52 protein-coding genes (1 of these 52 cut by a window edge) are annotated in these 55000 nt (G+C 64.8%); 31 read left to right on the top strand and 21 right to left on the bottom strand.

The window, feature by feature from the left end:
* A protein-coding gene (locus tag CH339_RS13240) for a hypothetical protein (protein ID WP_111434835.1) crosses the window boundary here: on the top strand, positions 1-140 show its 3' end. The gene continues 301 nt to the left of window position 1, outside the view; only the last 140 of its 441 coding nucleotides appear in the window; its start codon lies off the left edge, out of view; its stop codon occupies positions 138-140.
* Between the two features lie 150 nt (positions 141-290).
* Here CH339_RS13240 and CH339_RS13235 read toward each other — a convergent pair whose 3' ends face one another.
* Positions 291-1748: a DUF418 domain-containing protein gene (locus CH339_RS13235; protein WP_111434834.1), complete on the bottom strand. Its 1458-nt coding sequence runs from the start codon at positions 1746-1748 to the stop codon at positions 291-293.
* 346 nt (positions 1749-2094) lie between these two features.
* Between CH339_RS13235 and CH339_RS13230 the strand changes: the two genes are divergently transcribed.
* Positions 2095-2652, top strand: coding sequence for a hypothetical protein (locus tag CH339_RS13230; protein ID WP_111434833.1), 558 nt, complete (start codon positions 2095-2097; stop codon positions 2650-2652).
* Between the two features lie 367 nt (positions 2653-3019).
* Positions 3020-3763, top strand: coding sequence for a hypothetical protein (locus CH339_RS13225; RefSeq protein ID WP_111434832.1), 744 nt, complete (start codon positions 3020-3022; stop codon positions 3761-3763).
* A gap of 571 nt (positions 3764-4334) precedes the next feature.
* Here CH339_RS13225 and CH339_RS13220 read toward each other — a convergent pair.
* The 5 genes from CH339_RS13220 to CH339_RS13200 all read right to left on the bottom strand — a co-directional run bounded on the left by CH339_RS13220 (position 4335) and on the right by CH339_RS13200 (position 10223).
* Complete coding sequence (locus CH339_RS13220) at positions 4335-5024, bottom strand: LolA family protein (RefSeq protein ID WP_111434831.1); 690 nt, start codon at positions 5022-5024, stop codon at positions 4335-4337.
* Positions 5025-5143: 119 nt separating this feature from the next.
* Positions 5144-7675, bottom strand: a complete 2532-nt coding sequence (locus tag CH339_RS13215; RefSeq protein WP_170138518.1) for an FtsK/SpoIIIE family DNA translocase — start codon at positions 7673-7675, stop codon at positions 5144-5146.
* A 15-nt stretch (positions 7676-7690) separates the two neighbouring features.
* A complete protein-coding gene (locus tag CH339_RS13210) occupies positions 7691-8908 on the bottom strand; it encodes an aminotransferase class I/II-fold pyridoxal phosphate-dependent enzyme (protein ID WP_111434830.1) in 1218 nt (405 codons plus the stop codon).
* A gap of 106 nt (positions 8909-9014) precedes the next feature.
* Positions 9015-9515, bottom strand: a complete 501-nt coding sequence (locus CH339_RS13205) for a Crp/Fnr family transcriptional regulator (protein ID WP_111434829.1) — start codon at positions 9513-9515, stop codon at positions 9015-9017.
* Positions 9516-9539: 24 nt separating this feature from the next.
* Positions 9540-10223, bottom strand: coding sequence for a response regulator transcription factor (locus tag CH339_RS13200; protein ID WP_111434828.1), 684 nt, complete (start codon positions 10221-10223; stop codon positions 9540-9542).
* Between the two features lie 171 nt (positions 10224-10394).
* Between CH339_RS13200 and CH339_RS13195 the strand changes: the two genes are divergently transcribed.
* Positions 10395-10931 carry a L,D-transpeptidase family protein gene (locus CH339_RS13195; protein WP_111434827.1) on the top strand — a complete coding sequence of 179 codons (537 nt, stop codon included), beginning with the start codon at positions 10395-10397 and terminating at the stop codon, positions 10929-10931.
* Position 10932: 1 nt separating this feature from the next.
* Here the strand turns inward: CH339_RS13195 and CH339_RS13190 are convergent, their stop codons facing one another.
* Entirely contained in the window at positions 10933-11886 is a 954-nt protein-coding gene (locus tag CH339_RS13190; protein WP_111434843.1) for an NAD(P)H-binding protein, read from the bottom strand.
* A gap of 88 nt (positions 11887-11974) precedes the next feature.
* The gene (locus tag CH339_RS13185; RefSeq protein ID WP_111434826.1) at positions 11975-12268 is read right to left on the bottom strand and encodes a hypothetical protein; all 294 of its coding nucleotides are present in this window, start codon (positions 12266-12268) and stop codon (positions 11975-11977) included.
* A 170-nt stretch (positions 12269-12438) separates the two neighbouring features.
* On the opposite strand from CH339_RS13185, the gene dapF reads away from it, so the two are divergent.
* The 8 genes from dapF (at position 12439) to CH339_RS13145 (ending at position 20483) form a co-directional block, all read left to right on the top strand.
* Positions 12439-13302, top strand: a complete 864-nt coding sequence (dapF, locus tag CH339_RS13180) for a diaminopimelate epimerase (RefSeq protein ID WP_111434825.1) — start codon at positions 12439-12441, stop codon at positions 13300-13302.
* Positions 13299-14555, top strand: coding sequence for a tRNA (N(6)-L-threonylcarbamoyladenosine(37)-C(2))-methylthiotransferase MtaB (mtaB, locus tag CH339_RS13175; RefSeq protein WP_111434824.1), 1257 nt, complete (start codon positions 13299-13301; stop codon positions 14553-14555). Before dapF ends, mtaB begins: the two co-directional genes overlap by 4 nt.
* A gap of 326 nt (positions 14556-14881) precedes the next feature.
* Entirely contained in the window at positions 14882-16168 is a 1287-nt protein-coding gene (ftsY, locus tag CH339_RS13170) for a signal recognition particle-docking protein FtsY (RefSeq protein ID WP_210207376.1), read from the top strand.
* 21 nt (positions 16169-16189) lie between these two features.
* A complete protein-coding gene (locus CH339_RS13165) occupies positions 16190-16807 on the top strand; it encodes a septation protein A (RefSeq protein WP_111434822.1) in 618 nt (205 codons plus the stop codon).
* A 414-nt stretch (positions 16808-17221) separates the two neighbouring features.
* On the top strand, positions 17222-17521 hold the full coding sequence (locus CH339_RS13160) for a DUF2849 domain-containing protein (protein WP_111434821.1): 300 nt from the start codon (positions 17222-17224) through the stop codon (positions 17519-17521).
* A gap of 14 nt (positions 17522-17535) precedes the next feature.
* Entirely contained in the window at positions 17536-19194 is a 1659-nt protein-coding gene (locus tag CH339_RS13155; protein ID WP_111434820.1) for a nitrite/sulfite reductase, read from the top strand.
* A complete protein-coding gene (locus CH339_RS13150) occupies positions 19181-19930 on the top strand; it encodes a phosphoadenylyl-sulfate reductase (RefSeq protein WP_111434819.1) in 750 nt (249 codons plus the stop codon). Before CH339_RS13155 ends, CH339_RS13150 begins: the two co-directional genes overlap by 14 nt.
* Before the next feature lie 10 nt (positions 19931-19940).
* The gene (locus tag CH339_RS13145; RefSeq protein WP_111434818.1) at positions 19941-20483 is read left to right on the top strand and encodes a DUF934 domain-containing protein; all 543 of its coding nucleotides are present in this window, start codon (positions 19941-19943) and stop codon (positions 20481-20483) included.
* Between the two features lie 546 nt (positions 20484-21029).
* Here the strand turns inward: CH339_RS13145 and acnA are convergent.
* Positions 21030-23747, bottom strand: a complete 2718-nt coding sequence (gene acnA / locus CH339_RS13140; RefSeq protein WP_111434817.1) for an aconitate hydratase AcnA — start codon at positions 23745-23747, stop codon at positions 21030-21032.
* A 328-nt stretch (positions 23748-24075) separates the two neighbouring features.
* Here acnA and ccmA point away from each other — a divergent pair, with 328 nt between their 5' ends.
* The 3 genes from ccmA (at position 24076) to CH339_RS13125 (ending at position 26196) form a co-directional block, all read left to right on the top strand.
* Positions 24076-24696, top strand: a complete 621-nt coding sequence (ccmA, locus tag CH339_RS13135; RefSeq protein WP_111434816.1) for a heme ABC exporter ATP-binding protein CcmA — start codon at positions 24076-24078, stop codon at positions 24694-24696.
* Entirely contained in the window at positions 24693-25364 is a 672-nt protein-coding gene (ccmB, locus tag CH339_RS13130; protein ID WP_111434815.1) for a heme exporter protein CcmB, read from the top strand. The genes ccmA and ccmB overlap by 4 nt, the downstream gene beginning before the upstream one ends.
* 70 nt (positions 25365-25434) lie before the next feature.
* Positions 25435-26196, top strand: coding sequence for a TIGR01458 family HAD-type hydrolase (locus tag CH339_RS13125; RefSeq protein ID WP_111434814.1), 762 nt, complete (start codon positions 25435-25437; stop codon positions 26194-26196).
* Here CH339_RS13125 and CH339_RS13120 read toward each other — a convergent pair.
* Entirely contained in the window at positions 26193-27056 is an 864-nt protein-coding gene (locus CH339_RS13120) for a DUF1028 domain-containing protein (protein WP_111434813.1), read from the bottom strand. The two genes, CH339_RS13125 and CH339_RS13120, sit on opposite strands and share 4 nt — an antisense overlap.
* Positions 27057-27441: 385 nt before the next feature.
* On the opposite strand from CH339_RS13120, the gene CH339_RS13115 reads away from it, so the two are divergent.
* The 4 genes from CH339_RS13115 to CH339_RS13105 all read left to right on the top strand — a co-directional run bounded on the left by CH339_RS13115 (position 27442) and on the right by CH339_RS13105 (position 32413).
* Positions 27442-29769, top strand: coding sequence for a mechanosensitive ion channel domain-containing protein (locus CH339_RS13115; protein ID WP_111434812.1), 2328 nt, complete (start codon positions 27442-27444; stop codon positions 29767-29769).
* Between the two features lie 610 nt (positions 29770-30379).
* Positions 30380-30889, top strand: coding sequence for a hypothetical protein (locus tag CH339_RS24325; RefSeq protein WP_146610173.1), 510 nt, complete (start codon positions 30380-30382; stop codon positions 30887-30889).
* A gap of 12 nt (positions 30890-30901) precedes the next feature.
* A complete protein-coding gene (locus tag CH339_RS13110; RefSeq protein ID WP_170138517.1) occupies positions 30902-31708 on the top strand; it encodes an SAM-dependent methyltransferase in 807 nt (268 codons plus the stop codon).
* A 27-nt stretch (positions 31709-31735) separates the two neighbouring features.
* Positions 31736-32413, top strand: coding sequence for an aKG-HExxH-type peptide beta-hydroxylase (locus tag CH339_RS13105; RefSeq protein ID WP_111434810.1), 678 nt, complete (start codon positions 31736-31738; stop codon positions 32411-32413).
* 34 nt (positions 32414-32447) lie between these two features.
* Here the strand turns inward: CH339_RS13105 and CH339_RS25410 are convergent, their stop codons facing one another.
* Positions 32448-33245, bottom strand: a complete 798-nt coding sequence (locus tag CH339_RS25410; RefSeq protein ID WP_111434809.1) for a Stf0 family sulfotransferase — start codon at positions 33243-33245, stop codon at positions 32448-32450.
* 414 nt (positions 33246-33659) lie between these two features.
* Between CH339_RS25410 and CH339_RS13095 the strand changes: the two genes are divergently transcribed.
* The 5 genes from CH339_RS13095 to CH339_RS13075 all read left to right on the top strand — a co-directional run bounded on the left by CH339_RS13095 (position 33660) and on the right by CH339_RS13075 (position 36901).
* Positions 33660-34421 (top strand): heme ABC transporter permease, encoded by a 762-nt coding sequence (locus CH339_RS13095; protein ID WP_111434842.1) that lies wholly within the window; start codon positions 33660-33662, stop codon positions 34419-34421.
* Between the two features lie 115 nt (positions 34422-34536).
* On the top strand, positions 34537-34716 hold the full coding sequence (gene ccmD / locus CH339_RS13090) for a heme exporter protein CcmD (protein ID WP_111434808.1): 180 nt from the start codon (positions 34537-34539) through the stop codon (positions 34714-34716).
* Positions 34713-35390, top strand: a complete 678-nt coding sequence (locus tag CH339_RS13085; RefSeq protein WP_111434807.1) for a DsbE family thiol:disulfide interchange protein — start codon at positions 34713-34715, stop codon at positions 35388-35390. The genes ccmD and CH339_RS13085 overlap by 4 nt, the downstream gene beginning before the upstream one ends.
* On the top strand, positions 35390-35944 hold the full coding sequence (locus CH339_RS13080) for an NUDIX hydrolase (protein ID WP_111434806.1): 555 nt from the start codon (positions 35390-35392) through the stop codon (positions 35942-35944). Before CH339_RS13085 ends, CH339_RS13080 begins: the two co-directional genes overlap by 1 nt.
* 162 nt (positions 35945-36106) lie before the next feature.
* Complete coding sequence (locus tag CH339_RS13075; RefSeq protein ID WP_111434841.1) at positions 36107-36901, top strand: DUF1223 domain-containing protein; 795 nt, start codon at positions 36107-36109, stop codon at positions 36899-36901.
* An 85-nt stretch (positions 36902-36986) separates the two neighbouring features.
* On the opposite strand, the gene CH339_RS13070 is transcribed toward CH339_RS13075, so the two are convergent.
* On the bottom strand, positions 36987-38018 hold the full coding sequence (locus tag CH339_RS13070; RefSeq protein ID WP_111434805.1) for an aldo/keto reductase: 1032 nt from the start codon (positions 38016-38018) through the stop codon (positions 36987-36989).
* 251 nt (positions 38019-38269) lie between these two features.
* Here CH339_RS13070 and CH339_RS13065 point away from each other — a divergent pair, with 251 nt between their 5' ends.
* Positions 38270-39196 carry an AraC family transcriptional regulator gene (locus CH339_RS13065; RefSeq protein WP_111434804.1) on the top strand — a complete coding sequence of 309 codons (927 nt, stop codon included), beginning with the start codon at positions 38270-38272 and terminating at the stop codon, positions 39194-39196.
* A gap of 3 nt (positions 39197-39199) precedes the next feature.
* On the opposite strand, the gene htpG is transcribed toward CH339_RS13065, so the two are convergent.
* A complete protein-coding gene (htpG, locus tag CH339_RS13060) occupies positions 39200-41119 on the bottom strand; it encodes a molecular chaperone HtpG (RefSeq protein ID WP_420825920.1) in 1920 nt (639 codons plus the stop codon).
* Between the two features lie 463 nt (positions 41120-41582).
* Between htpG and CH339_RS13055 the strand changes: the two genes are divergently transcribed.
* Positions 41583-41966, top strand: a complete 384-nt coding sequence (locus CH339_RS13055; RefSeq protein WP_111434803.1) for a DUF2794 domain-containing protein — start codon at positions 41583-41585, stop codon at positions 41964-41966.
* Positions 41967-42271: 305 nt separating this feature from the next.
* Here CH339_RS13055 and CH339_RS13050 read toward each other — a convergent pair whose 3' ends face one another.
* From CH339_RS13050 to CH339_RS13035, 4 genes are all read right to left on the bottom strand, one after another.
* Positions 42272-42793, bottom strand: coding sequence for a GNAT family N-acetyltransferase (locus CH339_RS13050; RefSeq protein ID WP_111434802.1), 522 nt, complete (start codon positions 42791-42793; stop codon positions 42272-42274).
* A gap of 139 nt (positions 42794-42932) precedes the next feature.
* Positions 42933-43727: a Bax inhibitor-1/YccA family protein gene (locus CH339_RS13045; RefSeq protein WP_111434801.1), complete on the bottom strand. Its 795-nt coding sequence runs from the start codon at positions 43725-43727 to the stop codon at positions 42933-42935.
* Between the two features lie 227 nt (positions 43728-43954).
* Positions 43955-46561 (bottom strand): ABC transporter permease, encoded by a 2607-nt coding sequence (locus CH339_RS13040; protein WP_111434800.1) that lies wholly within the window; start codon positions 46559-46561, stop codon positions 43955-43957.
* Positions 46562-46573: 12 nt separating this feature from the next.
* Positions 46574-47257: an ABC transporter ATP-binding protein gene (locus CH339_RS13035; protein ID WP_201240899.1), complete on the bottom strand. Its 684-nt coding sequence runs from the start codon at positions 47255-47257 to the stop codon at positions 46574-46576.
* Between the two features lie 143 nt (positions 47258-47400).
* Between CH339_RS13035 and CH339_RS13030 the strand changes: the two genes are divergently transcribed.
* The 3 genes from CH339_RS13030 (at position 47401) to CH339_RS13020 (ending at position 49469) form a co-directional block, all read left to right on the top strand.
* A complete protein-coding gene (locus CH339_RS13030; RefSeq protein ID WP_111434798.1) occupies positions 47401-48033 on the top strand; it encodes an arylesterase in 633 nt (210 codons plus the stop codon).
* Positions 48034-48197: 164 nt separating this feature from the next.
* Positions 48198-48836 (top strand): arylesterase, encoded by a 639-nt coding sequence (locus tag CH339_RS13025; RefSeq protein ID WP_111434839.1) that lies wholly within the window; start codon positions 48198-48200, stop codon positions 48834-48836.
* 90 nt (positions 48837-48926) lie between these two features.
* Positions 48927-49469 carry a hypothetical protein gene (locus tag CH339_RS13020; protein ID WP_146610171.1) on the top strand — a complete coding sequence of 181 codons (543 nt, stop codon included), beginning with the start codon at positions 48927-48929 and terminating at the stop codon, positions 49467-49469.
* Between the two features lie 7 nt (positions 49470-49476).
* On the opposite strand, the gene CH339_RS13015 is transcribed toward CH339_RS13020, so the two are convergent.
* The 3 genes from CH339_RS13015 to CH339_RS13005 all read right to left on the bottom strand — a co-directional run bounded on the left by CH339_RS13015 (position 49477) and on the right by CH339_RS13005 (position 51796).
* A complete protein-coding gene (locus CH339_RS13015) occupies positions 49477-49971 on the bottom strand; it encodes a hypothetical protein (protein WP_111434796.1) in 495 nt (164 codons plus the stop codon).
* Positions 49968-51179 (bottom strand): dual-specificity RNA methyltransferase RlmN, encoded by a 1212-nt coding sequence (gene rlmN, locus CH339_RS13010; protein WP_111434795.1) that lies wholly within the window; start codon positions 51177-51179, stop codon positions 49968-49970. The genes CH339_RS13015 and rlmN overlap by 4 nt, the downstream gene beginning before the upstream one ends.
* 188 nt (positions 51180-51367) lie before the next feature.
* Positions 51368-51796 (bottom strand): invasion associated locus B family protein, encoded by a 429-nt coding sequence (locus CH339_RS13005; protein WP_306461177.1) that lies wholly within the window; start codon positions 51794-51796, stop codon positions 51368-51370.
* A gap of 531 nt (positions 51797-52327) precedes the next feature.
* Between CH339_RS13005 and CH339_RS13000 the strand changes: the two genes are divergently transcribed.
* Entirely contained in the window at positions 52328-52897 is a 570-nt protein-coding gene (locus tag CH339_RS13000) for a sigma-70 family RNA polymerase sigma factor (protein ID WP_111434793.1), read from the top strand.
* 83 nt (positions 52898-52980) lie between these two features.
* On the opposite strand, the gene CH339_RS12995 is transcribed toward CH339_RS13000, so the two are convergent.
* Complete coding sequence (locus CH339_RS12995) at positions 52981-53583, bottom strand: TrmH family RNA methyltransferase (protein WP_111434792.1); 603 nt, start codon at positions 53581-53583, stop codon at positions 52981-52983.
* Between the two features lie 215 nt (positions 53584-53798).
* On the opposite strand from CH339_RS12995, the gene CH339_RS12990 reads away from it, so the two are divergent.
* Entirely contained in the window at positions 53799-54773 is a 975-nt protein-coding gene (locus CH339_RS12990; RefSeq protein ID WP_111434791.1) for an NADPH:quinone oxidoreductase family protein, read from the top strand.
* Positions 54774-55000 lie beyond the last annotated feature (227 nt).

Here is a 55000-nt window from a genome sequence, read left to right as displayed (position 1 = left end):
AGCCCTGCAAGCCGTTCGGCTACAGCACCATGCACACCGGCCCGAAGCTGCCGGTGTTCGGCCACAGCCGCCTCAAGCGGATGCGGGTTCATCACCACAGGCCGCAGCGCAGGACCTTCCAGGGGCGGGCGTTCCGGTAGGCCCGGATGCAGGGGAATGTGCGTTGCCGCCGCCGTTTTCCCGTCACGCCATCCGGACAGACGAAAAACCCGCCGCGTTGTTTAAGCGCGGCGGGTTCTTTTTTCTCTGGAGGTATTTCAGGCGGGCGACAGATTCGGAAAAATTTGCGATCAGGCGATGGTCGGCGCCGGCGCGGAGGCTTGTCCCGCGATCGACGGATTTGTCAGGGCCGGCGGCACGGACTTCCAGACGATCAGCCGCCGCAACAGCCATTCGAACGGCCCCTGGCTGAACGCCATCAGATAGAGCCGCGAGGCGACGAGTTGGACCGCGATCATGGCAAAGGCCATGAGCAGGAGCTGGCTGTGGGAGAAGCTGCCGTAAAGCCCGAAGCCGTAGCCGAAGAAGAGGCCGGTGAAGACCATGGTCTGCAGCAGGTAGTTGGTGAGCGCCAGCCGGCCCGTCGCCTTCAGCATGGAGGTGAAGACCGTTGCCGCCGGCAGGCGCGTCAGCAGGACGATGAGGGCGAGGTGGCCGAAGGCGTTGCCGATGCGGCCGAGGTCGTAGGTGATCGATGTCCAGTCGGTGCTGCCGGCTTCCTCCGCGGGCAGCACGGCGGCCATGATCTCCAGCCCGTTGACGGTGACGCCGATGCCGTAGCCGAGCATCAGCATCATCAGATAGAAGCGTGTGGATCTGGCGCCGGTGACGATGCCGAGCTTGAAGAAGGCCATGCCGATCAGGATGAGGGCGCCGACATCGACCAGATGGGTTTTGAAGAGGTCGGTCGAGTGGTTGGCGAAGGCCGTGCTGGCGGAGGTCACCATGTTGTAGAGGTAGCCCTCGCGGCGGTCGGCGACATCGGCGATCCAGCTTTGGTTGATCGCCTCGGTGGCTTCTTCGTCGGTTTGGGGTGCCTCATCGGCCTGCGGGGCCTCGTCGCCGGATGCCGCATCCGTCCCGGAGCCGACGAGAACGATGCGCGCGCCATCGCCTTCGGTGACGAGGGCGGCGGGCTGCACCGGCTGTACGGTCTCCATGACGGTACCGGCGTTGGCCGCCTTGGCGGCGTCCTCGGTGATCTGCCATTCCAGGGTCGACAGCAGCGCTGTGACGCCAAGGCCGACGCCGGCGACGATGAGCAGCGTGCGCGGCCTCAGGTTCCGCAAGGGAAAGATCAACAGCCCGAGGCAGCCATAGACGAACAGGATGTCGACGGGCGACAGCAGCAGATAGGCGTGGACGAGGCCGAACAGCATCAGCCACATCAGCCGGCGGTAGAAATAGTCGACGGCGGCGAGCCCGCCGGAATCCGCCTTCTGCAAGAGCAAGAGCGCCGTGGCACCGAACAGGAGCGAGAACAGCGCCCGCATGGAGCCGTCGACGAAGAGTTCGACGAAGCCCCAGGCCCGAAGATCGGCCATCTCGTCGCCGCCCCACATCAGCGGCAGCGAATAGGCAAGGCCGGGAATGGCGAAGACGAAGATGTTGCGGATGAGGATGCCGCAGACGGCAAAGCCGCGCACGGCGTCCATGGCGCCGATGCGCTCGGCGGTCGCGGTGTGCCCGCCGGTGCGAGACGGTCGCCGCGCAATGCCGGCGGCTGGCGCGAGGGCGGCCGCGGTCATTGCGGCAAGCCGGCCAAGGGGGACAAGAAAAACAGCCCGACGGGCGCGCGCGGGGAGGGCGCGTGACCACACAAAAGAGCTGTTGCGACCGCAACAACCACGGAAGTGCGCAACTCAGGTTTTCTCCGAAACCGCCTGCTTTTCGACTTGGGGGCAAAGCGGTAATCCCCAGCGAAAGCTCTAAAAACACAGCTTTCACACATTCATCTAGATACCGATTTTCCCCGATCTGGCAAGATTTTTTTGCAGGGACTGCAGACGGACGTGCCATAGTACCGGAAAACGACACGCGAAAATTGCATACGCGCTGGCGCGGGCATTTTCGCGTTCAAGGGGGAGAGAACAGATGCGGTGGTTTGCAGCCTTCCTTTTCATGATTCCGGCGATGCCGGCGATGCCGGCGCTTGCGGCCGAGATGGTCCCGGTCGCAGCCGTCTCGTCCTTTGCCCAGTCGACCATGGACGGCGATCTCTTTCGCTACCGGGCGGTGCTGGTGGAGGTCGACGACGGCGCCGACCTCTACATCTTCGCCGACAAGGGCGACGGCATGGAGCTGTTCGCCCATGCGCCGTCGATCGCCTGGCGCGGCGACATGTTCGGCCAGGAGCCGCGGCTTGAGGTGGCGGCGAACACATCGCTCAGGGTCATTTCGGAGAATTCCAGCGTCGGCCGCGACCGCTGGGAGCAGGTGCTGACGATCGCCTATCGCGACAAGCGGTTCGTCGTCGCCGGTTATACCTACAGCCATTACGACACGCTCGACCCTGCTGCCACCGGCAAGTGCGACGTCAATCTCCTGTCGGGCCGGGGCATCCAGGACGGGCGCACATTCCGCACCAGCATGACGGCACTTCCCGTCGACGAGTGGACGATGGACACCAGCCCGCCGGGATGCTCCCGGTAGCCGGGGATCGCGGCCGCCGGGCGCATCGTCCGATTCGCCCTGTCACCTGCGGACCGGCCTTGGCCGGTCCCGGATATGCCCGGGCATGCCCCATCGCCGATGCGGTAGCCAATTGCAGGGCCGCCGGCGCGGCGTGAATGCAACAGTTGCGGGAATAGGCATCGGTCAACCGGCTGCCGCGCTGGACAGTCCGGACGCTTTGTCGCTATATCGTTTCGCTCGCCAGTCGGTTCACTCCCCATTAACCTTTATCTTCGGTGAAGCGGGATTCGGCGGATGCGATGGGCGCGCGCCCGCAACGGGCGTGTTAGGTTGGGCTGCGGCGTCGATGGCGTCCCGGGGGAATAACGGAAAGAAGCGCTTGGCGATGGCGACGTCGACGACCGAAGCAATGACCGTGCGGCGCCGGCCTGGTGCATTTGCGGCCTTCATGGCCTGCCTGTTTCTTCTGATTTCGCTCTCCGCGCCGCTGGCGACATCGGCCAGGGCGGACGACTATTCCGACGGCGCTCATCCCGACCGCTGGATCACTTTCCACGAAATCACCAAGGCCTGCTCCGGCGAATGCGGCTTCCAGATCTATGCCGGCCGGTTCGTCGACGATTCCATGAAGTCGATCTTCGGCCTGAAGGGGTTCACGCCGATCTGGGACTGGACCTGGGCCGACAGCGGCATCGTCGCCGCGGCGGTCTCGCGCCCGATCGTCTCCCTGAAGGACTATGCCGAGATCGAAGGCGAACTGGGCATTGCCAAGCGCTTCGGCGACGCCACCTCCGAAGAGGTCTGGGGCGCCTTGTTCTTCCGCTGGAAGTGGTTCCCCTGGAACAAGTTCGTCAAGACGTCGATCGCCGTCTCGACCGGCCTCAACTATGCGCGCAAGCTCGACCAGCTCGAGGTCGCGCAGGCCGGCAATCACGAGGGCTCCAAACTCCTCCACTTCCTGACGCCGGAAATCGCCCTGTCGATGCCGGAGCATCCGCAATACGAGCTGGTGTTCCGCTTCCACCACCGGTCCGGCGGCAAGCACTTCCTGCTCGGCGACACCAAGATCTTCAATTCCACCGCCGGCGGCGCCCAATACGCTACGGTCGGCCTGCGCTACCGGTTCTAGCGGGTGCCTGTTTCCTCGTTGGCTTTGGCGGTGATTGCGGGGCCAGTGGTGCTTGAGACCCGCTAGTGCTTTCCCTTCCTGACATTCAGAAATGACTGGATTGCTTCGCTTCGCTCGCAATGACGGCCGAAAGTGCTGAGGCTTTTCAACGTCATTGCGAGGAGGCCGATAGGCCGACGCGGCAATCCATTGGGCCTCGCGATTGGGTCGGTTCCGTCAATCCCATACTCGGCCGATTGGCGCAGGCGGCTGCGGGGATACGCGCCGGGCTACCGTGCCGATGCGGGCAATGGGTCCCGGGTCTGCGCTTCGCTCCGCCCGGGATGACGCCTGAGGGTGACGCAAGGACAGTCGAAGCCGTCAGGCTTCGCAAGGGCGACCGCCCGTCGGCGCTTATGCGCCGCCCCCGCGGAGGCACGCGCGGAGCGCGTCTGCCGTGAGCGAAATAACGAAGCCATTAGGCTTCGCAAGCGCGAACGCGCGCCGGCCGTAAGGCCGCGCCCGCGGAGCCGCGAGCGAAGCGAGCTGGCGTGAGCGCACAAAACCGCCGTGAGCGACAAAAAACTCCCACTCAATCCTTGATGCGGTTGTTGAGGTAGTCGCGCTGGTAGTTGATCTCGAACGCTCCGTCATTGACCGGCACGCCGGTGGCGACGTTGTAGATGGCGACCGAGGTGTCCCCTTGCGCGTCCGTGACGGTCCACTGGCGCAGTTCATAATTGTTGCCGTCGAAGACCAGCGTCAGGCGGCCGTCGCCGAAGGTGCTTTCCTCGTCGATGATGACGGTGACGAGGTCGGGTTCCACGGAGACGCGGGTGACCTTGGCATCGCTCGTCAGGTCGATGTGGTCGGCGAGCAGAAAGCGCAGCGGCGTCTTGTTCAGCGGCCAGATGTCCTGGGTGTCGAGCCGGCGGTCGCGCACGGCGACCGACTTGCCGTCGGCGATGATCTCCATGCGGGCCGGCTTTTCGTAGCGGAAGTTGATGCGGCCGGGACGCGCGAGCTGGAACGTGCCCTCGGTGCGGCTGCCGTCCGGGGCGAACTGCACGAACTCGCCCTTCATGGTGCGCACGGAGTTGAAATAGGCGTTGATCTTGTTGAGCGTTTCTTTCGCCGTCTCGTCGAGGTTCGGGGTCGCGCCGGCGCCGGCCGGCGACAGCAGCACCGCACCGAAGCCGGCAAGGCCGAGCGCAAGGGCGAGAAAGCTGCGGCGCGTCGTTGCCCTGCGAGGGGGGGCCGTGCGGGATGCGGTCGGGGTCATTGAATCGTCTCCACTTTGTCTTGCGACATCGGGGTCCATCTGTTTTTTCGGCCGGGGGGTCGCTCCGTGCGCTAACACCGGCCTATGGCAAGTTTGCGGCAGAATTGCCGCGCTCGCCGTCAATAGTCTTCGGCGCCTTCGCCGACCAGGATCTCGCGCTTGCCGGCGTGGTTGGCGGCGCCGATCAGGCCCTCCTGCTCCATGCGCTCGATGATCGAGGCGGCGCGGTTGTAGCCGATCGACAGCCGGCGCTGGACGTAGCTGGTCGAGGCCTTGCGGTCGCGCAGGACGACGGCGACGGCCTTGTCGTAGAGATCGTTGGAATCGTCCGAGCCGGCGGCCAGAAGATCGTAGGCGCCGCCGTCCGCGTCGTCCTCGCTGGTGATCTGGTCGAGATATTCCGGCGTGCCCTGGTCCTTCAGGTGGGCGACGATCTCCTCCACTTCCTCGTCGGCGACGAAGGGGCCGTGCACGCGCTGGATGCGCCCGCCACCGGCCATATAGAGCATGTCGCCCTGGCCGAGGAGCTGTTCGGCGCCCTGTTCGCCGAGGATCGTGCGGCTGTCGATCTTGGATGTCACCTGGAACGAGATGCGGGTCGGGAAGTTCGCCTTGATGGTGCCGGTGATGACGTCGACCGACGGGCGCTGGGTCGCCATGATGATGTGGATGCCGGCGGCGCGGGCCATCTGGGCGAGGCGCTGGATGGCACCCTCGATGTCCTTGCCGGCGACCATCATCAGGTCGGCCATCTCGTCGACGATGACGACGATATAGGGCATCGGCGCCAGATCGAGGTCTTCCTCCTCGTAGATCGCCTCGCCGGTGTCCGGATCGAAGCCGGTCTGCACCGTGCGGGTAATGGTCTCGCCCTTCTTCTCCGCCTGGGCGACGCGGGTGTTGAAGCCGTCGATGTTGCGCACGCCCAGCTTCGACATTTTCTGGTAGCGCTCTTCCATCTCGCGCACGGTCCATTTCAGCGCGACGACGGCCTTCTTCGGATCGGTGACGACGGGGGAGAGCAGGTGCGGAATGCCGTCATAGACGGACAGTTCCAGCATCTTCGGGTCGATCATGATCAGCTTGCACTTGTCCGGCGGCAGTCGGTAGAGCAGCGACAGGATCATGGTGTTGATGGAGACCGACTTGCCCGAGCCGGTGGTGCCGGCAACGAGCAGGTGCGGCATGCGGGCGAGATCGGCGATCACCGGATCGCCGCCGATGGTCTTGCCGAGGCAGAGCGAGAGCTTGCCCTTGGATTTCTCAAAATCCTCCGAGGCGATGAGTTCGCGCAAGTAAACCGTCTCGCGGCGCTGGTTCGGCAGTTCGATGCCGATGGCGTTCTTGCCGGGGATGACGGCGACGCGGGCGGAGATCGCGCTCATGGAGCGGGCGATGTCGTCGGCAAGGCCGATGACGCGGGACGACTTGATGCCGGGCGCCGGCTCCAGCTCGTAGAGGGTGACGACCGGGCCCGGATGGACGGCAATGATCTCGCCGCGCACGCCGAAATCATCGAGGACACCTTCGAGAAGCCGGGCGTTCTGCTCCAGCGCCTGGGTGCTGAGGCCGGAGCGGTTGCCGGACGGCTTCTTGGCCTCGGCCAGAAGGTGGATCGGCGGGAATTCAAAGGCTTCGTTGCGCAGAAGCGAAGGCTGGGCCTCGCGCATGACGCGCTTGCCGGGCTTCAGGCTGCCGGTCGGCTTGGAGACGGCAACGGCGCGCTGGACCGGGGTGTCGGTGTGGGCGTCCGGATCGGTGACGTCGGCGTCGTCCCAATCCTCCTCCCAGTCGTCGGCCTCGGGCGTTCCTTCCAGCACCGGTTCGACGCGGGAGCGGTCGTCGAGCGGATCGTCGTCGTCGCCGGCAAGGCGTTCGCGCATGGCGGACACGATGGATCCCTTGCGGCCGGACCGTCCGGCGCCGCCGCTGGCCCGGCGCAGGGTGGCACGGGCCTGCAGGATCCAGTGGGCGAGCGCGCCGACGGCGGGCGAGAAGCCGCGGTCGTCCTCATCGTCGTCGTCTTCGTCCTCGTCGTCGTAATAGGTCTGGCCGATGTCTTCATCCGGGGCGACCGGCGTCTCGCGGCGCCACCAGCCGGCGGCATAGACGAAGGCGGCGATCGCCGGAATGCCGAAGCCGGCGCCGATGAGGGCGATCGCAAAGGTCGAGCCGGTGCCGAGGATGGCAGCAGGAAGGCGCAGGGCCAGGTCGCCGGCGACGCCGCCGAGCCCCGTCGGCAGCGGCCAGGTGTCGGGGATCGGGATGACGGCGAGCGCGCCGGAAAGCAGGACGGTGCCGATGAGCCAGGCGCCGAGCGGCTTCTTGCCGATGCGCATGACGTGGCCGGACATGAGCTGCCAGCCCCACAGCACGACCGGCATGAGCACGACGGCGGCGGCAAGGCCGATCATCTGGATGAGGATGTCGGCGACGATGGCGCCGGGCTTGCCGAGGGCGTTGCGGACCTCCGTGCCGGTGACGTGGTTGAGGCTCGGATCGCTGATCGACCAGGTGGCAAGGGCGGCGGCAAGCGCGGCGGCAAGGGCGACGAGGGCAAGGCCGGCGGCCATGACGAGATGGCGGCGCAGCCACTGGCGGATGCCGCCCTCGTCGATCATCAGGTTCTGTTGCGTCCGCGATGCCCGCATGGTCCGGTCCATGTCCTATCCAAACAGCTCTTTGATGCGCGAAAGCGCCTCTTCGACCCGGCTTTTCGTTTCCACCAGCGCCAGGCGCAGATAGCGCGCGCCGGGATTGCTGCCGTCGGCAAGCGTGCCGGAGAGATAGCCGCCCGGCACGGTGCGCACACCGGCCTCTCGCCACAGCCGCAGCGCGGCCTCTTCGCCACCGCCGACGGCCTCCATGTCGAGCCAGAGGAAAAAGCCGCCCGCCGGTGTCGTGGCGCCGAATCGTCCCTGAAGTATCTCCGCGGCGGCGTTAAATTTTTCGTTGTAGAGCTGCCGGTTGTCGATGACGTGGGCCTCGAAGCCGTAGGCCGCGGCGCCGACCGCCTGCAGCGGCAGCGGCACCTGGGGCGCCGACATGTTGCGAAGGCGGGTCCACTCGGTAAGGAAGCCCGGGTCGCCGGCGGCAAAGCCGCAGCGCAGGCCGGCAAGGTTGGAGCGCTTGGAGAGTGAATTGAAGACCATCAGGTTGGCGAAGTCGCCGCCGAGGTCGTTTGCCGCTTGAAGGGCGCCCGGCGGCGGGGTCTCCCGGAAGATCTCCGAGTAGCACTCGTCGGCGAACAGCATGAAGCCGTGCTTGCGGGCAAGGCCGATCATGGCCGCCCAGAAGTCGGCGCCGGCGACGGTGCCCTGGGGCGCGACGGGCGAGGCGATATAGGCCGCGACGAGGCGATCCAGGAGGTCCGGCGAGAGGGTGTCCGGATCGGGCAGGTAGCCGGTGTCCGGTCCTGACTCGATGAAGACGGGCTCCAGCTCCAGCGTGTGCGCGGCGGCCGCATAGGCGTGGTAGAACGGATTTGGCAGGAGGATCGCCGGGCGGGCGCCGTTGGCCCGGATGCGTTCTGCCGCCCTGTCGCGGGCGGTGATCGCGGCGGAGAAGAGGCCCTCGCGCGAGCCGGCGAGGATGGTGATGTGGCGGGCCGGGTCGACCGCCTCGCCGAGGCCGTAGCGGCGGTCGAGCCAGCCGGCGACGGTGGTGCGGAATTCCTCGGTGCCAAGGATCGGCGGATAGCGGGAGAACTCGGCGGTGTGCCGTGCCAGCGTGCCGGCGATGAAATCGGGCATGGCATGGCGCGGCTCGCCGATCGACAGGTCGATCGGCGACTTGCCGGGCTCGATGCCTGCAATCAGCGTCGCCAGTCGGCGAAACGGCGATTCCCCCGCCACCCCGCCACCGGGTCTTTCCACCGGCTGCATGTTTTCGCTCGTCTCCCACGCACAGACTCGTTCGGGAACGACGCTAGCAGCGCTGTGGTTAAACACTCATTAACCAAGCGGCGACGGATTGGCGAAAAGGCAGGTTTCAGCCGTCCTCGCCGAGGGAATCGGTAAACGGCTCCCCGGCCTCCGGGTCGATGGCGACGAGGCTGTCGCGGACCCGGTTGAGATCGCGGATCGTGCCCTTCAGGCGGTCCGCGTAAGACTGGTAGATGCGCACGGCGAGATCCGGATATTCGCGCAGGATGCGTCGGAAGAGCGAGCGGCGGATCTGGACGATCTCCGTCTCCTCGCCGGCGACGGCCCGGTTCTGGCAGACGGTCTCCGTCATCAGCGCCGTCTCGCCGATGAGGGCGCCGGGCTTCACCATCGCCAGGAGCTGCCGGTCGTCGGCGCTGCGCAGCTCGATCCGCCCGGAGCCGACGAGATAGGCGGTGCTGCCACGGTCGCCGGCCTCGAAAAGCACCGTGCCGGCCGCAAGCACGCGATCTTCCGAGCCGAAGGCGAGCAGGCGCAACTGCTCGTCGGTGAAGTCGGCGAGCAGTGGGACTTGGCGGAAGAGGTCGATGTCTTCTTCGAGCGTCATTGCCGGCAGGTTACGCGGATTCCTTTAGGGAACAAGCTTATAACCGCCGGCTTCCGTCACGAGAAGCTCTGCATTGGAGGGATCGCGTTCGATTTTCTGACGCAGGCGATAGATGTGGGTTTCCAGCGTGTGGGTGGTGACGCCGGAATTGTAGCCCCAGACCTCGTGCAACAGCACATCCCGGCCGACCGGCTTCTCGCCGGTGCGGTAGAGATATTTCAGGATCGAGGTCTCCTTTTCCGTTAGCCGCACCTTGGCGCCCTTTTCGTCGAGCAGCAGCTTGGCGCTCGGCCGGAACGTATAGGGACCGATGGAAAAGGTGGCATCCTCGCTCTGCTCGTGCTGGCGCAGATGGGCGCGGATGCGGGCGAGCAGCACGGCGAACTTGAACGGCTTGACCACATAGTCGTTGGCGCCGGCCTCAAGTCCGAGGATGGTGTCGGAGTCCGTGTCGTGGCCGGTCAGCATGATGATCGGTGCCTTGAAGCCGCTCTTTCTCAAGAGTTTCACCGCCTCGCGGCCGTCCATGTCGCTGAGGCCGACATCCATCAGCAACAGGTCGATATGGTCGCTGCGGGCCATCTGGACGCCCTTGGCGGCGCTGGATGCTTCGATGGACTCGAACTCCTCATAGAGCGACAATTGCTCCATCAGCGCTTCGCGCAAATCGTCGTCGTCGTCGACAATCAGAATCTTGCGGGCCGTCATGCGATCTCCCAAAGGTCTCGGCTTGCCGGTAAGGGGCTGCTCCCCTCGCGATTCCAGGATAGATGGGATCGGCGGCAAAGCATTGCGAGAATTCATAGGATGGCGCGAGAGATTGCGCCGGTCAAACGCGGATCACATCGTGGTGAACACCATATCAGTTGGGGAAAACACATGATATCCGCCGGTGAGGCGCCATTCGTCATCCGCGCCCGGGCAAAACCGGGGGAACCGCAACGGGGACTGGTCTCCTTTGCCGGCCTGACGGCTCCCTGCGCGCTCGGGCGCGGCGGGATCAAACGGCTAAAGAGCGAGGGGGACGGGGCAACGCCGGCGGGCGCCTTCCGCCTGCTTTCCGTCTTCTATCGGCCCGACCGGGGCGCGCGGCCGCAAACGCTCCTGCCGCTGATGGCGCTTCGGCCCGATCTCGGCTGGTGCGACGATCCGACCGACCGCAACTACAATCGTCCGGTGCGGCTGCCCTATCCGGCAAGCCACGAGGTCCTGTGGCGCGGCGACCGGCTCTACGACATCGTCGTCGTCCTCGACATCAATATCCGGCCGCGACGGCGCGGGGCGGGCAGCGCGCTCTTCTTCCACATCGCCAAACCGGACTTTCCGCCGACGGAGGGCTGCGTGGCCGTTGCGCCGGAGACGATGCGGCGCGTGCTGGAGATGGCGGGGGGCAATGCGGTGATGGTGGTGGGGTAGCTCAAAACACGGCGTGGTCGCCGCGGTCGTCGGCAATTTCGCCGCGCACGAGTTTGGCATAGAAATCGAAGAGGGTTTGGGTGCCGTAGGAGGGCGTTTTCTCGGCGTCGTAGCGGCTTGTAGCCTCGTCCCAGACCAGCATGGATTCCGTGGCGTAGTAGCGGCCGATCCGGGCAAATTCCGCCTTGGCCTTCAGGGACGGCACGACGGCGCCGCCAACCGATAGAAAACCGATGATGACGTCAAGGAGGGCCGGGGGCACGCGCTTGTAGCGGGGTTCCTGTCCGAGAAGGCGGAACAGCTCCTCGCCCTGGTCCTTCGGCGTGATCGCCGGGCCTGGGCCGCCGATGGGCAGGATCCGGTTCTGCAGTGCCGGATCGGTCAGGCAGTCGGCGAGGAAATTGCCGAGGTCGCCGTCGCTGATCGGCTTGCAGGCGGTGAGGGTGCCGTCGCCGAAGAGGAGATAGGGCTTTCCGGCCTTCAGGCGCCCGAGTTGGCCGGACAGAGACTTGAAGAAGGCGGTCGGGCGGACGATGGACCAGGTGAGGCCGGAGTCCTGCAATTCCGTCTCGAAGGCGAGCTTGGCCCTCTGGAATTCTAAGAGCGGCTTTTGCACGCAGATTGCGGAGAGCAGCACCATCTGCGGGATGCCGGCGGCCTTTGCCGCCTTCAGCGCGTCGGAGTGGGCCTTGTAGTCGATGGCCCAGGCGTCCCTCGGGGCGCCGGTGCGCGAGGCCATGCAGGAGACGAGCGCGTCGAAGCGTTCGCCGCAAAAGCCGTCGTTTTCCAGCGATGCTGGATCGACGACGTCGCCGAAGCGTGAGGTCGCTCCGGCAAGCTCCTGCGGCAGCGGGCGGTCATCGCGGCGCGGGCGCAGGAAAACGACCACCTCGTGCCCGCGGTCGAGCATTGCCCGTGCCGCGGCCCGGCCGATGGTGCCGGTGGCGCCAAGCATGAAGACACGTTTGGAGGCTTGGTCGATCATGGGCGCAGCCTAGACCGGGCGAAAACGGGCATAAAGCCGCCTTTGGCCGCAGCCCTTCTTACATCTGCCGCCGGCGCCAGCGCATCAGGTCGCGGACGAGAAATCCGAGGCCGATGACCGCCAGCAATCCGGGAATGCCGGTGAAAACGGTGAGCAACAGCACCGTCATGCCGAATTCGGCGACCCCCTGCGCCGTGCCGTTCGAACAGCGAATTGCGCCCTCGTTGAGGGTCGGGCAGGCATCGAGGAGAGTGACGGCGACCAGCGATCCGATTCCGGAAACGACCAGGACCAGCGCGGCGATGGAGGCGACCTTCAGGGCGAGGTAGGAGAGTTTCCAGACGATGCGCATGGCGGCTTCCTCTCCGGCCGGTCGTTCAGGCGGCGCTTACCCCAACCAAATGCCGATCCGGCCTGGCCGTTTCGCCCTCTGGCATTTTTGCGGGCTTTCGGCCATATAACAACGCTACGGCAAACACACGTTTCGGACATCCTGCGGTGACAACGGCACCCTTTCACAAGATGAACGGGCTCGGCAACGAGATCGTCGTTCTCGATCTGCGCGGCGGCGGCGCTGCCGGCGGCGATCTTGCGCGCGCGATCAACGCCCATCCGGCGACCAAGTTCGACCAGATGATGGTGATCCTGCCGCCGCGGGTCGCCGGCACCGATGCCTTCGTCGACATCTACAATTGCGACGGCACGCCGGCCGGCGCCTGCGGCAACGGCACCAGGTGCCTTGCCCATGTCCTAATGTCGGAGACTGGCAAGGACGCCCTGACGCTGCACACCGCGCCCGGCATCCTCAACGCCTGGCGGGAGGGACCGGACCGCTACCGGGTCGACATGGGCGTGCCGCGCTTCGGCTGGGACGAGATCCCGCTTTCCGAAGAATTCCGCGATACCCGCGCCATCGAGCTGCAGATCGGGCCGATCGATGCGCCGGTGCTGCATTCGCCGTCGGTCGCCAATGTCGGCAATCCGCACGCGATCTTCTGGGTCGACGACGTGGAGGCGCATGATCTCGGCCGCTTCGGGCCGATGCTGGAGCACCATCCGATCTTCCCGGAGGGCGCCAACATTTCGCTCGCCCATGTCACCGCCGCGGACGCGATCACCCTGAAGGTCTGGGAGCGCGGGGCGGGGCTGACCCGCGCCTGCGGCACGGCGGCCTGCGCCGCGACCGTTTCCGCCGCGCGCACCAAGCGTACGGGCCGTGCCGTCACCGTGACGCTGCCGGGCGGGCCGCTCAATATCGAATGGCGCGAGGCCGACGACCACATCCTGATGACCGGGCCGGTCGAGATGGAATTCTCCGGCATGGTCGACCTTGAGACCGGGGATTGGTCACGGGTCGACATGGCCGGCGAGGCGGCTCGTCCATGAGTGTCGACGTCATTACCTTCGGCTGCCGGCTGAACACCTACGAGTCCGAGGTGATCCGCCGCGAGGCCGGGGACGCGGGGCTGGAAAACGCCATTGTCTTCAACAGTTGCGCGGTGACGGCCGAGGCCGTTCGCCAGGCGCGCCAGGCGATCCGGCGCGCGCGGCGGGAAAACCCCAATGCGCGTATCGTCGTCACCGGCTGCGCGGCGCAGACCGAGCCGGAGGTGTTCGCGGAGATGGACGAGGTCGACCTCGTCCTCGGCAATTCCGGCAAGCTCGACGGCGCGACCTGGAAGGGGCTCGTCGATTTCGGCATCGAACGGGACGAAAAAATCCTCGTCGACGACATTATGGAGTTGAAGGAGACCGCGGCTCACTTGGTCGACGGGCTGGAGGGAAGGGCTCGCGCGTTCGTCCAGGTCCAGAACGGCTGCGACCACCGCTGCACCTTCTGCATCATCCCCTATGGCCGCGGCGCGTCGCGCTCGGTGCCCATGGGCGCGGTCGTCACGGAAATCCGCCGGCTGGTGGAAAACGGCTATGGCGAGGTGGTGCTGACCGGCGTCGACCTGACCAGCTACGGCCACGACCTGCCCGGAACGCCGACGCTCGGCGACCTCGTCGCGAAGATCCTTGCCCTGGTGCCGGAACTCACGCGGCTGCGGCTGTCGTCCATCGATTCCATCGAGGCCGATCCGGCGCTCATCCGCGCGCTCGCCGAGGAAGAGCGCCTGATGCCGCATCTGCACCTGTCGCTGCAGGCCGGCGACGACATGATCCTGAAGCGGATGAAGCGGCGGCACCTGCGCGACGACGCGATCCGCTTTTGCGAGGAAATCCGGGCCAGGCGTCCCGACGTCGTCTTCGGCGCCGACCTCATTGCCGGCTTTCCGACCGAGACCGAGGAAATGTTCCAGAACACGCTCGATCTCGTTGCCGCCTGCGGCCTCACCTATCTGCACGTCTTTCCGTTTTCGCCGCGGCCGGGAACGCCGGCGGCAAAAATGCCCCAGGTGGAGCGGGCGATCGCCAAGGAGCGGGCGGCGCGCTTGCGCGGTGCCGGGGCGGCGGCCTATGCCCGCCACCTTGCCGGCGAGATCGGCTCCAGGCGGCAGGTGCTCATTGAGCGCGACGGGCTGGGGCGGACCGAACAGTTTACCGAAACGGCCCTTGAGGGCGCGGCGCCGGGCGACATTGTCCCCGTGCGCATTGTCGGCCACACAAGGCGGCATCTCGTCGCCGAAGCGGCCTGACGTCTTAAAACAACAGGAATTTTAGTATGGGTGGGAACACAAAACCTGGCTTTTTCAGGCGGTTGTTCGGTGGCGGCAGCGATACCGCGCCGATCGAGCCGGAGACCTTTCAGCCGACCGTGCCGCATCTCGGCGAGGAAAAGCCTGCCGAGGCAGAGCCTGGTAAGGGCGAGGATGGCAAGGGCTCGTCGCTGGCCATCCGCCAGCGGATAGAGCTCTCGCCGCGCGAGAAGAAGCGCGAGGAAAAGCTCGCCCGGCGCCGCGAAAAGCTGATCCGAAAGATCAAGAAGCGGGCAGCTAAGGCTGCGGAAAAGCGCGAACGGCGGATGTCGCGGGAAGAAGCGCGAAGGCGCGAGGGCGGCTTCCTTGCTCGGCTGTTCGGCGGCAAGGCGGCGCCGGAAGCACTGCCGCCGGCGGAACGGCGCGAGGCGCTGCAGCCGCCGGCGCCCGCTCCCAAGCCGATCCCCGAAATCCCGGAACCCGTTGCGCCGCCGCCGCCGCCCGCGCCGCCGACGCCGGCACCGGTCGAGGTGGAGCGCCTGCCGCAGGTGCCGCCGCTCCCGGAAGAGGTCCCGCCCGCGGAAGAAGAGGTTCTGCCGCCGGAGGAGATCGCGCCGCCTCCCGCCGTTGAGGAAATCCCGCCGCCGGTCATCGTGCCGCCGGTCGAGGAGGAAGTGCCGCCGGCTCCACCGGCGGAAAAGGTCTCCTGGGTGCAGCGCCTGCGCCAGGGGCTCGGCCGCTCGTCCTCCGCGCTAACGGAGGGCATTTCCGGCGTCTTTTTGAAGCGCAAGCTCGATGAGGACACGCTGCAGGACCTGGAAGACATCCTGATCCAGAGCGACCTCGGCGTCGAGACCGCAATGACCATCACCGAGCGCCTAGCCGACGGGCGCTACGACAAGGAGGTCAGCGACGAGGAGGTGCGCGGCATCCTCGCCGAGGAGGTGGAAAAGGTGCTGGCGCCGGTCGCCGAGCCGCTTTCCGTCGATCCGGCGAAGAAGCCCCATGTCATCCTCGTTGTCGGCGTCAACGGCACCGGCAAGACGACGACCATCGGCAAGCTCGCCCAGAAGCTCTCCGACGAGGGGCGCTCGGTAATGCTGGCCGCCGGCGACACCTTCCGGGCCGCGGCCATCGAGCAGCTCAAGATCTGGGGCGAGCGCACCGGCGCTCCCGTGATCGCCCGCGAGACCGGGGCGGACGCCGCCGGCCTTGCCTTCGATGCGCTGACCGAGGCGAAGGCCTCCGGCACCGACGTCCTCCTCATCGACACCGCCGGCCGGCTGCAGAACAAGGCCGAGCTGATGGCCGAGCTGGAAAAGGTCGTCCGGGTCATCAAGAAGCAGGAGCCGGACGCACCGCACACGGTGCTCCTGACGCTCGACGCCACCACCGGCCAGAACGCCCTCAACCAGGTGGAGATTTTCCGCCAGACGGCGGGCGTCACCGGCCTCGTCATGACCAAGCTCGACGGCACGGCGCGCGGCGGCATCCTCGTCGCCATCGCCGCCAAGCACGGCCTGCCGGTGCATTTCATCGGCGTCGGCGAGAGCGTCGAAGACCTTGAGCCGTTCAACGCGGCCGATTTCGCCCGGGCGATTGCCGGGCTCTAGAGTCGCGAAGGAAAAGCGCCCATGACCGAGACCGCCACCGACAAGAAGACGCCGTCCTCCGGCTTCAAGTTCCTGCTCGATTTCGGGCCGCTGGTGGCGTTCTTCGCGACCTATTTCACGGTCGATCCGGTGACGGTCGGCGGCGAGGTCTACAAGCCGATCGTCGTTGCCGGCGTCGTACTGGCGCTCCTGACGGTGATCACGCTGACGATCTCCTATGTGCGCTACCGGCACATCCCGACCATGCCGCTGGTTTCCGGCGTCCTCGTCGTCGTCTTCGTGGTGCTGACCGTCATCTTCAACGACGACACCTTCATCAAGATCAAGCCGACCATCGTCTATTGCCTGTTCGCCGCGGCGCTGCTCGGCGGGCTGGCGCTCGGCAAGCCGCTGTTGCGGAAGCTGTTCGACGGTGCGTTCCAGCTCGATGAGAAAGGCTGGCGCATCCTGACCCTGCGCTGGGGCCTCTTCTTCATCGTCATGGCCGTCGTCAACGAATTCGTCTGGCGGAACTTTTCGGAAGAAAGCTGGGTCGCCTTCAAGACCTTCGGCTTCCTGCCGATCACGGTGCTCTTTGCGTTTTCCCAGATGCCGCTGATGAGCCGCCACGCCGTCGAGACGGAGGACGGCGAGGGCTGATCCCGGCCTTCCTCGGACAAAGATACTTTTTTCGAAATATGTTCTTTTCGCATATCTGCATGTGCTGACATGCGGTTCGAGTTGACGGGAATGCAGCGTTTTTCCGCGCTCGCTATTCGACCTGTCTTGTCGTCGGTGAAACAAGATTTCGCCAAGCCATCCGCCCTTTCGGAGAAATGACGGAACGGACGCGCTACGTCTTGTGCGCTGCGACAAATGGTATTCTCCGGCCGGGCGCGGTTGCCGGAATTGAAATTCTTTTTTACCTTCCGGCGTTTACCGCCCCAATTTTGGAACATACTTCTTTCTTCATCGTGGAAACGCCCGACGTGTTGTGCACTGCCGAAAATCTTCCGACAGCCGGCACGCAAGCGGACGGGCGGCTGCGCATTGTCATTGCGAAGGGAGCGGACGATGAAGAGCATTACGGCCAACCGGCTCAAGGACGGCGAAGCGGTCTGGCTCGACGCGCGCGGCGCGTGGGTCACCGATGCCCGCCGTGCAGCAGTGTTCCGGAGCGACGACGAGGCGGCGGCGATGCTGGAGACTGTTTCCCGGCAGGCAGATGTGGTGGTCGAACCCTATGCCATCGACGTGACGGTGGAGGCCGGCACCATGGTGCCGGTTCGCCTGCGCGAGCGCATCCGGGCAAGGGGCCCGACCGTGCGCACCGATCTCGGCCCGCAGGCGGCGCTTGCCGCCGTTGCGGCCTGAGGGAGGGCGGAGCGATGTATGTTTACGACGATTTCGACGCCGCCTTCGTCAAGGCGCGGGTGGCGCAGTTTCGCGACCAGGTGAACCGCCGGCTCTCCGGCGAGCTGACCGAGGAGCAGTTCAAGCCGCTGAGGCTGATGAACGGCGTCTACCTGCAGCTCCACGGCTATATGCTGCGCGTCGCCATCCCCTACGGCGTCCTCAATAGCGCGCAAATGCGCATGCTTGCCCATGTGGCGCGGCGCTACGACAGGGGCTACGGCCATTTCACCACGCGCCAGAACATCCAGTACAACTGGCCGAAGCTTGTCGAGATCCCGGACCTGCTGGACGACCTCGCCAGGGTCGAGATGCATGCGATCCAGACCTCCGGCAACTGCATCCGCAACACGACGGCCGACCCCTTCGCCGGTGCTGCGGCCGACGAGTTCGTCGATCCGCGGCCCTATGCGGAGATCATCCGCCAGTGGTCGTCGCTGCATCCGGAGTTCTCGTTTCTGCCGCGCAAGTTCAAGGTGGCGATCACCGGCGCCACGGTCGACCGGGCGGCGATCAAGGTGCACGACATAGGCCTGAAGGCGCTGCGCGGCGCGGACGGCGAGGTCGGATTCGAGGTCTTTGTCGGTGGCGGCCAGGGCCGCACGCCGATGATCGCCAAGAAGGTTCGCGATTTCCTGCCTGAGGAAGATCTGCTCTCCTATCTGGAGGCGATCCTGCGCGTCTATAACCTCCACGGTCGCCGGGACAACAAGTACAAGGCGCGGATCAAGATCCTCGTCCACGAGACCGGCACCGAGGAGCTGAAGGCCGAGATCGAGGCGGAATGGGAGCGCATCCGCGAGGGGGCGCTGAAGCTGCCAAAAGCGGATGTTGCGCGAATCGCAGCATTCTTTGCGCCGGCCGGCCTCGCCGAGCGTCCGGATGCCGCGTCCAAGCTCGCTACTGAGCGCGCCTCGGATGCCGGGTTCGACGCCTGGGTTTCCCGGAACGTCGTCGCCCACAAGGTCGAGGGCTACGGCATCGCGACGATCTCCCTCAAAGCCGTCGGCGAGATCCCGGGCGATGCCAGCGCGGAGCAGATGGAGGCCGTCGCCGACCTTGCCGAACGGTTCGGACACGACGACATCCGCGTCACCCACGAGCAGAACCTCGTGCTGCCCCATGTCGGGCTCGACGACCTGAAGGCCGTCTACGATGCGCTCGTTGAGGCCGGCCTTGCCAGCGCCAATGCGGGGCTTATCTCGGACATTATCGCCTGCCCGGGGCTTGACTACTGCGCGCTGGCCAACACAAGGTCGATCCCGATCGCCACGCGGATCGCCGAACGCTTCGCCGATGCGGAGCGCCAGCGGCTGATCGGCGACATGAAGATCAAGATATCCGGCTGCATCAATGCCTGCGGCCACCACCATGTCGGCCATATCGGCATCCTCGGCGTGGAGAAGAAGGGCCAGGAATTCTACCAGATCACCCTTGGCGGCTCGGCCGGCGACGAAACCTCCATCGGCGCGGTGGCCGGGCGCGGCTTTTCGGAAGACGCGGTGATCGATGCGGTGGAGGGGCTGGTCGACTTCTATCTCACTGAGCGGCGGGACGCCGGGGAGACGTTCCTTCAAACCTATCGGCGGCTCGGGCCGGAGCCGTTCAAGGGAGTGCTTTATGGCGCACAATGACGCTCCGCGTCGCAATTACCGTCCGCAGGATGTCGACCTGGCCGAGCTGGAGGCGCGGTTTGCCGGTGCCTCGCCCCAGGAGGTCCTGGAGTTCGCCATCTTCGACCTGTTCCCGGACGATACCTCCAGCGTCACCAGCTTCGGCGCGGAATCGGCCGTGCTTTTGCACATGATCGCCGGCATCAAGCCGGACCTGCCGGTCATTTTCATCGATACCGGCAAGCATTTCGGCGAGACGTTGCGCTACCGCGACGAGATCATTGCGAAGTTCGGATTGACGGGCGTTCAGACGATTCATCCGGACGAGGAAGAACTGGCGCGGGTCGATCCCGACGGCATGCTGTTCTCCACCGATGCCGACTGGTGCTGCGTCATCCGCAAGGCGCGACCGTTGAACCGGGCCCTCGGGCCCTACAAGGCCTGGATTTCCGGGCGCAAGCGCTACCAGTCGTCGACGCGTTCGGAACTCAATCTCTTCGAGGTCGCCGACGGGCGCATCAAGGTCAATCCGCTCGCCGCCTGGGGCGCCGCGGAGCTTGAAGGCTATGCCAAGGAGCACGAGTTGCCGGCCCATCCGCTGGTGCCGATGGGGTATTTGTCCATCGGCTGCATGCCCTGCACCTCGCCGACGCTGCCGGGCGAAGACCCGCGCGCCGGGCGCTGGCGCGGCTCCCAGAAGACCGAATGCGGCATCCATTTTGCTGGCGGCAAGCTGACCCGCACGAAAAAGAGCTGAGGACGGAACGATGACGACGATCGATCAGGCGGAATCTGTCGCCATCTGGCGCGAGGGCAGCTTCGTCGACGATTCTTGGACCATGGTAGCCGACGAGGTTCCGCTGCCGGAACGCGACGTCATCGTCTCCGTGGTGCGGTTCTCCGAGGACCGCGAGGTGCTCCTTTCGCGCAATGGCCGGCTCGGCCTCCTGATCGACACCGACGACGACCTTGATGCAACTGTCGCCGCCGTCGGCGATCTGTCGCGGCTCTCGCTCATCGCCCTGTCGTTTCCGAAATTCCAGTTCGGCCAGTCCTATTCCCGGGCGCGGCTGCTGCGCGAGCGGCACGGCTTTTCCGGCGAGCTGCGCGCCGTCGGCGACATTCTGATCGACCAGATCCCGTTCATGCTGCGCTGCGGGTTTGAGAGCTTCGAGATTTCCCACGAGCCGACCCGCGCGGCGTTGGAGCGCGGCGACCTTCCCGCCATCGACCTCTTCTACCAGCCGCTCGACGAGGGCGCGGAGGCGCCCGTCGCCGGGCGGTCGTGGCTGCGGCGGGCGGCGGAGTAGGGCGCTCTCGCGGCACCTGAGGCGTCATCGCGAGACGCCGCAGGCGCCGTGGCGATCCAGAAGCCGCAAGCTCGGAGCGTGCCGCCCTGGATTGCCGCACTCGCTGCGCTCGTTCGCAATGACGCTGAGAGGGATGGGCGCTACCTTTCACGCGCCCTGAGATCCGGCGGGTTTTCCTCTTCCCTTGCCACACACTCTGTCGTCACCCCGGACCCCGATCCGGGGCCTATTGCCCCTGTCCAAACGGCATGCCGTTGGCGGGCGGATGATGACGCTTGCGACGGACGCCGTGCGGACATCCGATAGGGGCTACCGCGTTGATAGGGGCAATGGGTCCCGGCTCTCCGCTTCGCTACGGCCGGGATGACGCCGAGGGGAACGCGGTGAGCAAGAGGCGCGGGAGCTGAGTCATGGGCGGCCGCGATGCAAGATCAGGCGCCGCCAAGAAAAGCCTCCCAACGACATCGTGGGACGATAAATCAACAAAAAAACCGCGCGGCGTTTTTCACGCCGCGCGGCTTCAATCCGTCAACAAACCCTGCCGCGTCAGGCGGCGAGGTTGCGCAGGACGTAGTGCAGGATGCCGCCGTTCTTGTAGTATTCCAGCTCGTCCTCGGTATCGATCCGGCACAGAAGCGGCACGACCTTTTTCTTTTTCTTGGTGCCGGGATAGGAGATCTCCGCCTCCAGCGTCATGCGCGGCTTCAGGCCCTCGGACAGTCCCTTGATGGTGACCGTCTCGGTGCCGTCGAGCTTCAGGGACTTCCAGCTATCCTCGCCGGTGAAGACCAGCGGCAGGACGCCCATGCCGACCAGGTTGGAGCGGTGGATGCGCTCGAAGGATTCGGCGATGACGGCGCGGATGCCGAGGAGCGTCGTGCCCTTGGCCGCCCAGTCGCGCGAGGAGCCGGTGCCGTATTCCTTGCCGGCAAAGACCACCAGCGGCACGCCCTCGTCCTTGTAGCGCATGGCCGCGTCGTAGATCGACATTTCGTCGCCGGACGGCTGGTGCTTGGTGTAGCCGCCTTCGACGCCCGGAACCATCTGGTTCTTGATGCGGATGTTGGCGAAGGTGCCGCGCATCATCACCTGGTGATTGCCGCGGCGCGAGCCGTAGGAGTTGAACTCGGCGCGGCTGATCTGGTGCTCCGACAGGTACTTGCCGGCCGGCGACTTCTCCATGATGGAACCGGCGGGCGAGATGTGGTCGGTGGTGATGGAGTCGAGGAAGAGGCCGATGACCCGGGCGTTCTCGATGTCGGTGACCGGCTCCGGCTCCATCTTCATGCCCTCGAAATAGGGCGGGTTCTGGACGTAGGTCGACGACATCGGCCAGTCATAGGTGAGCGAGCCCTCGACCTTGATGCCCTGCCAGTTCTCATCGCCCTCGAAGACGTTGCCGTAGCGGTCCTTGAACATCTTCTTGGAGATCGACTTACGGATCAGGTCGGTGATCTCCTTGGTGCTCGGCCAGATGTCCTTCAGATAGACCGGCTTGCCCTTCTTGGTGTAGCCGATCGGGTCCTTGGTCAGGTTGATCTTCATGGAGCCGGCGATGGCGTAGGCGACGACCAGCGGCGGCGAGGCCAGGTAATTGGCGCGCACGTCCGGGTTGACGCGGCCCTCGAAGTTGCGGTTGCCGGACAATACGGAACACGCAACGAGGTCGTTCTTGGAGACCGCGTCGGAGATTTCCGGCGGCAGCGGGCCGGAGTTGCCGATACAGGTGGTGCAGCCATAGCCGACGAGGTTGAAGCCGAGCTTGTCGAGGTCCTTCTGCAGGCCGGCTTTTTCCAGGTAGTCGGTGACCACCTTGGAGCCCGGGGCGAGCGAGGTCTTGACCCAGGGCTTCACCTCAAGGCCCTTTTCGCGGGCATTGCGGGCAAGCAGCCCGGCGCCGATGAGGACGCTCGGATTGGAGGTGTTGGTGCAGGAGGTGATCGCCGCGATCACCACGTCGCCATTGCCGAGATCGTGGTCGCGGCCCTCGACCTCGACGCGCTTGTCGAGTTCGGCGAGTTTGTCCCACTCCTTCTCCATGGAAAGCGCGAAGGCTTCCGGCGCGGTGTCGAGCGCGATGCGGTCCTGCGGGCGCTTCGGACCGGAGATCGAGGGCACGACCGTCTCCATATCGAGTTCCAGCGTGTCGGTGAACTCCGGATCCGGCGTCTTGTTGGTGCGGAAGAGGCCCTGCTCCTTGGCGTATTCCTCGACCAGCTCGATGCGGGCCGACTTGCGGCCGGTGGCCTCAAGGTAGTCGATGGCTTCGGCATCTACGGGGAAGAAGCCGCAGGTGGCGCCGTATTCCGGACCCATATTGGCGATGGTGGCGCGGTCTTCCAGCGTCATGTTGGACAGGCCCGGGCCATAGAACTCCACGAACTTGCCGACGACGCCCTTCTTGCGCAGCATTTCGACGACGGTCAGCACCAGGTCGGTGGCGGTGACGCCCTCGTTGAGCTTGCCGGTGAGCTTGAAGCCGATGACCTCCGGGATCAGCATGGAGATCGGCTGGCCGAGCATGGCGGCCTCCGCCTCGATGCCGCCGACGCCCCAGCCCAGCACGGCCAGGCCGTTGACCATGGTGGTGTGCGAATCGGTGCCGACGAGGGTGTCCGGATAGGCGAACTCGACGGTCTCCTTGCCCTTCTTGGTCTTGACCTTGTCCTTGCGGGTCCAGACCGTCTGGGCGAGGTATTCCAGGTTGACCTGGTGGCAGATGCCGGTTCCCGGCGGCACGACGCGGAAATTGTCGAACGCCTCCTGGCCCCAGCGCAGGAACTCGTAGCGCTCGCCGTTGCGCTTGTATTCAAGCTCGACGTTCTGGGAAAAGGCCATCTTGGTGCCGAAGGCATCGACCATGACCGAGTGGTCGATGACGAGGTCGACCGGGACCTGCGGGTTGATCTTCTCCGGATCGCCGCCGAGCTTGGTCGTGGCGTCGCGCATGGCGGCCAGGTCGACGACGGCCGGAACGCCGGTGAAGTCCTGCATCAGCACGCGGGCCGGGCGGAACGCGATCTCGCGGTCGGAGCGCTTGTCCTTCAGCCAGCCGACCATCGCCTTGATGTCGTCGGCGGTGACCGTGCGGCCGTCCTCGAAGCGCAGGAGGTTCTCAAGCAGCACCTTCAGCGAGAAGGGCAGGCGCGAGGCGCCCTCCAGGCCGTTCTTTTCGGCCGCCTTGAGGCTGAAGATTTCGTAGGATTTCTTGCCGACCTTGAGGGTCTTGCGCGCCTTGAAGCTGTCGAGCGACTGAGATGTCACGGCTGGCGGTTCCTTCGTCTTGAGGCGGGCTGGCGTATCGTGACCGCGCGAGGAGTACGCGTGCCGGGCCGGAGCCAGGGTGACACGCCGCCAGCGTTCGGTGAATGCGGGGCCTTGGGCTCGGTTCGCATGCCCTATAGCGAATTTTTTAGGGCGATTCCATATGAACGAAAGGCGTTTGCGCAAATTCCGGAGATCGGAGCGTCGATTTATCGGCGTCGGATGGACGCGCTGGGGTCCGAATGGCGTGCGGAGATGCTTCGCGACTGGACTTCCGGCGGGCCGGCGTTTACCGAACGGGGCGAAGCGCAGTCAGAACGGATCCTCCATGGGCGATCTTGCGATCGAAGGGCGCGGCCTCGTTTGCGACCGGGGCGGGCGCCGGGTTTTTGCCGGTGTCGATTTCGACGTTTCGGCCGGCGAGGCGCTGGTCGTCACCGGGCCGAACGGCGCCGGCAAGTCGAGCCTCTTGAGGACCATCGCCGGTCTGATCGAACTGGCCGACGGCACGCTGGAGCTGACCGGCGGCGACCCGGAACTGCCGCTCGGCGCGCACTGCCACTATTTCGGCCACGAGAATGCGTTGAAGACCCAGCTCACCGTGCGCGAGAACCTGGAGTTCTGGCACCGCTATTACGGCGACTGCGGCGTCTCGGTGCTGGAGGCCCTCGACCGGGTCGGCATCGGCCATCTCGACCATCTTCCGGCAGCGGTCCTGTCCGCCGGCCAGCGGCGGCGGCTGGCGCTCGCCCGGCTCGTCGTCTCGCACCGGCCGGTGTGGCTGCTCGACGAGCCGACGGCGGCGCTGGACGTCGCCAGCGAGGTGCGGCTCGGCGAACTGATGTCCGCCCACCTCCTCGCCGACGGGCTGATCATCGCCGTCACCCATGGCTCCCTGCCGCTGGCGGAGACCAAGTCGCTCAAGCTCGGGGAGGCGCGGGTCGCATGACAGGTGCCTTTTCCGCCCTTTTCGTCCGGGAGATCCGGCTTGCCGTGCGCGTCGGCGGCGGCGCGCTGATGGGCGTTCTTTTCTTCCTCACCGTCGTCTCCGTCTTTCCCTTTGCGGTCGGCCCGGACCTCAAGCTGCTGTCGCGCATCGGCCCGGCGATCCTGTGGATCGGGGCGCTGCTGGCAACGCTTCTCTCCCTCGACCGGCTGTTCCAGTCGGAGCGGGACGACGGCACGCTCGACCTCTTGCTGCTCGGCGAGCACCCCATCGAGGTGCTGGTTTTCGTCAAGGCGATGGCGCACTGGGTGGCGACCGGGCTGCCGCTTGTGCTGGCCGCGCCGGTGCTCGGCATCTTCGTCAACCTGCAACCGATCGCCATCGGCGCGGTCATGGCGACGCTCTTTGTCGGAACGCCGGCGCTGACGGCGATCGGGGCCATCGGCGCCGCGCTCACCGTCTCGCTGCGGCGTGGCGGCGTGCTGCTCGCCATCCTCGTTCTGCCGCTGACGATCCCGGTTCTGATCTTCGGGGTCTCGGCCGCGACGGCCGCCGTCACCGAGCCGACGCCGTTCCTGACGCCGTTTCTGTTCCTGTGCGGCCTGTCGCTGCTGTCGATGGTCTTTGCCCCCATCGCCGCCGCCGCGGCACTGAGGCGCTCGGGGGACTGATCGCGGGCGGGCTTGCCCGTTGGGATGAGCCGACATTGACGCTGTATACGGTCGGCGGCATCATTCCGTCATGGCCAGATGCGTGCTCCTCGACCTTTCCGGCGTCGTCTATGAGGGCGACCATGCGATCCCCGGCGCGATCGACGCCGTCGGGCGGCTACGCACGGCCGGGCTCGGGCTCCGGTTCCTTACCAATACGACGCGCACGCCGAAGGCGAAGCTGATCGAGCGGCTGCAAGGGATGGGCCTTGAGATATCTGCCGACGAGGTGGCGACGCCGGCGCAGGTCGCCTGCGACTGGCTCAATGCGCGCGGGCTCAAGCCGCATCTGCTGGTGCACGAGGCCCTTGTCGGCGAGTTCGAGGGCTGCGGCGGCACGACGGGCGATGCCGTCGTCGTCGGCGATGCGGGCACGGGTTTTACCTATGAGGCGATGAACGCGGCGTTCCGCAAGCTCGTCGACGGCGCGGATTTCCTGGCGCTTGCCCGCAACCGCACCTTCAAGGACGCGGACGGGAAGCTCAGCCTCGACGCCGGAGCGTTCGTTGCGGCGCTGGAATTCGCCACACGGCGCGAGGCCACCGTCCTCGGTAAGCCGTCGCCGGATTTCTTCGACACGGTGCTGGAAAGCCTCGGCGCAACCCGGGAAGAGGCCGTCATGGTCGGCGACGATGCGGAATCCGACGTTGCCGGGGCGCTTGCCGCCGGCATTGGCGCCGCGCTGCTGGTGCGCACCGGCAAATACCGGCCGGGCGACGAGGACGCCGTCGAGCCGACGCCGACGGCGGTCGTTGCCGACCTTGCCGAAGCGGTCGAGCGTATCCTGGGTTAGTCGCTGCGCTTGGCGCGGATGTCGGCCAAAACTTCCAGGTCGATGAGGGCGTCCTCGCGGATGCGGTTGTCGTAGTTCTCCCTCCCCATGAAGCGGGCGAAGGCCGCGATCTTGTCCGCGTCCCAGTCCGGCGCCGGCGTGCCCGTGAGGTAGCCTTCGTCGACGAGAATCTTCGTCAGGTATGCGGCGGTCTCAGCATCGACCGGGACGAGGTTTTGCTCCTCGCTCGGGAAATAGGAGAGCCGGTGGAGGCCGTAGCAGCGGGAGAGTTCGGCGATCGGGTCCGCGTGGTCGTAGATGGAGATGTCGACCAGCATTTGCTGTCGCCCGCCATAGCCCGCGCCGTCCTGGAAGATCTGCAGGCCGGCGGACTGGACGCCGCGGAGTTCGCCGCCGGCCGCCTCGCCGCTCGACAGCGCCGCGATCAGGCGGGTGGCGAAATCGCCGTCCGTCTTGGCAAAGCCGTCGACCATCGCCTGCAGCACCTGGGGGCCGGCAAGGCCGTTGCCGTGGGCAAGGCAGGAGTTCCCCTCAAGCGCGCCGGCAAAGCCTGCCCAGCCGCGCACCTCCTCGCCGGTGAAGCGGGCCGAGCCCTCGGGCGTCAGGATCGCAAGCTGGCGCTCTGCCTTGTTCTCGTCGCCGTCCAAAAGGATGTCGAGTGTCGTTTCGGGTGCAACGCCGAGCCGCAACAGCTCCAGCCCGCGCGCGCCATGGTCCGGGTTGGAAAAGGCCTGTGTGGCAATAACGCCGACCTTCGCGGCGCCGTGGCAGATCAGCGTCGAGACGCCGGGGAATTTCGATTGCACGGCAATGCCGAGCGCACCGGTTGTTTCGTCATGGGCGAGGATCGAATAGGTCATGGTCCGTTAGGTGGGGCAGGAGCGGGGCGGGAACAATACTGTCGGTTGTCGATTATGCCGTTGCCGATGCGGTCGGGAAGCGCGGAAAGCGGTCGTTCACCAAGGATCAACCGGCTCCGGTTTGTCGGCCGCATGGCCGGGCGGTCCACCGTGACGGCTTCGATTTTCGCCCTATAACCCGCATTCGCGTGCGGCACGACGTTTGGAGTAACGCCGGGCGCGGCGGTGAGGAGGCTCTCGCCGACCTTCCAAGCCGGGCAGATCCTGCGCGCCCTCCCGCGGGTGCTGCCCGTCCACCAGGCATTGCGGCCGTCCCGCCCCCGATGGCGGATCGGCCGGTGTCGTCCGGTGTGCAAACAAAGAAACAGACCTGGGACAGTCCACAATGACCAACGTCGCGAGCCTCGCCCCGCTTCGCAATGTGCTGATCGCAACGCTCCTCGTTCTCTTTTCCTCCGCCGCGCTGGCGCAGGAGGCGGGCCCCTCCGCCGGGGCGCCTCAGGCCGAGCCGGCCACGTCCGAGACCGCCCCCGCCGAGGTGACGCCCTCCGAGGCGGGCGCCGCGCAAAGCCAGACCGCGCGGCTTCTGGAGATTCTCAAAGACGATGCCGCCCGCGCCGCGCTGATCGACGAGTTGGAGCGCGCGGCCGCCGCACCGGCCCCGGGATCCGCGGCGGGCGATGCGGCGCCTGCGGCGGAACCCCCGGCCTCGATCGGCCGCAGCCTGGCGCTTTTCACCCAGGAGATAGCGGAAAACACCGCACATCAGCTTCAGCGCGGCTGGCATAGCCTGGCCGGCGCCAAGCGGATGTTCTCCAGCCTCGGCACGAACCAGGTCGAGGTGCTGATCGATGCCTTCGGCGACCTCCTGCTGGTGATCGCGATCACCGTCGCGATCTTCCTGACGCTGCGCGGACTGATGACGCCCGTCTACCGGCGCATGGGCGCGCGCGCCTCCGATTCCTCCCTGGTGCACACCGCGTTTCTGTTCGCCGGCTCCGTCCTCCTCGACATGCTGATCGTCCTTGCCGCCTGGGGGATCGGCACCGTCATCGCGGTTCTCGTCTTCGGCCAGTTCGGCAATATCGGCATCCGCCAGACGCTCTATCTCAACGCCTTCCTGGTCGTGGAAACGATCAAGGTGGCGGTCCGCGCGGTGCTCTCGCCGGTGGCGAAGGGGCTCAGGCCGCTGCCGCTGTCGGACGGGGCGGCGCGCGCTCTCTCCCGCAGCGCCAACATCGTCGTCAGCGTGCTCGGCTACGGCCAGCTCCTCGTGGTGCCGATCATCAATTCCAACGCCACCTATCTCGCCGGGCGCAGCATGTCGGCGCTGATCCTCTTGTTCGTGCTGGCCTATCTGGTGACGCTGGTGCTGCGGCGGCGCAGGCCGGTCTCGGAGTGGCTGATGAGGCGGATTTCGCCGCCGCAGCCGGTGCTCGACGAAGACGGCCAGCCGACCGGCGAGATGGCGCCGTCGCAGAAAACGCCCTCGCGGCTCGTGCGCACCCTCGCCCAGAGCTGGCACTGGTTCGCGCTGGCCTATCTCGCGGTGATGTTCTTCATCGTGTTGACGCGGCCGGCAACGGCGGTCTTTGCCGCCGTGTTCGCATCGGTCGAGATCGTGCTGGCGGTGGTCGTTGCCTCGCTGGTCTCGGCGATGATCGCCAAGGCGATCGCCCGCGGCGTCAGCCTGCCCGAAAGTCTCAATGCCCGCCTGCCGATGCTGGAGCGGCGGCTCAACCGGCTGATCCCCTCTTTCCTCATCGCGGTCCGGATCGCGATCGGCGTCGCGCTCATCCTCTTTGCGCTCGACGTCATCGGCGCCATCGACGTTGCCGGCTGGCTCGGCACGGACCTCGGCCTGCGCTTCACCGGCACGACGGCGAGCGTCACGCTGATCCTCGTCATGGCGCTGGCGTTCTGGCTGGCCATGACCTCGTGGGTCGACTACCGGCTGAACCGGGATCCGCTGACGGCGCCGACCGCGCGGGAGACCACCCTGCTGTCGCTCCTGCGCAATGCCGTCACCATCGTGCTGGTGGTGCTCACCCTGATGTTTTGCCTGTCGGAGATCGGCATCGATATCGGCCCGCTCCTGGCGTCGGCCGGCGTCCTCGGCCTTGCCATCGGCTTCGGCGCCCAAAAGATGGTGCAGGACATTATCACCGGGGTCTTCATCCAATTCGAGAACGCCGTCAATGTGGGCGACGTGGTGACGCTGGCCGGCACCAGCGGCGTCGTCGAAAAGCTCACCGTGCGTTCGGTCTCGCTACGCGACCTCAACGGCGTCTTCCATGTCATCCCGTTCTCCTCGGTCGACATGGTCTCCAACTTCACCCGCGGCTTTGCGTATTTCGTCGCCGACATGGGCGTCGCCTACCGCGAGGACACGAGCGAGGCGAAACAGGCGATGTTCGACGCCTTCGAGGAACTGCGCCAGAACCCGGAGCACGCCCCGTCCATCGTCGGCGACTTCGAATGGTTCGGCCTCAACAGCTTCGGCGCCAGCGAAATCATCCTGCGCGGCCGCATCAAGACCCTGCCCGGCAAACAATGGGGCATCGGGCGCGCCTACAACGAAATCGTCAAACGCATCTTCGACGACCGCAACATCGAAATCCCGTTCCCGCACCAGACGATTTATTTTGGGGAGCGGAAGGACGGGAGTACGCAGACGCTGCATGTGGCGAGTGAGGGGGAGAAGGGGGAGTGAGGGGGTCAGGGCGCTGTTTTGGAAACGGAGCGACGGAAAAGGGCGGGAAGCGGACTTTCGCTGCAGCTGGCACAAGCGGCCGCAATGCGGACAAAGTAAGCACTCGCGGCGATCGAACCAACGACCGCTTTTTTGGGTCTCCATCATTGTCGCGGGTACGCGTTTATGAGTCGGTGACCTAAGCGGCTACCTGCACCGCCTTAGAGTTGTCCCACGCCGCCTCGACAACTACGGAAAGAATACGAAATCGCGAGCCGCAAAACTGGCTGACCCCACATGAGTCAGACTAGATTTTGCAACCCAAGCGTGATATACAATCCTAGATATAAAATAATGGAGATTATGATGGCCGAAGGGAAGAAAGTTTCCGCTGAAATTGCGAAGGCACTTGATCACATTAGCGCGATTGACTCGGTATACACAGAAGAAGAAAACAAACGAGCAATTCAGACAGCTGAAAATATGGGGTACGCACCGCGTAGCTGTACATGGTGGGGCGGCTGCTATTACTGCAATGACGGTAGTGGTTGGTATTTGGTATACTGCATAGCGTGAAGTCATCTCCCCTCTAAAGACCTATAATTGCTCCTTTTGAAGAGAGGAACCTGCAATGAGCCCCGCGCTGCAAAAACTTCTATCGGACACACTACTCGATCGTGCTTTGCGCAAGGAGATTTATTCTCATCCTGATCTGCTTCAAGAGCGTTTTGACTTAACGCCGGACGAAGTGCATTACGTTATTTCACAGCTCGATCGACCATCCGACAATGCCGAAGAACCTGACTTCGGTATGAAAAAATATACAATTTCTTTTCCTGAGAACATTGAAGCACTGGGGGAAGTGGAAACGTCCGAAAACGCTGTTCGGCTGAGCAACCCAGACTACTACGTTCGTCCAGTAACAGTTGTAACAACAACGACGACGGTTAACACAGTGACTGTGACTACTACAACAACAACAACACCCACACCCACTGAAGACATCTATTCTTCGGATATGGAAAAACTTGATGTGAAATCATCCGATATTATTGATCTGGCGACAAAAATTCGGTCTAGCAAGAAAGCCGAACGCCTGCCGCTGGTGCGTAGTTTGGCCAAGGCAGTGGCTTCTCGGTGAATGAGACACATTATGAGTTATGACATCTACATTGTCGGGATAGGCATTAAATGGATTGAGCATATCACCCTCGAGGTCGATCGCGTTCTAGGTTTCTGCAAAGAAATATTATACATAGAGCGAGCTCCTGGAATCGAGGAATACTTCGCCGAAAAAGCTGATTTCGTAACTAATTTGACTGATCTGTATTCGGAGGACTCTGAACGTACGGAAACCTATCATGAGATGGCAACGCGCGTAGTAGATTCTGCCCTTGAGCATTCGCCGGTAGCGTTCGCGCTTTACGGACACCCAACAATTTATGCGTATCCCCCCTTTTTGGTTAGAGAAATGGCAGCTTCCCTCGGATTGAGCGTAAAGCTGTTGCCTGGGATTTCTGCGTTGGACTGCCTGTTTTGTGACCTAGCAATCGATCCCTCGGTGAATGGAATTCAGATGTTTGAGGCAACAGATTTACTTCTACGCGAACATCCAATAAATACAGCAGCAGCAACAGTGATTTGGCAGATCGGCTCATTGGAAACAGCACTTTTTTCCTCCGCGCGTAGCGCGGCAAGCCGTTTTGATCGGTTTCGGGATTACTTGCTTCGCTTCTTCCCTGAGCACCACCCAATTTATGCGGTCTATAGCCAACCTCATCCAATGCTGAAGTCTCAAGTCCACAAATTCGAAATTAGCAAGATCGAGCAGTTTTCGACCGTTCTTCACTCAGCAGTTACGCTGTACTTGCCACCTAGAATGCCATCCGAAGTGAAGAATGTGGAACTTCTGAGCAAACTCCAGGACCCAAATTATCTTCGCAATTTGACGGCTACATGATCAATTTTTGTGATATAAGGACACTCCTTGAAAACAGACCTATATATCGCGGCCGCACCTGTAGCTAACCTGACTTCGTCCTCTTCTTCATTTTATACTACACCTATAGTAACAAATCGCATTTCAGACTTTGCAAATCTGCAACGGGCATCTGACATTGATGCGGCTCGTACCCAGGTCGAAGAGGCACTCAAACTCGTTGGCTTGCTCGTCCCAGAGTATTACTCTTGGATTATATCCGTTATATATGAAATCGTTGCGCTGGACAGCGAGTTTGGCAATCGCAGTGGAAGCGACTGTACTATCCCAGGTGTTATTTGCCTTAGCTTACCGTCAAAAATAGATTTTGTCGTAGAGGCTCTTGTGCACGAAGCAGCCCATCAGCACTTTTACAAAGCAGAAAAAAATATAGGTCTGTTCGTAGAAAAAGAATGTGAAGTTTTTGGTTATTCACCAATAATTAAAAAAATACGGCCAATATCCAAAATATTACTCGCATACCATGCGTTAGTTAACACCTTGTTACTGTTTCTTCGATCAAAAAAAAGCAACGATTATTATGGCATTTCTACAGCTCACATTTCGTGGCTCGAGGAAGTTTCATATGAATTTGAAATTCAGCTGCTGGCGCAATCGGCATTAACAGAATTTGGAATCTTCTTTTTCCAGTCAATAAAGCACCAAAAGCACCTTATCATTGGATAAATAGGCGATAAATTACTAATATAATAAAATAGTACTAGTTCATACTTTCTGGAATCCAATTAAAAACAGATTTTTTTGGCAATCTATCATTAAAATATCTTTGTTCCCATTCTTCGGTAATAAAATCGGATTGTGGTAATAATATTGAACTAATCGCAAAGTCGTGCGTGTCTGTTCGAGTGCTAAGAAAGTCCAATATACTAGATATAGTTACTTCTGGAGAAAGTACGAGGTCTTCATAGAAAACTGTATGTGGCAAGATGCAATATCTTTGGCAATAATCCGAGAAGTAGATTTCTCTTTGAATTATCTCTTGTACGAGGTGATCGATTTTAAAGAAGTCGTATGATTCGTTTATCGAGTTACTCGTTTCCGGAACATTGGATCGACGGAACCAAATGTTGCTGCATAGGGCGCGGTACCACGAAATGGCTTGCCGTACTTTGTTTCTTCTGGACAGATGAACATATCTTACATTTGAGAAGACCGAGGTCAAATCGACGCGAGAGTTGTTCCCGGGCTTTGCGACACCGGCCTGTTGCAATTTGAAATAGAGATGTTCGAACGCCATTGGCCCAAGGATCAACTTAGTTCCAAACACACCGTTGGTACTTGTTCCTCGATCGACAATGTCGCCAAGCCTAGATGCGTCCCAAGACGCTTCATGATTGTGTTTCTCGCAACGCCAAAAATGTTCCTCCGGGTAACCTGCTAAATGAGTCTGACACAGTAAGGTGCTAAGGTGATTACTTCCTGATCGCGGAGTCGCGCATATGAAGCAGGCAATCGTGGCGCTAAGGCGCGCCCTCAAGTCGGTACTTGCACATTTCATTTCAAGCGGCACGAGCTACCTCCTCAAAAAACCACGCCCAAAATAATGCATGATCATATTGCTTAGGCAACAGCTGGGAACATTGGATCGCTAGAGGAGTGAGTAGGTGGGGGAACGCCGGACGCTAACCTCGACGGCGGGCGGGCTGTCTGAGCTGAAGCAGTCGTTCGTTGCCTCTCCACGAAGGTCTAAATGGGGCTCGGAACGGCCCTTCGCAGCGTTTTTTCTCTGGCGGCAGCTTTGGGCCGACAGCGGACTTTTTCTTCCCGGTGGGCTTAGTGATGCGCGCTTCGCTCCCTATTCCCATTCCAAAGTGCCGCACCCCCAGCCCACCCCCGACTGACATAAGTCAAGGCGTTATATTCCCCGGCCTGCATTGTGGTTCGCAGTGAGGAGGGTTAGATAATGGGCGTCATGAGCGAAACGGTTTCTTCCCCTTCGGGCGGCATCTGGGCGCTGGCCAATCCGACCCGCTTTCTCGGCTTCATTTCGAAGCTCCTGCCGTGGATGATCGGCGCGACGGTGCTTCTGTTCGTCGTCGGCCTCTACATGTCGTTCTTCTACGCCCCGGCCGACTACCAGCAGGGCAACACGGTGCGGATCATGTACATCCACGTGCCGGCGGCCTGGCTCGCCATGTTCGGCTACACGATGATGTCGATCTCCTCCGTCGGGCTCCTGGTCTGGAAGCACCCGCTGGCGGACGTCTCGGCGAAATCGGCGGCGCCGATCGGCGCGGCGTTCACGTTCCTGGCGCTGATCACCGGCTCGATCTGGGGCAAGCCGATGTGGGGCACCTGGTGGGAATGGGATGCGCGGCTCACCTCCGTCCTCATCCTGTTCATCATGTATCTCGGCCTGATCGCGCTGTGGCGCTCGATCGAGGATCCGATCCGCGCCGGCAAGGCGGCGGCGATCCTGGTGCTGGTCGGCTTCATCAACATCCCGATCATCAAGTTCTCGGTGGAATGGTGGAACACGCTGCACCAGCCGGCGAGCGTCATGCGCATGGACGGGCCGACGATCCACCCCTCGATCCTGATCCCGCTCCTCGTGATGGCCGTCGCCTTCACGTTCCTGTTCGTGACGCTGCACCTGATGGCCATGCGCAACGAGATCCTGCGCCGGCGCATCCGCACGCTGCGCATGATCGAGGCGAGCAGCGGGCCGCACTAGCGGCGGTGACGACAAGGACGGCGCCGCGGCCGACGCCCGGATGACGATTGACTGCGCCCGCGGCCTGCCCCATTTGCCGGGCAGGATAACGGGCAGTTCGAAGGACCAAGACCCGATGTTTTCCGATCCCCATGCCGGCTATATCATCGCCGCCTACGCGATCTCCGCGGTGACCGTCGTCGCGCTCGTCGCCTGGATCTGGGCCGACTATGGCGTCCAGCGCCGGCTGCTCCACGAGCTTGAGGCGCGGGGCGTGCGCCGGCGCTCCGAAAAGGCCCATGGGGGCCAGAAATGAGCGATATCGAAAGCGAGACGTCGGCCGGCCGGCAAGCCGAGGCCGGCAAGGCGCCGGGCGATCTTCCGCGCCGCAAGGGGCCGTCGCTGCTGGTGCTTCTGCCGCTGATCCTTTTCGGCGGGCTCTGCGTGCTGTTCTACCTGCAACTCAGCCATGGCGGCTCCAGCCGGATCATTCCCTCCGTCCTGATCGACAAGCCGGCGCCGGAATTCGACCTGGCGGCGCTGAAGGGCCTCACCTACAATGGCCAGCCGGCGCCGGGGCTCTCCCGCGCCGACCTTGACGGCAAGGTCACCCTCATCAATTTCTGGGCCTCCTGGTGCGTGCCCTGCCGGCAGGAGCATCCGATGCTCCTGGAACTGGCCAAGGACGACCGGTTCCAGCTTGCCGGCATCAATGTGCGGGACTCGGAATCTAACGCCCTCGGCTACATGCAAGAGCATGGCAATCCGTTCGCGCGCAACGGCGTCGACCAGAATTACCGCACGGCGATCGATTTTGGCGTCACCGGGCAGCCCGAAACCTTCCTGATCGATACGTTCGGCTGCATCCGCTACAAGCATGTCGGCCCGCTCTACGAGGAGCTCTGGGCGGAAAAGTTCGAGCCGCTGATCAAGCAGTCGCTGGGCGCGACGGCGCCGCCGGAGGGCTGCCAGGCGGGAGCCTCCGGGTAATGACGGACGAGGGTCCGGCGCCCGACAGGACGGATTTCGTGCGCGCCGTGCCGGACGGCGACACCCATGAGCGGGACGTCTGCGCCCGCTGCGGCTTCATTTCCTACGATAATCCCAAGGTCGTGGTCGGCTCGGTGGTGCGGGCCGGCGACAAGGTGCTGATGTGCCGCCGGGCGATCGACCCGCGAAAGGGGTTCTGGACGCTGCCGGCCGGGTTCCTGGAGCTCAACGAGACGCCGGAGGAGGGCGCCCGGCGCGAGGCCCTGGAGGAGGCGAACGCACGGATCGAGATCGAGTCCCTGCTCGCCATCTACACCATCCCGCGGATTTCCCAGGTGCAGCTCATCTACCGGGCCGTGCTCCATGGCGACGTGGCGCCGGGGCCGGAGAGCCTTGAGGTGGCGCTGTTCGCCTGGGACGGCCTGCCGGCGGCGGCGGAGATCGCCTTTCCCTCGGTGATCTGGGCGCTCGACCATGAGCGGGAGATCGCGCGCGGCGCCAGCGGCCCGTTCGGCAATCCGCGCGGTGCCCTCGGCGACATGGTGTCCGACTGAGGCTCCCATCGGGTCCGGCCGATTGACCGGGCGGCGGGATCGCGCTTTTCTCACTCCAACGTGACTGGCAAGTGACGAGGATGCTTTCTAGGGTCTGCCAGTCGCCAGGGTGCCGGGACGCATCGTGGCGGCCGACAGACAATCCGATCGATGGACGGAACGATGACAAAGGGTCTTCGCCGGTTTCCCGGCGGCCTTACGATGGTGCGCGCCGTTGCGGCGCCGGCAATGTTCCTCGCCCTTGCGGCGGGGATCGGCCACGCGCTGCCCGCAGCCGCGGGGCCGAAGGCCGTGATCGAGCTGTTCACCAGCCAGGGCTGCTCGTCCTGTCCGCCGGCCGACCGGCTCGCCGGCACGCTCAGCCACGACAAGGACCTCATCGTGCTGTCGCTCCCCGTCGATTACTGGGACTATCTCGGCTGGAAGGACACGCTGGCGCGGCCGGAATTCACCGACCGCCAGAAGGCCTATTCCCGGGTTCTCGGCAATACCGGCGTCTACACGCCGCAGGTCATCGTCAACGGCCGCGAACACGTCATCGGCAGCGACGCGCAGGGCATCTCCATCGCCGTCAAGCGCCAGATGAACCGCTATGACGGCCTGCCGGTGCCGGTCTCGCTCGGCTCGGACGGCAACAAGCTCACCGTCGTCGTCGGCAGCGAGGGCGCGGACGGAACGAAGTTGCTTGCCGGCGGCTCGGCAACGCTGTGGCTGGTCACCTACGAGCCGGCACGCGAGGTGCCGATCGGGCGCGGCGAGAACAGCGGCCGCACGATCACCTACACCAATGTGGTGCGCACCATCCAGCCCATCGGCATGTGGGACGGCGGCCACAAGACCATCGAGCTGCCGCGCGACGAGATCCTGAAGAAGGGCGCCGGCATGGCCTGCGCCGTGCTCCTGCAGCGCGATCTTGCCGGCCGGCCCGGCGCCATCCTCGGCGCGGCGAAGATGTAGACGCCGCGGGCTTTTCCAGACCCGTCAGCACGCCAACGGCGCCGGCCTTTTCGTAAGGGCCGGCGCCGTTGTTTTGTGTTGCTGCCTATTCGGGGAGGAAGTCGGCGCGGTATTCGCCCTGGCGCTCGATCATCCAGCCGGGATATTCGGCCGGCAGGGCGCTGACGGCGTCGAGGGTCTTCAGCTCCTCCTCCGACAGACTGACATTGACGGCGCCGAGATTATCCTCAAGCTGGTCGGTCCGCTTGGCGCCGACGATGACGCTGGTGACCGCCTTCTGGTGCAGGAGCCAGGCAAGCGCGATCTGGGCGACCGAGACGCCGTGGCTCTCGGCAATCGGGCGCATGGCGTCGATGACGTCGAAGCCGCGTTCCTTGTCGACGGGCGGGAAGTCGAAACTGGCGCGGCGGCTGTCGGGTGCGCTTTCCTCCTCGCGGCTGTATTTGCCGGAGAGGAGACCGCCGGCGAGCGGGCTCCAGACCATCAGCCCGACGCCTTCGGACTTCAGCAGCGGCACGATCTCGCGTTCCAGGTCACGGCCGGCGATGGTGTAGTAGGCCTGGAGGGAGCGGAACGGCTCAAGGTTCTTCCTCTCGGCAATGCCGAGCGCCTTCATGATCTGCCAGGCGGCCCAGTTGGAGACGCCGACATAGCGCACCAGCCCGCGCTTCACGAGGTTGTCGAGGGCGTCGATGGTTTCTTCCATCGGCGTCAGCGGGTCGAAGCCGTGGATCTGGTAAAGGTCGATATGGTCGATCTGCAGCCGCTTCAGGCTTGCCTCGGCCTGGTTGAGGATGTGGTAGCGCGAGGCGCCGCGGGCGTTCGGGCCCTCACCCATGGGGCCGAGCACCTTGGTGGCAATAACGACGTCGTCGCGGGCAACGCCGAGGTTCTTCAGCGCCGTTCCGGTGATTTCCTCGGCAAGGCCCTCGGCATAGACGTTGGCGGTGTCGATGAAGTTGATGCCGCCGTCGAGCGCGGTGCGCATCAGGGTATCGGCGTCGTCCTGGCCGAGCGAGCCGATCGCCTGCCAGAAGCCGCGGCCGCCGAAGGTCATGGTGCCGAAGCAGAGTTCGGAGACGAGAAGGCCGGTGCGGCCAAGGGGTTTGTATCGCATCGGGATATCCTCTGGTTGGTGAGAGATGATGTGCCGGCCGGCGGACCGGGGAAGGGCGGTTTGGGAAAATGGGGAATCGGGTGGCGCCGCGCCGGGCTGTCCCTGAAATGGGGCGCATCGCCCGGCGGCGATAGACAGATGCTCTTCGTTTCTTGCCCGATCCTCTCACAGGGGCGTCATTTCGCACCCCGAAGCCTTGCCTCCTTGCCCGATCGGCGCCAGTCTCACAGGGACCCCGCAGGAGACAGCAGATGGCCACCCTTCAAGACCTTGCCGCCGTGATGGGCCGGCATTCCAGCGACGGGCGGGTGGAGACACCGATCCCCGGCGTCTCTCTCGTCAGCTCGGTGAGCGAGACGCTGCCCAATCGCGTCATCTATGAGCCGTTCCTGTGCGTCATTGCGCAAGGGGCGAAGGAAGTGACGCTCGGCGACAGGGTGTTCGCCTATGAGGCCGGCCGCTATGTGGTGGCGTCCATCGACCTGCCCGTCTGCGGGCGGATCACCGAGGCGCGCCGGGACCGGCCGTTCCTGTCGTTCTCGCTACGGCTCGATCCGGCGGTGCTGGCCGAACTCCTGCTGTCGCTGCCGGAACGGCGCGATACCGAGGCGCCGCCGCTTGCCGGCCTTTCGGTCGCGACCCTGCCGGGCGACGTGCTGGACCCGGTGGTGCGGCTCGTCTCCCTGCTCGATACGCCCGGCGACATTCCGGTGCTGGCGCCGCTGTTCGAACGGGAAATCCTCTACCGGCTGCTGAAGGGGGAAAAGGGCGCCATGCTGCGCCAGATCGCGCTTTCCGACAGCCGGTTGTCGCAGATCGGCCGGGCGATTGCCGCGATCCGCAACGGCTATTCGGAGGCGTTGCGCATCGAGGCGCTGGCCGACATCGCCGGCATGAGCACCGCCTCGTTCCACCGCCATTTCAAGACGGTGACGGCGATGACGCCGCTGCAATACCAGAAGCAGATCCGCCTGCAGGAGGCGCGCCGGCTGCTGGTCTCCCAGCGCGGCGACGCGGCCCATGTGGCCTTTACCGTCGGCTACGAAAGCCCGTCCCAGTTCAGCCGGGAATATGCGCGCCTGTTCGGCGCCCCGCCGGGACGGGACGCCGCCGCGCTCCGCGACCTCGGCGACCGCGACCCGCGCCGGCTCGCGGAGATGTTGCAGGCGGATGCGTGATCCCTATCCCGCGAACCGGTCGGTCATCAGCGCCGTCAGCTTTGCCGAAAACTCCACCGGGTCGGCCGGGGCCTCGCCGTCGAGGATGCGAGCAAGGCCGAAGAGGAGCTCCGCCGCTTCGCCGGCTGCCGCCTTGTCGCCGGACGCCGTCTTGGCCGCCAGCGATTTGATCATGGCGTGGCGCGGGTTGATCTCCAGGATCGGCTTGGAGAGCATCGCGCCCTCCTGCTGGGCGAGCAGCTTTTCGAGCTGGCGGTCGTAGCCGAGATCGGGGGCGACGAGGCAGACCGGGCTCTGCGACAGGCGTTCCGAGGCGCGCACGTCGCTGACCGCTTCGCCGAGGCTGGCTTTCAGGGCCGTGACAAGGGACGCGGTCTCGCCGGCTTCGGCGGCCTCCTCTTTCGGCTTTTCGTCCTCCGGAAGGGCGATCTTGTCGAGGTCGGCCACCCCTTGCGTCACCGATTGGAACGGCTTTCCGTCATAGCCGAGGGCGGTCCTCACCCAGAACGCATCGACCGGATCGGCGAGCAGCAGCACTTCGACATCGCGGGCGCGGTAGCCCTCAAGGTGCGGGCTCCTCTTCAGGGTCGAAAGGTCGTCGCCGAGCGCATAGTAGAGCGCGGTCTGGTTTTCCTTCAGATCGGCGACGATCTCGGCAAGCGTGCGCCAGCCGTCGCCGGATTTCGTGGTGCGGAAGCGGGCGAGCTTGAAGAGGGCGTCGCGCTTTTCCGGGTCCTCGTAGATGCCTTCCTTGATGACCGGGCCGAAGGCATCCCAGACCTTTGCGTAGGTCTCGGCGTCCTTTTCCGCGCATTTCTCCAGTTCGGAAATCACCCGGTTGGTGACGCCGCGGCGGATGGCGTCGAGCACCGGATTGTTCTGCAGCATCTCGCGGGAAAGGTTGAGCGGCAGGTCGTCGCTGTCGACAACGCCGCGCACGAAGCGCAGCCAGGGCGGCAGGATCTCCGCATCGTCGGTGATGAAGACGCGGCGGACATAGAGCTTCACCCGGCCCTTGCGGTTGGGATCGAACAGGTCGAACGGCTTCGACGAGGGCACGAAGAGGAGGACGGAATATTCCTGCCGGCCTTCGGCCCGGTAGTGGACGGTGATCGCCGGGTCGTCGTACTGGCCGCCGATATGGCCATAAAAATCCTTCAGCTCCTCCGGCTTGACCTCCGATTTCGGCTTGCGCCACAGGGCCGAGCCGTCGGCGAGCTGGCGCTCCTCGCCCTCACCGCCGCTCTCTCCGCCCAGCGCCAGCACGATCGGGATCGGCACATGGGCGGAGTATTCCCGGACGATGCGCTCGATGGTGCCTTCCTTGGCGTAGTCCCTGGACTCCTCGTTGAGGTGGAGGACGACGCGTGTGCCCCTGGCGGGCGCGGCTTCCAGCGGCGCTTCCTCGACGGTGAAGGTGCCGAGGCCGTCGGATTTCCACGACCAGGCGCGGTCGTCGCCGGCGCGCCGGCTCACCACCTCGACCTTGTCGGCGACCATGAAGGAGGCATAGAAGCCGACGCCGAACTGGCCGATGAGGGCGCTGCGGTCCTCGGTCTTTTCCAGGCCCTCCAGGAAGGCGCGGGTGCCGGAGCGGGCGATGGTGCCGAGATTGGCGATCAGCTCGCCGTGGTCCATGCCGATGCCGTTGTCGGCAACGGTCAGCGTGCCGGCCTCCTTGTCGGCGGCGAGCAGGATGCGGAAGGCCGGATCATCGGCGACGAGGCTGGCGTCGGTCACGGACAGGTGCCGCAGGCGCTCGCAGGCATCGGCCGCATTGGAGATCAGCTCGCGCAGGAAGATGTCCTTGTTGGAATAGACCGAGTGCACCATCAGATGGAGCAGGCGCGAGACTTCGGCCTCAAAGCTCAGCGTCTCGGCGGTGCCAGCGGTCTCTGTGTCTTTGGTCTCGTTCATGGTCATTCCGGTTTGGCTGTCTGAAAAAATCGAAAAACGGGCGCGCTCCGGCGCAGCCTAGAGCTTTCCTGCGCGGGCGCGGCGACGGGCTGAGATATCGGTTGTGGGGAACGGAAAATCAAGCGCGGGCGGCGGATCCGCGGCGCGGTGCCGGCGGCCATAAAAAAGGGCCGGCGACGGGCCGGCCTGCTTGAAGGTCTTGTTCGGGGATTGGTGTTGCCGTCGAAGAGTGGCCCGGTTCAACGCACGACCCCGGGGGGCTGGGGGGCTGAAATTTCCGAAGTCCTCGCCGAACCGGGCCGTCTGAGGCAACAATCTCAATGTGGGGGTCCAAAGTGGTTTCGCAAGGGCTGGATTCTGGCGAAACTGTGATTTTTTATAACTGTTTTGCTAACCGGCGAACAATCCTCTCTTGAAACGTTTCGCCAAGCCCGCGATCATGCGTCGAGCAAGACCGCAGGGAGGCGCAATGAGCGACGTCGAGCCAAGCGAGCGATACGGCGGCAGCAGACTTCTTCCCGCCGCCGCCCGGAGCGCACAGCAGCAGCCGATACAGATATCCTTCAACCGCAAGGAACTGGATCTGATCCTCAGGCTCTACGGCCGCCGGGTCGCGGAGGGGGAATGGCGCGACTACGCCATCGACCATTTGCGCGACAGGGCGGTTTTTTCGATCTTCCGGCGGACCAGCGAAATGCCGCTCTACCGTATCGAGAAGAACCCGAAGCTGGCCCGGCGCCAGGGCGCCTACAGCGTCGTTGCCGCCGGCGGCGCGATTCTCAAGCGCGGCCACGACCTCGCCAATGTGCTGAGAGTGTTCGAGAAGAAGGCGCGGCTCAGTTTGGTGGAGTAGGGGTGGCGCTCGCGGTTGAGTGCATAGCACGCGCCCTATGGATTGCCGCGTCGGCCTTGCGGCCTCCTCGCAATGACGCTGACATTCCACAGGAATCTCAACGTCATTGCGAGCGAAGCGAAGCAATCCAGTAGCGGCTTTTGCTGGCTATTACCGGCGTATCGTACTGGAATGGACGTTAAAAGTCGCTACAAGAAGCGCTCTTGGACCCGGGTTACTTCAGAGGGCAAGGGCGGGGGAGTGCCCGAAACCCGCTGCCAAAGCATGACGAGGCGGACCATGGCGCGTGCGTAGGCACGCTCCCGTCAGTTCCCCGGCGGCGTCCCGTCGCCCTCGCCGAGCTCCCGCTGCATCAGGACCGTGTCGAGCCAGCGGCCGTGCTTGTAGCCGACGCTTCTGAAGGTGCCGATGTGGCGGAAGCCGCAGGTCTCGTGCAGGCGGATGGAGGCTTTGTTGCCGCTGTCGCCGATGACGGCGATCATCTGCCGGAAGTCCCGCTCCGTGGCGGCCGCGATGACGGCCTCCATCAGGGCGCGGGCAACGCCGCGTCGGCGGAAGGCGGCGTCCACATAGATCGCGTTCTCCACCGTGCCGTAATAGGCGGGTCGTGCCCGATAGGCGCCCGCATAGGCGTAGCCGGCGATGGTGCTGTCGATGTCCGCAACCAGGTAGGGATAGCCGGCATCGGTCAGCCGGCTCCAGCGCATCGCCATTTCCACGACGTCCGGCGGCGTCAGCTCGAAGGACGCGGTGCCGGTGGCGACGGCCTCGCCGTAGATGCGGGTGATTTCTTCAAGGTCGTCGGTGGTGGCCGGGCGGATCTGCATGGCGGCTCCAGGGGAAGGCCGCCTTCCTTAGCAAGTTTTTTGCCGGCGGAAAATCGCTCCCGGCGCAGCTCTCGGGCGCAACGAAAAAGGGCGCGGAAATCCGCGCCCTTGATCGTATCCATCGTGGTCCGTGATGCCGCTATTCGCGGTTGCCGAACAGGCTGAGGAGCATGATGAACATGTTGATGAAGTCGAGGTAGAGCCTGAGCGCGCCCATCACGGCCTTGCGGCCGGCGACGGCGCTGTCGTCGCCCTCGTAGTACATCTCCTTGATCTGCTGGGTGTCGTAGGCGGTCAGGCCGGCAAAGACGAGGACGCCGATGACGGAGATCGCGAACTGCATCGCCGGTGACGCGAGGAAATAGTTGACCAGCGAGGCGATGATGATGCCGATCAGGCCCATGAACAGGAACGAGCCCCAGCCGGAAAGGTCCTTCTTGGTGGTGTAGCCGTAAAGGCTGAGCGCACCGAAGGACGCCGCGGTGATGAAGAAGACGCGGGCGATCGAGCCATTGGTGTAGACCAGGAAGATCGACGACAGCGAGATGCCGACGAGGGCGGCATAGATCCAGAACGTCGTCTGCGCCGCGCTGACGCTCATCTTGTGAACGCGGAAGCTGAGGAAGAAGACCATGGCGAGCGGCGCCAGGATCACCACCCACTTCAGCGGGCTGGCATAGAGGGCAAGGCCGAGCTGCGTCAGGAAGACGCCCTGCTTGACCATGACCGGCGAGCCGTTGATCACGGCGGCGCTGCCGGCGTCGCCGGTGACGGCGAGGTTGAAGATGGCGAGCGCCGCAATGCCGGTGATCACAAGGCCGATGGCCATGTAGTTGTAGACCTGCAGCATGTAGGACCGCAGGCCGGCGTCGATGGCCGCGTCCGCACGAGTCGCCGTGCCGAAACGGGCATAGGGATTTTGATTGGGAGTCATTCGATTCCTCTCCAGAATGGCTCAGAAAACTTTGCCCGGAAAACGTGGGGTTCCCGAGACTTCTCTCCCAATATGGTTTCGATGGGAGCCGGGGACAAGGCTTTCGCGCATTACATTTGCGAAAGCTTTTCACTGTGGTGATCCAAAGCTGAAAGCGGTCCTGGCCGTAACCTTTTTTCTTTCGCGAGACCAGATAGTTAGAGACGTGCCAGCGGCGCCGGCCGCGATCAAAGATTGCGCAGCACCGGTGCCGGTTTTTCGCCGAGCACCCGCCAGGTGCCGAACAGGCCGAAGGCGAGGGTGACGATGAGGGCGCCCAAGGCCGAGGTCGCGGCGACCTCCGGCAGGAAGGTGAAGCCCATGTTCATGACCCCGGTCAGCACCGCCCAGGCGGCGAGCGCGCCGGCAACGACGCCGAAGATGGCGGTGGCAAGGCCGATCAGCAGATATTCCAGGCCGAAGGCGGCGATCAGGCGCATTCGCGTGGCACCAAGGGTCTTCAGGATGACGGCGTCGTAGATGCGGTGGCGGTGGCCGCTGGCGAGTGCGCCGGCGAGCACTAGGACGCTGGCGATCAGCGTGATGCTGGCGGCCGAACGGATAGCCAGCGCCAGCTTGCCGACGAGGTCGTTGACCATGGTCAGCGCGTCCTTGACGCGCACCGCCGTCACCGTCGGGAAGGCATCGCTGACGGCGCGCAGCACCGCCATTTCCTTCTCGCGCGTGCCGCCGTCCGGGAAGGTCAGGGTGGCGAGATGCGGGTGCGGCGCGCCGGCGAAGGTGTTGGGCGAGAACACCATGACGAAGTTGATCGACAGCGAGCGCCACTCGACCGTGCGCAGATTGGCGATCCGCGCTGTGATCTCGCGACCGAGGACGTTGACGGTGATGGTGTCGCCGACCTTGAGGCCCAGTTCGCCGGCAAGCTCGGCGGCAAAGGAGACCAGCGGCTCGCCCTGATAATCCTTCGGCCACCAGGTGCCCGACAGGATTTCGGTGTTCCGGGGCGGATCGGCGTCGTAGGTGATGCCGCGGTCGCCGCGCAGCACCCAGCGCGCGCCGGGTTCTGCCTCGTATTCGCTCGCCGGGGTGCCGTTCAGCTTCGTGATGCGGCCGCGCAGCATCGGCACGCGCTCCTGCTTTCCGTCCGGCGCAACGCGGGCAAGCAGCTCTTCGAAGGCGGGGACCTCGGCGGTCTGGATGTCGATGAAGAAGAAGCTCGGCGCCTGCTCCGGCAGGTCGGAGGTGAGCTCGCGGCGCAGATTGCCGTCGATCAGGGCGAGCGTGACGATGAGGGCAAGGCCGAGGCCGAGGGACAGCACCACGGTCGGCGTCAGCGCGCCGGGGCGATGGATGTTGGCGACGGCGAGCCGGAGCTCGGTGCGACGCGGCCGCGGTACGGCGCGGGCGAGCGCCATGACGCCGACGGCGACGAGCCTCAGGATCGCGAAGGCGACGAGGGTCGCCGCGACATAGATGAGGGCGATGCGCCGGTCCTCGGCAAGGGTGACGGCGATCAGCGTCAGGGCGACGACGGCAGCGCCCGTTGCGACGACATAGCGCCAGCGCGGCAGCGTGCGGCTGGCGGCAACGTGGTCGCGGAAAAGGGCGGTCGGCGGGACGTCGTGGGCGCGTCCGAGCGGCCAGACGGCAAAGGTCAGCGTCGTCAGCACGCCGTAGACGAGCGCCAGCAGCAGTTCGCGCGGATAGACGCCGAAGGCGGTCTTGAAGGGCAATATGTCGGCGAGCAGCGCGCCGGCCACATTCGGCAGGATGGCGCCGATTACGAGGCCGACTGCGATGCCGATGAGCGCGATCGCCAGGATCTGCACCAGATAGACCTTGAAGACGAAATCGCCGTCCGCGCCGAGGCATTTGAAGGTGGCGATGACCTCGCGCCTTCCGTCGAGGTGGGAGCGCACCGCATTGGCGATGCCGACGCCGCCGACGACGAGGGCGGTGAGGCCGACCAGCGTCAGGAACTGGGCGAGGCGCTTGATGTTGACGGAAAGGCCCGGCGCGGCGTTGGCGCGGGAACGGATGCGCCAGCCGGCGTCCGGAAAGCGCTCCTTGGCGCGCTCGGTGGCGGCGGCGATTTCCGCCTCGCTGGCGACGCGGTTCTCCGCCAGCCTCACCCGGTAGCGCCAGCGCACCAGGCTGCCGGGCTGGATGAGGGTCGAGGCATCGAGCGCCTCGCGCCCGATCATCAGGCGCGGCCCGAAGGCGGCGCCGGAGCCCAAAAAGTCCGGCTCGCCGGCGATGACGCCGGTGACCTTCAGCGTGGTGCGGCCGAGGGAGAGGGTGTCGCCTTTTTGAAGCCCGAGCCGGGCGAGCAGGGTCGGGTCGACCGCCGCACCCCAGATCGTGCCGTCCGCATTGCTTCCGGCCGCGCCGAGGCGGTCGTGGACGTTGCCGCCGTCTTCGAGGTCGAGGGTGCCGTAGAGCGGGTAGGGGCCGTCGATGGCCTTGACCTCGACGAGGGCCTGTCGGTTGGCATCGCTATCCTCTTGCGGCACGCGGGCCATGGCGCGCAGCGTCGCGACCTCGGAGATATTGCCGAGGCTTTCCAGGAACGTGCGTTCCTCGGGCGTCGCTTCCCGGTGGACGATGGAAAAGGCAAGGTCGCCGCCGAGGATGGTCTGGCCCTCCGCGGCGATGCCTTCCGTCATGGCGCGCGAGAGCGAGCCGACGCCGGCGATGGTGGCAACGCCAAGGAGGATGCAGGCGAGGAAGACGTAAAAGCCCTTCAGGCCGCCGCGCAGCTCGCGAAAGGCAAAGCGCGAGGCGATGGCATAGGAAGGCGTGCTTATGACCGGCGTGTCGGTGCGGCTCATGTCAGATCCGGCCTATTGCGCCGCTTCGGCGGCATCGCGCGTCACGACGGTGCCGGAATGCATTTCCACGACGCGGTCGCAGCGCTCGGCCAGTTCCGGGTCGTGGCTAACCAGCACCAGCGTGGTGTTGCGCGCCTCGGCGGCGGAAAACATCAGGCTGGCGATCTCGCGCCCGGTCGCCTCGTCGAGATTGCCGGTCGGCTCGTCGGCAATGACGATGGCCGGCATCGGCGCTAAGGCCCGGGCGATCGCCACGCGCTGCTGCTCGCCGCCCGAAAGCTCGGCCGGATAGTGGGAAACGCGCGGACCGAGGCCGACACTCTCCAGCTCGGCGCGGGCGCGTTCAAAGGCATCCGGCGCCCCCTGCAGCTCCAGCGGCACGGCGACGTTTTCCAGCGCCGTCATGGTCGGGATCAGGTGGAAGGACTGGAAGACGATGCCGATATTGCGGCCGCGGAACCGGGCGAGCGCGCTCTCATCGAGCTTCGTCAGATCCGCTCCCGCGACGACGATCCGGCCGCTGTCGGCGCGCTCAAGGCCTGCCATCGCCATCAGCAGCGTCGACTTGCCGGAGCCGGAGGGACCGACGATACCGACCGACTGGCCGTCCCTGATGGCAAGGTCGACGCCTTTTAGGATATGGACCCGGCTGGCGCCGGAGCCCAGCGTCAGGTGCACCTTGTCGAGTTCGATCACGCTATCGGTTACTTCTTCGGTGACTGGCCGATCCAAGGGGCGGTGTCCTATATTCAGGTAGATGAGAGCGGGCGCGGTTCAGGGCGGATGCCCTGCCATATGGGGCGGCGGCCGTAAGGCTTCAATTCGATCAAGGAAATCCGATGCGCTCCGAACCGATTGTCTTTCTATCGATCCTCGGCATCCTGTTTGCCACCTTCAACGCCCTGGCCGAGGAGCGCGTGAAGATCGTCGCACTCGGCGACAGCCTCACCGCGGGTTACGGCCTGCCGCCCGGAAAGGGCTTTCCGACGCTTCTGGAGGGGACGCTGCGCGGGCGCAACCACGACGTGGAGGTGGTCAATGCAGGGGTCTCCGGCGATACCTCCAGCGGCGGGCTTGCCCGCTTCGACTGGTCGGTGCCCAAGGATGCCGATGCGCTGATCGTCGCACTCGGGGCAAATGACGCATTGCGCGGCATCGATCCGGACAAGACCCGCGCGGCGCTGGAGGACATCCTCAAGAAGGCCAAGGCCCGCGGGCTGCCGGTGCTGCTTGCCGGCATGCTGGCGCCGCCGAATATGGGGCCGGACTACCAGGCGGCGTTCGATCCGATCTATCCGGAGCTGGCGGAGAAATACGGCGCCGTCTTCTACCCGTTCTTCCTTGAGGGCGTCGCCGCGCAGCCAAAACTGAACCAGGACGACGGCATGCACCCGAATGTCGACGGGGTTCGGTTGATGGTGAAGGGCATCCTGCCGAAGGTCGAAGAGCTGATCGCCCGGGCCAAGGGCTGACGCCGGGCGCGGGGCGATCGGGGGCATTGCGGCGGGCGCTTGGGGCGACTGGCCGCGCCGGGGCGGGGTATCCCATGTGCTACGGGTGTCGGCGCCGGCCGGCGGTTCTGATTCCCGTGGAGCGCCGGGCCGAGTGGTCTCAACGAAACAAAAAGGACCTCCGCATGCGCTTTCCCAGACTTTTTGTGCTCGTCGTCATCGGCGTGCTGCTTGCCCCCCTCAACGCCCTGGCGGATGGGCCCGTCAAGATCGTCGTCCTCGGCGACAGCCTCGTCGCGGGCTACGGCCTTGCTGCCGGTAGGGATTTTCCGGCCCGGCTCGAGGCCGCCCTTCGTGCCGGCGGCAAGGACGTTTCGGTTGTCAATGCCGGGGTGACCGGCGACACCGCCTCGGGCGGGCTCTCCCGCTTCGAGCGCTACGTTCCGGAGGATGCCAGCGGGCTGATCCTGGAACTCGGCATCAACGACGCCATGCGCCGGATCGATCCGCAAAAGACCGAGCGGGCCCTTCGCGGCATCCTCGACAAGGCGAAGGAGCGGGGCATGGCCGTGCTGATCGCCGGCATGGTCGCGCCGGGCAGTTCCGGCAAGGACTATGCGGCCCGGTTCGATCCGATCTTTGGCCGGCTGGCCGAAGACTATGGCACGCTGCTCTACCCGTTTTTCCTTGACGGCGTCGCCGACGAGCCGGAACTTAAGCTTGCCGACGGCATCCACCCCAACCCTGAGGGCGTGGAGGTGCTGGTGAAAGGGATTCTGCCGCAGGCGGAGGACCTGGTCGAGCGGGCAGAGGCCGCGCAGTAGCGGAGCGGATGCCTTCAGGCGCCGATGCAGTCCAATGGCCCGAACGATAGCTGGAGTCCGCGCATAGGGACGCACGGAAAGGGGGCGGTGATGAAACGGGAAATTGCCATGGCCGTCCTCGCCCTGGCGGTCTTTGGCCACGTCGTTTTCTTCAGCCTGCCGGCATTGGCGCAGGGCTGGTCCCGGCCCTCCTTCATGCCGACGGAAGGCACCGTGCGCTACGAGATGAGCCTGCAGCATATCTGGTCGCCGGCGCGCATGCGCATGACCGGCACCATGAGCGGCGATGCGGCCGGCATCCGCCAGACCCATTGCCTGCAGATGCCGGCGACCCCCGTCATGACCTGCCAGCGCACCGTCAACGGCGAACCCGGACCGATCTATCAAGTGCCGGCGCCACCCTTTGGAACGGCCGAGATGATGCCGCGCGGGCTCAACGGTTCTCCCGGATTTGGCGGCTATGGCGGCAATGGCTGGGGACAGGGTGGCACGCTGCCCGGCTTCGGCACGCCGCCGTTTTCGGTCCCGATGGCGCCTTACGCGGGCAGTCCTGAAATGGAGATGTCGGGAAGCTGGGAATGGCAGGGCTGGCGGATTTCCGGCCGCTTCGTTTATTCGCCGGTGGCTTGGTAAAGGCGAATCAAACGCCTTCGCCGGCGTGGTTTTGCTGCGCCGCTTGCGGCCTATTTCCAACCTTCTGCCATTTGCCGGCATTGCGGCCGGCGAGCAGCCAGTAGACGGCGCCGGCCAGGACGCCCGCGGCAAGCAGCAGCTCCCAGGCCCGGAAGGCCGAGACATGGGTGTGCGGCACGATGTTGGTCGTCACGCTGGAGACCGCGGCAACGGCAAGCCCGCCGAGAAGGTGGGAGAGGGCGCCGCGGACGCTGAAGATTTCGCTGGCGATGATGGCGACCGTCGCCGGGATCAGAAAGGCGGCGCCGAGGTAGGAGCCGGCAAGGCCGACGAGAAGGGCGGTCTCGATCATCGCCGTCGTCGGGTCGAGATAGGGGTCGCGCAAGGCCGCCCATTCGGTGCCGGCCGACAGGGTGACGACGGCGCCGGCCACATAGGCGGCAATCAGGTAGACGACGATGACCCAGAGGGATCTCAGGACGATGGCGAAGATGCGCCTCATGCCCCGGTTCCCGCGATCATCGCCTCCATGGCCATGCGCTCGCGGGCGCGAAGGCGCTCCGAGGTCGATTTGAGCTGGCCGCAGGCGGCGAGGATGTCGCGGCCGCGCGGGGTGCGGATCGGCGAGGCGTAGCCGGCCCGGTTGACGATGGCCGCAAAGGTCTCGATCGTCTCCCAGTCGGAGCACTCATAGGCCGAGCCCGGCCAGGGATTGAACGGGATCAGGTTGATCTTGGCGGGAATGCCCTTCAGCAGCCGGACCAGCTCGCGGGCCTCTTCGGGGCTGTCGTTGACGCCCTTCAGCATGACGTATTCGAAGGTGATGCGGCGGGCGTTGGAAAGGCCCGGAAAGGTCCGGCAGGCCTCCATCAGCTCGGCGATCGGGTATTTCCTGTTGATCGGCACCAGCACGTCGCGCAGCTCGTCGCGTACGGCATGCAGCGAGATCGCCAGCATGGCGCCGATTTCCGCGCCGGTGCGCTCGATCATCGGCACGACGCCGGCGGTCGACAGGGTGATGCGCCGGCGCGACAGGCCGAGGCCTTCATTGTCGGAGGCGATGAAGAGGGCTTTCTTCACGTTGTCGAAATTGTAGAGCGGCTCGCCCATGCCCATCATGACGATGTTGGTCACAAGACGGCCTTCGCCCGGAACGATGGCCCCGGTCGGCGTTGCCGCGTCCGGAAAGTCGCCGATGCGATGGCGGGCAAGGCGGATCTGGGCGACGATCTCGCCGGCGGAAAGATTGCGCACCAGCTTCTGGGTGCCGGTGTGGCAGAAGGCGCAATTCAGCGTGCAGCCGACCTGGCTGGAAACGCAGAGCGTGCCGCGGCCTTCCTCGGGGATATAGACGGTCTCGACCTCGACCGGGCGCCCCGCGCCGGCCGGGGGAAAGCGCAGCAGCCATTTGCGGGTGCCGTCGACGGAGACCTGTTCGCTGACGATTTCCGGATAGGCGATGCTGCAGGCGGCGTCGAGCCGGGTCCGCAAATCCTTGGCGATGTTGGTCATGGCGGCGAAATCGTCGACGCCGCGCAGGTAGATCCAGTGCCAGAGCTGGGCGACGCGCATGCGCACCTGACGCTCCGGCACGCCGACCTGGCGGAGCGCCTCGCCCAGTTCCTCGCGGTCGAGGCCGACGAGGCTCAGGCGCTCGGCCGTTGCGGCCGGCGGCGTTTCGGGAAGGGATGCGGATGCGGTCTCGGTCATCGTTTGCGGTCTGTCCGGCTGGCGTCTGTCTGCGAAAGAGGGGCTTGCGGCAACACGAAAACGAGCGACGCGGCCATCGGCCCGTCGCCCGTCTCAATGTCTTCGGCCGATCATAGCCCAAAGCCGCCATATGGTGCCAGAGGCGGCGACCTTGAAGGGCTCCGCCCAGCGGGCGGTCGGCATTTCGGCTAGTTGCAGGCCTTCGTCGCGGCGTCGAGCGCCGCGGTGATGCCGGACAGCGAATAGCTGTAGCTGGTATTCGTGCCGCGCTGGGAAACGCCCTTCACCGTCATCCGCGAGCCCGCCTTCATGGCGCCGACCAGCCGCTGTTCTTCGGCGGCGTTGGCCACCCAGGCCCCGTCACCCTTGGTGAACATGGAAAAGCTGGTGCCGTCTACGTCGACGCTGAGGTCGGAATCGGTCTTGAACGGATAGCCGACGAACATCGACGGCTCGTTGCTGACGTTCTGACCGGGACGGGTGCTGACGAAGAAATAGACGTCGCCGTGGTCGACCGGCGGACCGGGCAGCTTCTGCTTCGGCACGGACAGTGCGTAGCAGACCTTGCCGGAAGAATCGGAATAGGTGCGGACCTCCCAGTCATTGTGCTTGGACAAGACACGGGAGGACTGCGCCTGAGCGCCGCTCGACAGAGCTACGGTCACAATTGCGACCAGGGCCGCTAAGCGTAATTTCATCATATCGTTCCGCTTTGTTCCTGCTCGTTCGATTGGGTCACCGTCACGTTTCCACGGTTTCCTCAAGAAAGCGTTACCAATTCATTGCGTCAGTGGCGCGCATTTTAGGCGTTTTTCGGGCCGGCCGGCCGGTTCTCGGGCGGGAGGCGGCCGGCTGCCGCGGACGGGAAATTTAATGTTCCCTTAACGATAATTTTATCCCCGGCGCTGCAGCGTCACGTCAGCCTTGAGCGTTTCACGTGTCAATTCCCCTTTAGGAGGCTGTTCCAAATGGACGTTCACCGCTCTAAGGTCGTTGCGTCAGAGGCTGTCGACAACAAATCGGGCGACAGTTTGTCATAAAGGATCGTTCAGCAGACGTGAAGACATCGCCCCGGATTGAGATGCCGTTCCGGCCGGGGGCGGGTGGAACGGAAGGGGGCACCGGCACAACCTGCAACAAAAACCAAAATGACCGTTGTGAGTAGACAGGAACACTTCGCCGACCTGATTGAACGGGTGGCTCGCGACGGCGACCGCGACGCGTTCACGGAGTTGTTCGACCACTTCGCCCCCAGGATCAAGGCGTATCTGATGCGAATCGGGGCCGAGGCCGGGCTTGCCGAAGAGGTCACCCAGGAGGTCATGGTCACCCTGTGGCGCAAGGCCGCCCAGTTCGACCGCAAGAAGGCGACGCTCTCCACCTGGCTGTTCCGGGTCGCGCGAAACCGGCGGATCGACATCCTGCGCCGCGGCAGCGACGCGGACCTTCCGTCCGACGATCCGCTGCTGATTCCGGAAGGCGATCCCGACCCGGAAACGCTCATCGACGCCGACCAGCGTGATCGCCGGGTGCGGGCCGCGCTTGCCGACCTGCCGGAAGAACAGGTCGACCTCATCCGGCTGTCGTTCTTCGACGGGCTTTCGCACGGCGCCATCGCGGACCGCACCGGCCTGCCGCTCGGCACCGTGAAATCGCGCATCCGGCTCGCCTTCGGGCGCCTGCGCAATGCGCTTGGCGACGCCGACGGCAGCGGGTGACTGCGGCGCGACCGGGCGCGTCACCGTTTGAAGCCTTCCTTGCGCGTTCCTGCAGACCCGGTCTCCTTCTCCGGGGACACGCGCTATTCCCGTCTTTCGCCGGCATCGGGCGGCTGCTTCTTCGCCTGGAAGATCGTCTCCGGCCGCCGTCCGGAGCGAAAGCGCGGCTTGCCGTGGACATGGGCCGCGAGGTCCTCGCTCGGCGCTCCGGCCGCGACCGGCCGCTCGGCGAACCGTCCCATGGTGCGGACGCGGTCGTACATGACGATGGCGCCGGCGGTCGCCACATTGATGCAGAAGGCGGTCGGGATTTTTATCACGTGGTCGCAGCGTTCCACCATCTGAGGCGACAGCGAGCCGGCCTCCGAACCCAGCACATAGGCGGCGCGCAAGGGGTGGCCGAAGCTCGGCAGCTCCACCGCATCGTCGAGAAGTTCTACGCCGACGAGCTTGCAGCCGGCCGGCAGGTCCATCTCGCCGACACTCGGCCAGGCGAAATAGGGCATGTGCTGGGCCGAGCGCGAGGTGTCCGATCCGGTCCGCCCGAGCGCCCGGTCGGCATCGACCGTGAAGGCAAAGGCGGCGCCGAAGGCGTGCGCCGTGCGCATCAGATTGCCGAGATTGCCGGGCTTGGAGAGGCCCTCAACGCCGATGGCGAAATAGCCGCGCGGGGGTTTCGACGTCATCGCTTCCGTTGCTTCTCTTTCGCGTAGGACCTGAGGGTGCTGCGACCGCAGGTGTCCGGCCGCTGCCGGCTTCCGGCGAATCGACGCCCATGCTATCAGATTGGGGTGCCGGTCCGCCGCCCGTGGCGGATTTCCGGCCATCGGCGTGGTTGCATAGCCGGCGGGGCGGCGCTGTCAACCAGGAGTGCGTTCCGGATCGGGCGGGGGAGGGGTTCATGAAAGCGGTTCTGTGCACGGAGCATGGCGGCGAGGACCACCTGGTGCTGGCCGATGTGGACGAGCCCGTCGCCGGTCCCGGCGAGGCCGTGGTCAGGGTGCATGCGGCCGCGCTCAATTTCTTCGACACGCTGATCATCCGCGGCAAATACCAGTTCAAGCCGGAGCTGCCGTTCTCGCCGGGCGGCGAGATGGCGGGCACGGTGGAATCGGTCGGCGAGGGCGTCGACCGGCTGAAGCCCGGGGACCGGGTCGTCGGCTATCTCGGCTGGGGCTGCTGCCGGGAGAAGGTGGTGGCGCCGGAGGACCAGCTCATCGTGCTGCCGGACGGCGTCGATTTCGAGACCGCCTCTGGCCTCATCATCATCTACGGCACGACGCTCCATGCGTTGGAGGAGCGCGCCAGCCTGCAGCCCGACGAGACGCTGGTGGTGCTCGGCGCCTCCGGCGGCGTCGGCCAGGCGGCGATCGAACTGGGCAAGATCCTCGGCGCGCGCGTCATCGCCTGTGCGTCGTCGGAGGACAAGCTCGACTTCTGCCGCTCGCTCGGCGCCGACGACCTCGTCAACTACGCCGATGGCGACCTGAAGCAGCGGCTGAAGGATCTCACCGACGGGGCCGGCGTCGATGTCGTCTACGACCCGGTCGGCGGCGACCACGCGGAGCAGGCGCTGAGGGCACTCACCTTCGGCGGCCGGTTCCTCGTCATCGGCTTTGCCTCCGGCGAGATCCCGAAGATCCCGCTGAACCTCGTCCTCCTCAAGGGCATCGACGTTCGCGGCGTGTTCTGGGGCGAGGCGGTGGCCCGCGACCCGGACCGGCACCGGGAGAGCATTTCCCGGCTCCTCGGCATGGTCGCGGACGGCGCACTCAAGCCGCACATCCACGCCACCTACCTGCTCGACGAGGTGCCGGAGGCCTTGAGCGAAATCCGCGAACGCCGGGTCAAGGGCAAGGTGGTGATCACGCCTTAGGTTTTCGCTCACGGCTGAGCGCTCGCTGACGCTCGCTGGCCTCCGCGGGGGCGGCGCATGGGCGCCGGCGGCCGGTTGGCCTTGCGAAGCCTTGCGGCTTCGATTGGGCTTCCTTCTGTCCGGCACACTCTGCCGTCACCCCGGGCTCGATGTATGTCCCGGGGAGATGGCTTACAGCGTTCGGGGAGATGGTTGACACTTTTGGCATGGATAGGCGGAGGAGGCCG

The organism is Rhodobium orientis, assembly GCF_003258835.1.
Classification (GTDB): domain Bacteria; phylum Pseudomonadota; class Alphaproteobacteria; order Rhizobiales; family Rhodobiaceae; genus Rhodobium; species Rhodobium orientis.
The sequence above is the reverse complement of the archived record's forward strand: the minus strand, read 5'-3'. Positions and strand labels throughout refer to the sequence as shown.

Bases quoted from the DNA above. Each gene is read 5' to 3' on its own strand.
- CH339_RS13050 (WP_111434802.1), bottom strand. From the start codon at position 42,793: ATGCAGATCCGCCCGGCCACCACCGACGACCTTGAAGAAATCACCCGC.
- CH339_RS13115 (WP_111434812.1), top strand. From the start codon at position 27,442: ATGACCAACGTCGCGAGCCTCGCCCCGCTTCGCAATGTGCTGATCGCA.
- CH339_RS13070 (WP_111434805.1), bottom strand. From the start codon at position 38,018: ATGCGATACAAACCCCTTGGCCGCACCGGCCTTCTCGTCTCCGAACTC.
- CH339_RS13095 (WP_111434842.1), top strand. From the start codon at position 33,660: ATGAGCGAAACGGTTTCTTCCCCTTCGGGCGGCATCTGGGCGCTGGCC.
- CH339_RS13110 (WP_170138517.1), top strand. From the start codon at position 30,902: ATGAGTTATGACATCTACATTGTCGGGATAGGCATTAAATGGATTGAG.
- CH339_RS13220 (WP_111434831.1), bottom strand. From the start codon at position 5,024: ATGACCCCGACCGCATCCCGCACGGCCCCCCCTCGCAGGGCAACGACG.
- CH339_RS13205 (WP_111434829.1), bottom strand. From the start codon at position 9,515: ATGACGCTCGAAGAAGACATCGACCTCTTCCGCCAAGTCCCACTGCTC.
- ccmB (WP_111434815.1), top strand. From the start codon at position 24,693: ATGACAGGTGCCTTTTCCGCCCTTTTCGTCCGGGAGATCCGGCTTGCC.
- CH339_RS13080 (WP_111434806.1), top strand. From the start codon at position 35,390: ATGACGGACGAGGGTCCGGCGCCCGACAGGACGGATTTCGTGCGCGCC.
- CH339_RS13145 (WP_111434818.1), top strand. From the start codon at position 19,941: ATGACGACGATCGATCAGGCGGAATCTGTCGCCATCTGGCGCGAGGGC.
- CH339_RS13200 (WP_111434828.1), bottom strand. From the start codon at position 10,223: ATGACGGCCCGCAAGATTCTGATTGTCGACGACGACGACGATTTGCGC.
- CH339_RS13065 (WP_111434804.1), top strand. From the start codon at position 38,270: ATGGCCACCCTTCAAGACCTTGCCGCCGTGATGGGCCGGCATTCCAGC.
- CH339_RS13190 (WP_111434843.1), bottom strand. From the start codon at position 11,886: ATGCTTGGCGCCACCGGCACCATCGGCCGGGCCGCGGCACGGGCAATG.
- CH339_RS13015 (WP_111434796.1), bottom strand. From the start codon at position 49,971: ATGAGGCGCATCTTCGCCATCGTCCTGAGATCCCTCTGGGTCATCGTC.
- CH339_RS13045 (WP_111434801.1), bottom strand. From the start codon at position 43,727: ATGACTCCCAATCAAAATCCCTATGCCCGTTTCGGCACGGCGACTCGT.
- CH339_RS13020 (WP_146610171.1), top strand. From the start codon at position 48,927: ATGAAACGGGAAATTGCCATGGCCGTCCTCGCCCTGGCGGTCTTTGGC.
- CH339_RS12990 (WP_111434791.1), top strand. From the start codon at position 53,799: ATGAAAGCGGTTCTGTGCACGGAGCATGGCGGCGAGGACCACCTGGTG.
- htpG (WP_420825920.1), bottom strand. From the start codon at position 41,119: ATGACCATGAACGAGACCAAAGACACAGAGACCGCTGGCACCGCCGAG.
- CH339_RS13030 (WP_111434798.1), top strand. From the start codon at position 47,401: ATGCGCTCCGAACCGATTGTCTTTCTATCGATCCTCGGCATCCTGTTT.
- CH339_RS13085 (WP_111434807.1), top strand. From the start codon at position 34,713: ATGAGCGATATCGAAAGCGAGACGTCGGCCGGCCGGCAAGCCGAGGCC.
- CH339_RS13155 (WP_111434820.1), top strand. From the start codon at position 17,536: ATGTATGTTTACGACGATTTCGACGCCGCCTTCGTCAAGGCGCGGGTG.
- ccmA (WP_111434816.1), top strand. From the start codon at position 24,076: ATGGGCGATCTTGCGATCGAAGGGCGCGGCCTCGTTTGCGACCGGGGC.
- CH339_RS13075 (WP_111434841.1), top strand. From the start codon at position 36,107: ATGACAAAGGGTCTTCGCCGGTTTCCCGGCGGCCTTACGATGGTGCGC.
- CH339_RS13055 (WP_111434803.1), top strand. From the start codon at position 41,583: ATGAGCGACGTCGAGCCAAGCGAGCGATACGGCGGCAGCAGACTTCTT.
- CH339_RS13195 (WP_111434827.1), top strand. From the start codon at position 10,395: ATGATATCCGCCGGTGAGGCGCCATTCGTCATCCGCGCCCGGGCAAAA.
- CH339_RS13210 (WP_111434830.1), bottom strand. From the start codon at position 8,908: ATGCAGCCGGTGGAAAGACCCGGTGGCGGGGTGGCGGGGGAATCGCCG.
- CH339_RS13000 (WP_111434793.1), top strand. From the start codon at position 52,328: ATGACCGTTGTGAGTAGACAGGAACACTTCGCCGACCTGATTGAACGG.
- CH339_RS13215 (WP_170138518.1), bottom strand. From the start codon at position 7,675: ATGCGGGCATCGCGGACGCAACAGAACCTGATGATCGACGAGGGCGGC.
- CH339_RS13040 (WP_111434800.1), bottom strand. From the start codon at position 46,561: ATGAGCCGCACCGACACGCCGGTCATAAGCACGCCTTCCTATGCCATC.
- CH339_RS13225 (WP_111434832.1), top strand. From the start codon at position 3,020: ATGGCGACGTCGACGACCGAAGCAATGACCGTGCGGCGCCGGCCTGGT.
- CH339_RS13230 (WP_111434833.1), top strand. From the start codon at position 2,095: ATGCGGTGGTTTGCAGCCTTCCTTTTCATGATTCCGGCGATGCCGGCG.
- CH339_RS13165 (WP_111434822.1), top strand. From the start codon at position 16,190: ATGACCGAGACCGCCACCGACAAGAAGACGCCGTCCTCCGGCTTCAAG.
- ftsY (WP_210207376.1), top strand. From the start codon at position 14,882: ATGTCGCGGGAAGAAGCGCGAAGGCGCGAGGGCGGCTTCCTTGCTCGG.
- CH339_RS13235 (WP_111434834.1), bottom strand. From the start codon at position 1,748: ATGACCGCGGCCGCCCTCGCGCCAGCCGCCGGCATTGCGCGGCGACCG.
- CH339_RS13125 (WP_111434814.1), top strand. From the start codon at position 25,435: ATGGCCAGATGCGTGCTCCTCGACCTTTCCGGCGTCGTCTATGAGGGC.
- CH339_RS12995 (WP_111434792.1), bottom strand. From the start codon at position 53,583: ATGACGTCGAAACCCCCGCGCGGCTATTTCGCCATCGGCGTTGAGGGC.
- CH339_RS24325 (WP_146610173.1), top strand. From the start codon at position 30,380: ATGAGCCCCGCGCTGCAAAAACTTCTATCGGACACACTACTCGATCGT.
- CH339_RS25410 (WP_111434809.1), bottom strand. From the start codon at position 33,245: ATGAAATGTGCAAGTACCGACTTGAGGGCGCGCCTTAGCGCCACGATT.
- CH339_RS13025 (WP_111434839.1), top strand. From the start codon at position 48,198: ATGCGCTTTCCCAGACTTTTTGTGCTCGTCGTCATCGGCGTGCTGCTT.
- CH339_RS13185 (WP_111434826.1), bottom strand. From the start codon at position 12,268: ATGCGCATCGTCTGGAAACTCTCCTACCTCGCCCTGAAGGTCGCCTCC.
- CH339_RS13150 (WP_111434819.1), top strand. From the start codon at position 19,181: ATGGCGCACAATGACGCTCCGCGTCGCAATTACCGTCCGCAGGATGTC.
- dapF (WP_111434825.1), top strand. From the start codon at position 12,439: ATGAACGGGCTCGGCAACGAGATCGTCGTTCTCGATCTGCGCGGCGGC.
- rlmN (WP_111434795.1), bottom strand. From the start codon at position 51,179: ATGACCGAGACCGCATCCGCATCCCTTCCCGAAACGCCGCCGGCCGCA.
- CH339_RS13120 (WP_111434813.1), bottom strand. From the start codon at position 27,056: ATGACCTATTCGATCCTCGCCCATGACGAAACAACCGGTGCGCTCGGC.
- mtaB (WP_111434824.1), top strand. From the start codon at position 13,299: ATGAGTGTCGACGTCATTACCTTCGGCTGCCGGCTGAACACCTACGAG.
- ccmD (WP_111434808.1), top strand. From the start codon at position 34,537: ATGTTTTCCGATCCCCATGCCGGCTATATCATCGCCGCCTACGCGATC.
- CH339_RS13160 (WP_111434821.1), top strand. From the start codon at position 17,222: ATGAAGAGCATTACGGCCAACCGGCTCAAGGACGGCGAAGCGGTCTGG.